The following is a 53175-nucleotide window of genomic DNA, read 5'->3' on the forward strand; positions in this document are numbered from 1 at the left end:
TGCCCAGGCAGGCGTCGGCGGTAGAAATCGACCGCGTCGAGGAAGCGGTTCGCCGCCCACTCGTCAGAGTCCCCGGGCGGGGCGTGCGTGCGTTCGTGTTCGGCCTGTTCCGGCGCCGACTCTTCGATCACCACCGCATCCACGCTGGCCTCGCTGCCCAGGCGCAACACCAAGGCATCGCGTTGCTCCAGATTGCGTGCCGGCAGGCGCAACTGATAGAGGTTCAGCGGCGCAATGCTGCCGACGACGCTGGCCCCGTATTTGCCCGCCAGGCGTTCGGCCTCCTGACGACCATCATGGTGCTCCTCGATCAACAGGCTCACCAGGTTCACATACGTGGTCAGACCGTCCATGTTCCTGGCCACCTCGTCTGGCCCTGCGGCCAGTACGTGACTGTTGCGCAGTGTCAGCCATACGGCGTTGCTGGTGCGCGTGCCATATTCAAGCCAGAGCGGACCGCTTTGCCGCTCGCTGCTGTCCAGCCGCAGGCGTAGCCGGTCGCCTTCGCGCGCCACCGCGCTGGAGGGGATCGTCTTGTTGCCGAGTTTCAGTGTCGGCAGCTGGGGGCTCAGCCCGTGGACGGTCAGGCACCAGTCCTGGCGCCGGGTGTCCAGCAGGTCACCGCAACGTTTCAGGCTTTCGATACGCAAGCCTTCCGACGCCTGTGCCATCGCGCCTGCGAGCAGCATGGACAGTGTGGTGAAGGCGGCGAGCGCTGCGGCCATGGGTGGTTTCCTTGTTGAGGGCCTCCAGTTCCGACTGCTGCGCAGGGCGCTTCGTTCAGCGGTCAGGGGTATGGCCCTGCCTTGAGGTCCACGCCACGGCGCACAGTGTCATGCCCGCCACGTTCAGCGAGACCGGGTTGAAGGCATCCACCAGCATCGACGGCTGCATCACTGCCACGTCCACCAGCAGCCCAAGCAGCACGCCTGCGGCGACCAGCAACGGCCAGGCCAGGCTCGGCATCAGCAGCAGTGCGGCGAGCACCAGTTCGGCTATGCCGGCAACTTGTGACAACCAGGCTGCATGCCCGAGTCCGTGCGCCTGCAGCAGCAGTTGCTCACCGGGGCTGAGGAGCAACAGCTTGGGCACCAACCCGTGGTAGGCGAAGATGAACGCCAGGCTGGCGCGCGCCAGCCAGTGCACCTGGCACAGGCGGTTCATGGCTGGCCCTGGAGAAAGCGTCGCTGGTGGTCTGGGCTCGGCAGCAGGCATTGGTCATGCTTGCCGAACAGGCGATAGCGATTGAGTGCCACGCGATCGTACAGCCAGTCCCGTAGTCCCTGCGGGCAGATGCGCATTACCCGCAACAGCGGCCAGGCGCCGGGCAGCTGCCGGACGATTTCGAAAAACGCCGCGGAGCGCACCCAGCAGTGCTGGTCACGGATCACCGCCATGGTGTCGAACGCCGTTATCGGCAGGCCCGCCCAGGCGAGCAGCGCCTGGCCTTGCGCTGATTGCACCGTGGCCAGGCGGATGCGTTGATGGCGATCATGGCGGATCACGAATTTCGCCCAGCCGTTGCACAGCTTGCATACACCGTCGAACAGCAAGACGGTTTCTCCTGGCGCAAGCAGTGGCGCAGGGGTAGGGCGTTTCAGGGCAGCGGGCATGGCTTGATTCCGTTCAGGCGGTGGGCGGTATTGTATAGCGGTCAGGTAGGAGAAGGGACATACACGCGCGGTGGGTGGATCACCTGCAAAGGCCCTGGCCTGCATCACGCAGGCCGAAGCCGGTATGATACGCGCCCGTCAACGGAGTGCCCCATGGCCAAAGACATCGACAATCCGTGCATCTCGCTTTGCCAGCTCAACAGCGAGCTGTGCGTCAGCTGTGGCCGGACCCGGGACGAGATCCGCAAATGGCGCGGCATGAAGCGCCCGGAGAAGATGGCGACCGTGCAGCGCGCGGCGGCGCGGATGAAGGCTATCGTCAAGAAGAACGCCAAGCGCCAGGTCATGGCGTCGTGAACGGGTAGTCCGAGGGTTCGAAGCGTTCGTGCGTGTCCATTTGGACGCCACGCAGATGCGCGGTTTCCTCAAAAACGGCATACAGCGGGTCGGCGGCATAACCGATCAGCAGCGCGCGACGCGGTGCACCGCTGACGTTCAGGCTGCCGGCATGTACCAGGTCCACATCGAACACCAGGGCGTCGCCTGCTCGCCCGGCAAGCTGGACGCTGCGTGATTCATCACTGAAGTCGAAAGGTGGCGCGTGCGGGGCAGGTCGATGGCTGCCGGGGACGATACGGGTGGCACCGTTGTCCGGTCCGTAATCATCCAGGTAGACCATCACCCCCACCGTGTCGCCCGGGCGCTGCGCCGACAGGTCACGGTGCAGCCGCTGATGGCCACCCCCGGCAACGGGGGCGCGCCCCTCGACCTGGTAGAGGAAGAACCGTTCGCCGATCAACGCGCCAACCGCTGCCAGCACGTGCGGCAAGCGGCAAACGGCCTGGACCGCTGCTGCGCCATCCAGGTGCGCATGACGCCAGTCCTCGGCGCGGGGCACCGGCCAGTCCTCCGAGGGTTTCACCCCGGCCTCGAACACCCGACGCAGCTCGTCCAGCCATTGTGCCGGGATCGCTTGGCGGAGCAGGGCATAGCCCGCCTGGTGGAGCTGTTGGTGATGGGGCATGGCACTCCCGCTATCCCTGTCAGTCGTGTGTTGGCCAAGGGTAGTGAGCCTGGTCGGCTTTTGCGAGCGCCACGGTAGCGTGCACTTGGCCAATCACTTCTAGGGTCTGTACGAATGTGTCTGCGCGAAGGCCAGACAAGGCGAAACGGGGGGAGGAACGGCCGGGGTCGCGCCCGACTGTACTGGAGTACATGAGCATTCCGAGCCCCGTTTCAACGCAGTATGGGCGAGTGCAGATACATTTCGTACAGAGCCTAGACTTGCGTACATCACCTGTATCCGTGGGAGAGGCCCATGCGCAGACTCTGGCAAAAGTACCTGGCACTGCTCGACGCCGACCTCAGTGCCAAGGTGTTCGACAACTTGAAGAATCTGCTGGTGTGCGCGCTGCTGTTCGCCGCAGGCACCGAGGCGATTCACGGTGACCAGCAGATCCTGCTGGGCTTGTGGGTGTCGAGTTTTACCGGCTGGGGGCTGATCCTGGTATCGGCACTGTTGTTGCTGCTGAACGTCAGCGATACCTTGCACCGGCTGGCCAAGCTGCCTTATCACACGGCGCTGCAGGTGATCCTGTGTTTGCTTTACCTGGTGCTGGCTTCGCGGGTGGTCGAGATCGTCTGGAGCTTTCGGGCGGAGTAGGGGCTGGCGAAGCCATGAAAGAGGTCCGCGCGACCCGTTGCGGCTCGTCCGGCGGTATGCCAAGACATTCACCGGCGAATCCCGGATAATACCCGCCATTTTCCGCCCCGCTTCCTGGTACCCCCTCGCATGGAAATCAAGGTCAATTTTCTCGACAACCTCCGTCTCGAAGCCAAGTTCGACGACTTCACGGTGATCGCCGACCAGCCGATCCGCTACAAAGGCGACGGCTCGGCCCCGGGGCCGTTCGACTACTTCCTGGCCTCGTCGGCCCTGTGCGCGGCGTACTTCGTCAAGCTGTACTGCCAGACCCGCGATATTCCGACCGAGAATATCCGCCTGTCGCAGAACAACATCGTCGACCCCGAGAACCGCTACAACCAGATCTTCAAGATCCAGGTCGAGCTGCCCGAGGACATTTCCGAGAAGGACCGCCAGGGCATCCTGCGCTCCATCGACCGCTGCACCGTGAAGAAAGTGGTGCAGACCGGCCCCGAGTTCATCATCGAGGAGGTCGACAACCTCGACGCCGACGCCCAGGCATTGCTGATGCCGGTGTCGGACACCACCACCTACATCCCCGGCAAGGACCTGCCGCTGGAGCAGACCATCGCCAACATGTCTGCCCTGCTGGCGGAGCTGGGGATGAAGATCGAGATCGCCTCGTGGCGCAACATCGTGCCCAACGTCTGGTCGCTGCACGTGCGCGACGCGCAGTCGCCGATGTGCTTCACCAACGGCAAGGGCGCGACCAAGGAAGCGGCGCTGGCCTCGGCGCTGGGTGAGTTCATCGAGCGCTTGAACTGCAACTTCTTCTACAACGACCAGTTCTGGGGCGAGGACATCGCCAACGCCGCGTTCGTGCACTACCCCAACGAGCAGTGGTTCAAGCCTGGGCCCAAGGACGCGCTGCCGGCCGAGATCCTCGATGATTACTGCCTTGAGATCTTCAACCCCGACGGCGAGCTGCGCGGCTCGCACCTGTACGACACCAATTCGGGCAACAAGGAGCGCGGTATCTGCTCGCTGCCGTTCGTGCGCCAGTCGGACGGCGAGACGGTGTACTTCCCGTCCAACCTGATCGAAAACCTGTACCTGAGCAATGGCATGAGCGCCGGCAACACCCTGGCCGAGGCGCAGGTGCAGTGCTTGTCGGAGATCTTCGAGCGGGCAGTCAAGCGCGAGATCCTCGAAGGCGAGCTGTGCCTGCCGGACGTGCCGCAGGAGGTACTGGCCAAGTACCCGGGCATCGTCGCCGGCATCCAGGGGCTGGAGGAGCAGGGCTTCCCGGTGCTGGTCAAGGACGCGTCGCTGGGCGGTGAGTTCCCGGTGATGTGCGTGACCCTGATGAACCCGCGCACCGGCGGCGTGTTCGCTTCGTTCGGTGCCCACCCCAGCTTCGAGGTGGCGCTGGAACGCAGCCTCACCGAACTGCTTCAGGGCCGCAGCTTCGAGGGCCTGAACGACCTGCCGCAGCCGACCTTCGACAGCCTCGCGCTGACCGAGCCGAACAACTTCGTCGAGCACTTCATCGACTCCAGCGGCGTGGTGTCGTGGCGCTTCTTCAGCGCCAAGGCCGACTTCGAGTTCGTCGAGTGGGACTTCTCGGGCCACGGCGAGGACTCCAACCAGCAGGAGGCGCAGAAGCTGTTCGGCATCCTCGAGGACCTGGGCAAGGAGGTGTACATGGCCGTGTACGACGACCTCGGCGCCACCGCCTGCCGCATCCTGGTGCCGGGCTATTCGGAGATCTACCCGGTCGAGGACCTGATCTGGGACAACACCAACCGGGCGCTGGGTTTCCGTGCCGACATCCTCAACCTGCACAAGCTGGACAACCGTTCGCTGAAGCTGCTGCTCAAGCGTCTGGACAATGCCGAGGTGGACGACTACACCACCATCACCACACTGATCGGTGTCGAGTTCGACGACAACACGGTGTGGGGCCAGCTGACCATCCTCGAGCTGAAACTGCTGATTCACCTGGTGCTGCAGCGCTTCGAGGACGCCAAGGAACTGGTCGAGATGTTCCTGCAGTTCAACGACAACACCGTCGAGCGCGGGCTGTTCTACCAGGCGCTGAACGTGGTGCTGGAGGTGGTGCTGGACGATGAGCTGGAGATGGCCGACTACGAGGCCAACTTCCGTCGCATGTTCGGCAACGAGCGGATGGACGCGGTGCTGGGCTCGGTGGATGGCAGCGTGCGTTTCCATGGCTTGACCCCGACCAGCATGAAGCTCGAGGGGCTGGACCGCCACCTGCGCCTGGTCGAGAGCTACAAGAAGCTGCATGCCGCACGGGCGAGGGCGGCTGGGTTGTACAACTGATCACGTCTTGAATGTCAAGGGCCGCGTAAAGCGGCCCTTTCTTTTTCGGTCAGCGTCCTGCACGGTTCGCGTTTAATCCTTTGCGCTTTACCGACCTCCAGCTGCGACGATGCACCACAGTTGCGCACTGAACAGGGTTGGTCTTAGCTGTTGCGGGCCCGGCGAGCGGTTGTCGCCCGTCGGGGAAGGATTGTCAGGGATAGACCCAAGGAGGGTTGGATGAACAGGAAAATGCTGGCAGGCGCGATACTGCTGTGGATGTGCTCGATGACGGCGCAGGCCGATTGCGCGGTGCTGGGGCCGTGGGAGGACCCTTGTGCCGGCCCGGTGCTGGGCCCGACGACCTGCGTGTGCGAGCGCTGATCACCGCGAAGGTGCAGGGAAGAATCAATCATTGATCAGGAGTTTACCCATGAAGAAAGTCATGTTGGCTGTACTGCTGCTGTGGGGCTTTTCCGTGACGGCCCAGGCGTCGTGCCCGGTGTTCGGCCCGGGCGAAGATCCTTGCGCGGGACCTGTGTTCGGGCCTTCCACCTGCGAGTGCCCTTGATCCCATGGCCGTCTGAGACGACAGGCGCGAGCTTGCGCTGCGGATAACGGGCGAAACCAGGCCGGGCTGGCTGCGCAACGATCACTACGTATTCGAAGGGCTTGGAACATCTCGATGATGGTGCAGCCCGGCCAGTACCTCGGCGGCAGTGGTGACGTGACCGAAATGGTGTTTCCACAGCTCGATGCCCAGTTGCCCGGAGCGGTCCAGCGAGGAACCCATGGTCAGGTCGGTGACCAGTGTCGGGGTAAGGCCTGCATCGAACAGGGCGAAGCCTGCGGCCAGCACGCAGGTCTCGGTCTGCAGCCCGCAGACCAGCACCCGTTCGACGCCGAGGCTTTTGATGTGGTCGAGGGTCTCGGCGGTCTGGCTGTAACCATGCTTGACGAACACCTTGTCCGCCTCGACCAGGGCCACGTCCTCGCTGGCCGGGTGCCAACCGAGCTGGCGCTGGAAAGGCGTGACCTGCTCGTCGTGCAGCTCGACCGAGGCGATGGTGGGGATATGCGCCGACAGCACGCGGATGCCATCCACCAGTTTCTCGGAGGGGCTGAAGGTGGATTGCACATCGACGATGAGCAGGACTTGCTGCATGGTGGTTTTCCGGGCGAGGTTCGAAGGCTGGCGAGTATACTGCCGCACGCCGGTTTTTTGCGGCAAGGGGCTTTCTATGAACGTGTCGCGTTCACCGGACAAGCCGCTTCAGGGCCTCACCTGCAATTTCGCGGGTCAGTTTCTCTGCACCCAGGTGCCTTCCCAGGCGTAACGCCTGCCCGGCCCACAGGTTGCTGAAATCACTGTTGCCTTGCGGGTCGCTGATCGCGCGCAGCGGCATGAGCGCGCCGCCGGCCAACGGGAAGCGTGGGGCCAGGGCGCTCATCGGGCCTAGCTCGCGCATGAGGCGGTTGTTGATGCCGCGGGCCGGGCGGCCGGTGAACAGGTTGGTCAGCGCGGTATCGCTGGCGGAGGCGCTGTCCAGGGCGTGACGGTGGGCTGGGGACACCTTGGCCTCGGGGCAGAACAGGTAGGCGGTGCCGATCTGCACCGCCGAGGCGCCCAGGGCCAGGGCGGCAAGCAGGCCGCGGTGATCAGCCACGCCGCCTGCCGCGATCACCGGCAGGCTCACCGCGTCGACGATCTGCGGCACCAGGGCGAAGGTGCCGATCTGGCTGGTGATGTCGCTGCTGAGGAACATGCCGCGATGGCCGCCGGCTTCATAGCCCATGGCGATGATCGCGTCGCAGCCATGCTGTTCCAGCCAGATCGCTTCCTCCACCGTGGTGGCGCTGGACAGCACCTTGGCACCTGCCGCCTTGACCCGCTCCAGCAGCGCCGGCGCTGGCAGGCCGAAGTGGAAGCTGACCACTTCCGGGCGCAGTTCCTCCACCAGCTTGCAGCTTTGTTCGTCAAAGGGCGCGCGATTGGACACCGGCGTCGGCGCCTCGAAGTCCGCGCCGACTTCCTCGTAGAAGGGCTTTAGCGCCTGTTTCCAGCGAGCGTCTTGCTCGGGGTCTGGCGCCGGCGGTTGGTGGCAGAAGAAGTTCAGGTTGAGCGGACCCTGGCAGGCGCTGCGAAAGGCTTCGATCTCGCCACGCAGCTGCTCGCTGGAGAGCATGGCGCAGGGCAGGGCGCCCAGGCCTCCGGCATGACCGACGGCAATGGCCATGGCTGAGCCGGTGGCGCCGGCCATGGGCGCCTGGAGAATAGGCAGCTCGATGTTCAGCAGGTCGAGGATGCGGCGGTCTGGCCAGGTGCTCATGGGCGACTCCTTGAGTGCGGTGGGATCCAGAGTGGCTACAGGGCCTTGCTGACCTGGATGTCGCTGATCTTGTCGGCGTCGTCGCCATGGATCTTGCGCAGGGCTTCCTGCGCCTGCGCCATGGAGGCGTCGGTCATCAGGGCGAAATCCCAGCGGCGTTCGCCGTCGAGCTTGTACTTGATCACGTACTTGATGGTCTGGGTCATGCTGGTCTCATCCGAGTTTCGACGACGAGCGACGAATGATCTTGATCTTGTGGGTCAGGGTTGGCTTGCGCGTCACGGAGATCGGGCGGGTGGTCACGGTGTCGATGGTGATGTTCCAGAAACCGGTGCTGGGTACGGTGATCTTCGCCGGGAATTTCTCGAAGTGGCCGCCGTGGTAGGTATGCCGGCCGCCATTCTTGAAACTGCGGAAGTTGGCGTCGTTCATCAGGCGGATGTTGCAGCGCTGGGAACACTCGATGACGACGATGTCGTCCTCGTTCAGGTGTTCGCGCTGGTGTACGAATTTCATGGGGCGCTCCGCAAGGATTGTTTCTGCAAACGCGAAAGATATCACGATGTGAGGTTACACTTGCGCCCGGGCTGACCAAGCCAAGGAGATTTCCGCCAGACGTGGGAGCAAAAACGCCTGGACGTGGTCAGAGGATGACTTTGAAGTTGGAGAGTGTGTGCATGAAATGGGTAGTAGCGGCAGCGGTGCTGGCATTGGGAGGCTGTGTCAGCGTGACGGAACTCGAGCAGTCCCACGCCACCTTGGACGTGATCTCTGGCAAGACGCCACGTGAATACGCCGACTGCGTGAAGCGCAAGCTGGCTGAAACGCGCGATCCGTTGCAAGAGGAGGTGCGTGGTGAAAACCTGCGCCTGACCGTGCCGCAGAAGCTGACGGCTGGCGTGGGCCCGGCGGCGCTGCTCGATATCGACAAGCGCGGCAGCGGCAGCGCGATCAAGGTCTACGAGCGGTTGAACAACTTCCCGCTGCGCCTGGGCGATGTGCGCACGGCCGCCACCCAATGCATCTCTGGTTCTTGATCCAGCTCAGTTAATCGGCAATTAGCTGGCGTATTGCCATTTTCCTTCCCGGCGGCACGTTGTCGCAGGCCGGGGAATAGGCCTAGTATTTCTGGGCTTATATCGTTTGAGCCTAAGCTTATAACAAGGAAATGGAGCCTCCGTGATGAAACCCCTGAGCCATGTCGTGATCGGCAGCCTGCTGATCTTGGCCTGGCCCTCGGCGCACGCTGCCGACGGCCAGAAAATCTTCAACCAGGGCGGGCAGAATCCCGCCGCCATGGCCTGCCTTGGCTGCCATGGCGCGGACGGCAAAGGCATCGCCGCCGCCGGCTTTCCCCGCCTTGCCGGCCTGCCCGCCGGCTATCTGAGCAAGCAATTGCAGGACTTTCGCAGTGGCAGCCGCAAGCAGGCGGTGATGGAGCCGCTGGCCAAGGCCCTGGACGATACCGAAATCGAAGCGATCAGCGCCTATTTGGCCAAGCTGCCGGCCGATGCCGCACCTGACACGCGGCGTCAGCAGATCACCACCGATCCGGTGGCCCGCCTGGCCATCTACGGCGACTGGAGCCGCAAGATTCCCGGTTGCGTGCAGTGCCATGGCCCGGGTGGCAGCGGTGTCGGCGAGCACTTCCCGCCGTTGGCCGGGCAGCCGGCCAGCTACCTGGTGGCACAGCTCAACGCCTGGCGCGATGGTAGCCGCAGCAACGACCCCAACCAGCTGATGGTGGATGTCGCCAAAGCGATGACCGATGCCGAGGTCAAGGCAGTTGCCGACTACTTCGCACAGCCGGCAAGCCAGGAGGTCAAGCCATGAAGACCCTTATGCCAACCCTGTTGCTGCTGGCCATGGGCACTGCCCAGGCCGCCCCTATTGCCATGGAAGACCAGTCCCAGCTCAAGGTGCCGGGCGTGCAGGCCGCCCCGCAATTCGTACCGCCCGCGGAAAGCGCCATCCCGGACAACGCCTTCGGCAAGATGGTCCGCGAAGGGCATGCGCTGTTCGTCGATACCCGCAGGCTGATGCCCGAAGCCGTCGGCAATGGCCTGAACTGCAGCAACTGCCACCTCGACCAGGGCCGCCTGTTCCATTCCGCGCCGCTTTGGGGCGCCTATCCGATGTACCCCGCGTACCGCAAGAAAAACGACAAGGTCAACACCTTCGCCGAACGCATCCAGGGCTGTTTCAGCTTCAGCATGAACGGCAAGCCGCCGGCGGCCGACAGCCCGCAGATGACCGCGCTGAGTGTGTATGCCTACTGGTTGTCGACCCAGGCGCCGACGGGGGTGGAGATCGCCGGTCGCGGCTATCCGGAAGTGCCGAAGCCCAAGGATGGCTACGACTTCAAGCGCGGCAAGCAGGTGTATGACGAACAATGCGCGATCTGCCACGGCGGCAACGGCGAAGGGCAGAAGGTGGCCGGGGAGTACGTGATGCCGCCGCTGTGGGGCAAGGACTCGTACAACTGGGGCGCCGGCATGCACCGGATCAACACGGCGGCGTCGTTCATCAAGTACAACATGCCGTTGGGCAAGCCCGGCAGCCTCAGTGACCAGCAGGCCTGGGACGTGGCAGCCTGGATCAATCGCCATGAGCGGCCGCAGGATCCGCGCCTGGTCGAAGGCTCGATCGAGAAGACCCGGCTGAAGTTCCATGCCAATGACGGGGTCAACCTGTATGGGCAGAAAGTCGATGGCGTGTTGATCGGGCAGGGGATCGGCGGTTGAGCTGAAACCCTCGCGGGGCAAGCCCGTTCCCACGCCCGGCAAGGGATGATCGTGGGCGCGGGCCCGTCCCGCCATGACGCCGCCAGGCGCTTAAAATTCACGGCCTTCAGGAACTATCTACACTGGAATATCTCTATGATGGCATCGGCCAGCGCGGGGGGCATTGTAAGGTGACCGCCGCCTGATTAGACTGCGCCGAATTTCGTACGCAAAGCCCTTGTTAAGGACGTATATGATCAAGAAATGCTTGTTCCCGGCAGCCGGTTACGGCACCCGCTTCCTGCCCGCTACCAAAGCCATGCCCAAGGAAATGCTGCCGGTGGTCAACAAGCCACTGATCCAGTATGGCGTTGAAGAAGCGCTGGACGCTGGCCTCAGCGAGATCTCCATCGTCACCGGCCGTGGCAAGCGCGCCCTGGAAGACCACTTCGACATCAGCTACGAGCTGGAAAACCAGATCAAGGGCACCGACAAGGAGAAGTACCTGGTCGGCATCCGTCGCCTGCTCGACGAGTGCTCGTTCTCCTACACCCGCCAGACCGAAATGAAAGGCCTGGGCCACGCGATCCTGACCGGCCGCCCGCTGATTGGCGACGAGCCATTCGCCGTGGTGCTGGCCGACGACCTGTGCGTCAACCCGGAAGGTGACGGCGTATTGACCCAGATGGTCAAGCTGTTCAAGCAGTACCGCTGCTCGATCGTTGCCATCCAGGAAGTCGACCCGCAGGAAACCAACAAGTACGGTGTGATCGCCGGCGAAATGATCCGTGACGACATCTACCGCGTGACCAACATGGTCGAGAAGCCGAAGCCGGAAGACGCACCGTCGAACCTGGCGATCATCGGTCGCTACATCCTGACTCCGGACATCTTCGACATCATCGCCAACACCGAACCTGGCAAGGGCGGCGAGATCCAGATCACCGACGCCCTGCTGCAACAGGCCAAGGATGGCTGCGTGATCGCCTACAAGTTCAAGGGCAAGCGTTTCGACTGCGGTGGCGCCGAGGGTTACATCGACGCGACCAACTTCTGCTTCGAGAACTACTACAAGACTGGCAAGGCGTACTGAGTTCGCCCGGCAGGTCCAGAAGCCACCCCTCGGGGTAATACTTGTTAGTTAGCGTCACTGGGGCTGCTTTGCAGCCCATCGCCGGCAAGCCGGCTCCCACAGGGACCGCGCAATTCTTGAGTACTGCGCAGCAATTGTGGGAGCCGGCTTGCCGGCGATGGGCCGCAAAGCGGCCCCTAACGCTTAACTGACTGGCATTGCCCCTCGGGGTGGCTTTTTTGTCTGTGGCAGGTAACGGCGCTATGCTGGGCGCCTGCCTAGGAGACTGAATGCATGGCCTACGATTTTGATCTGTTCGTGATTGGCGCCGGTTCCGGCGGTGTGCGCGCGGCGCGATTCGCCGCGGGCTTCGGTGCCAAGGTGGCGGTGGCCGAGAGCCGTTACCTGGGGGGCACCTGCGTCAATGTCGGCTGCGTGCCGAAGAAACTGCTGGTGTACGGCGCCCATGTGGCCGACGAGCTGGAACAGGCCGCCGGCTTCGGTTGGACCCTCGAGGAGGGGCATTTCGACTGGGGTACGTTGATCGCCAACAAGAACCGCGAGATCGAGCGCCTCAACGGCATCTATCGCAACTTGCTGGTCAACAGTGGCGTCACCCTGCTGCAGGGACATGCCCGGATCACCGGCGCCAATGAAGTGGAGGTCGAGGGCCAGCGCTACACGGCGGCCACCATTCTGGTCGCCACCGGTGGCTGGCCACAGGTGCCCGACATCCCCGGCAAGGAGCTGGCGATCACCTCCAACGAAGCCTTCTACCTCAAGGCATTGCCACGTCGCGTGCTGGTAGTGGGTGGCGGCTATATCGCCGTTGAGTTCGCCGGTATCTTCCAGGGTCTGGGCGCTGCTACCACGCTGCTGTATCGCGGCGACCTGTTCCTGCGCGGTTTCGACGGCTCGGTGCGCACGCACCTGAAGGAAGAGCTGGAAAAGCGCGGCATGGATCTTCAGTTCAACGCCGATATCCAGCGCATCGACAAACTCGACGACGGCAGCCTCAAGGCTACCCTCAAGGATGGTCGCGAGCTGGTGGCCGATTGCATCTTCTACGCCACCGGGCGGCGGCCGATGCTGGACAACCTGGGCCTGGAAAACACCGGGGTGGAGCTGGATCCGCGTGGTTTCATCCGTGTCGATGAGCAGTTCCAGACCACCGAGCCATCGATCCTTGCCATCGGTGATGTGATCGGCCGGGTGCAGCTGACACCGGTGGCCCTGGCCGAAGGCATGGCCGTGGCCCGACGTCTGTTCAAGCCTGAGCAGTACCGCCCTGTCGATTACCAGAACATCCCGACAGCAGTGTTCAGCCAGCCGCCGATCGGTACTGTGGGCCTGACCGAGGAGCAGGCGCTGGCCGCCGGGCACAAGGTGCAGATCTTCGAGAGCCGCTTCCGGGCGATGAAGCTGACCCTCACCGACATCCAGGAGAAGACCTTGATGAAGCTGGTGGTCGATGCCGAGACCGACAAGGTGCTGGGCTGCCACATGGTCGGCCCGGATGCCGGTGAAATCATCCAGGGGCTGGGGATCGCCCTGAAGGCCGGCGCGACCAAGCAGCAGTTCGACGAGACCATCGGCGTGCACCCAACCGCCGCCGAAGAGTTCGTGACCATGCGTACCGTCACTCGCTGATACGCCTTATCGCGGGGCAAGCCCGCTCCCACGCCAGTTATCGCCGGGCGTGGGAGCGGGCTTGCCCCGCGATGCTTTTGACCCCGCGCAATCCTTTGCTCAGCCCAATCCCTTCTATTAATAATCGCGCCTTATAGCCAAAACCAATCGCGAGCATGAGCTTTGCCAATGAGCCTTTAACGGGACCAACGGTTAGGATTCTCTCCGTCAACTGATTTCAACCCATTGAAATTCAATCCATGAAGGAGCGTCTCTCATGCCTATCATCAACAGCCAGGTCAAACCGTTCAACGCCACCGCCTACCACAACGGCGAGTTCGTCCAGGTCAGCGAAGCCGACCTGAAAGGCAAGTGGTCCGTCGTATTCTTCTACCCGGCCGACTTCACCTTCGTCTGCCCGACCGAACTGGGCGACCTGGCCGACAACTACGCCGAGTTCCAGAAACTGGGCGTGGAAATCTACGGCGTGTCCACCGACACCCACTTCACCCACAAAGCCTGGCACGACACCTCGGACACCATCGGCAAGATCAAGTACCCGCTGATCGGTGACCCGACCCACGTCATCTCGCGCAACTTCGACGTGCTGATCGAGGAAGCCGGCCTGGCCGATCGCGGTACCTTCGTGATCAACCCGGAAGGCCAGATCAAGATCGTCGAACTGAACGACGGTGGTGTAGGCCGCGATGCTGCCGAGCTGCTGCGTAAAGTGAAGGCTGCCCAGTATGTCGCCGCGCACCCAGGCGAAGTCTGCCCGGCCAAGTGGAAAGAAGGCGAAGCTACTCTGGCACCGTCCCTGGACCTGGTCGGCAAGATCTAAAGCGAAGCCTTTGATCATGCGCCAATCGCGGGCGGTAGGCAGCCGCCAAAGCTGAAGCAGTTACCGCCCCGTAAAAACGCCCGGGCGATCTCGCCTGGGCGTTTTTGTATCCGAGTTTTGAAAAAGGAATCGCCCGTATGTTGGACGCCACGCTTAAATCGCAACTGAAAACCTACCTGGAGCGGGTCACCCAGCCGATCGAGATCGTTGCTTCCCTCGACGACGGCGCGAAGTCCCGCGAATTGCACGACCTGCTGGTGGAAATCGCCGGCCTGTCGAACCTGATTACCTTCGCCGCGGACGGCACCGACGCCCGTCGGCCTTCGTTCTCGCTGAACCGCCCGGGCGCCGACATCAGCCTGCGCTTTGCCGGCATCCCCATGGGCCACGAATTCACTTCCCTGGTGCTGGCGCTGCTGCAAGTCGGTGGCCACCCCTCCAAGGCCAGTGCCGAAGTGATCGAGCAGATCCAGGCGCTTGAAGGTGAGTTCACCTTCGAAACCTACTTCTCGCTGTCGTGCCAGAACTGCCCGGACGTAGTCCAGGCGCTGAACCTGATGGCGGTGCTCAACCCCAACGTGCGCCATGTGGCCATCGATGGTGCGCTGTTCCAGGATGAAGTGGAAAGCCGCAAGATCATGGCGGTGCCGAGCGTCTACCTGAACGGCGAAGTGTTCGGCCAGGGGCGTATGGGCCTGGAAGAGATCCTCGGCAAGATCGACACCAATGCCGGTGCCCGCCAGGCCGAGAAGATCAATGCCAAGGACGCCTTCGACGTGCTGGTGGTCGGCGGTGGCCCGGCCGGTGCTGCCGCGGCCATCTACGCTGCGCGCAAGGGCATCCGTACCGGTGTTGCTGCCGAGCGTTTCGGTGGGCAGGTGCTCGACACCCTGGCCATCGAGAACTTCATCTCGGTGCAGGAGACCGAAGGGCCGAAGCTGGCCACGGCCCTGGAAGAGCACGTCAAGCAGTACGATGTCGACATCATGAACCTGCAGCGCGGCGAAGCGTTGATCCCGGCCACCGACGGCGGCCTGCACGAAGTGCGCCTGGCCGGCGGCGCCTCGCTCAAGGCCAAGACGGTGATCCTGGCTACCGGTGCCCGCTGGCGTGAGATGAACGTGCCGGGCGAGCAGCAATACCGCGCTCGCGGCGTGGCCTACTGCCCGCACTGCGATGGCCCGCTGTTCAAGGGCAAGCGCGTGGCGGTGATCGGTGGCGGCAACTCCGGCGTGGAAGCGGCCATCGACCTGGCCGGTGTCGTTGCCCAGGTGACCCTGATCGAGTTCGACAGCCAGCTGCGTGCCGATGCCGTGCTGCAGCGCAAGCTGCACAGCCTGCCGAACGTCAAGGTGATCACCAGCGCGCTGACCACCGAAGTGCTCGGCGATGGCGAGAAGGTCACCGGCCTGCGTTACAAGGACCGCGCCACCGATGCGTTGCACGACCTGGCACTGGAAGGCATCTTCGTGCAGATCGGCTTGCTGCCGAACACCGACTGGCTCAAGGGCACCGTGGAGCTGTCGCCGCGCGGCGAGATCATCGTCGACGCCAAGGGCCAGACCAGCATCCCGGGTGTGTTCGCTGCCGGTGACGTGACCACGGTGCCGTACAAGCAGATCGTCATCGCAGTGGGCGAGGGCGCCAAGGCGTCGCTGGCCGCCTTCGATCACCTGATCCGCACTTCGGCCCCGGCCTGACCGCCTGCGGGTGCAACGCAAAAACGCCGCCATCCCTCGGGGATGGCGGCGTTTTAGTGGGTGTCGCCTGTCTCAGGCCGGTTTGCCCAAGACCGCGTCGGTGGCCTTGCCACGCCCGCCCAGCCACACCAGCAGCAACCCGGCCGCCGCCAGCAGGCCGCCGGCCATCGGCACCGCCGCGTAGCCCAGATCCAGGCTGATCACCGCGCCGCCCAGGGCCGCGCCCACGGCATTGCCCAGGTTGAACGCGCCGACGTTGATCGACGACGCCAGCCCCGGCGCTTCGGCTGCGGCGATCATCACCCGCATCTGCAGCGGCGGAACCACGGCGAAGGTGAACATCCCCCAGACCAACAGCGCCAGCGCAGCGCCGACAGGGCTGCCCAGCACCAGCGGCATCAGCAACATGATAGCTGCCAGTGCACCGAGGAATATCTTGGCGGCGCCGTCCAGCGACCAGTCAGCCAGCTTGCCGCCCAGGCTGTTGCCCAGGGTAAAGCCGACGCCGATCAGCACCAGGCCGAGGGTGACGAAGCTGGCGGAGGCGCCGGTCAGTTCGGCGAGCACCGGGGCGACATAGGTGTACAGGGTGAACATGGCGCCTGCGCCGAGCACGGTGGTGGCCATGGCCAGCAGCACGTTGGGACGGGCGATCACTGCCAGCTCCTTGCGGACATGGGGCACGTTGCCGCGCTCGCCCTTGGGCAGCGCATACCACAGTGCGGCGATGGCCAGCAGGCCGAGCACCGCGGTGCCGGCAAAGGCCATGCGCCAGCCGACCTGTTGGCCGAGCCAGGTGGCGGCCGGCACGCCGCCGATGTTGGCGATGGTCAGGCCCATGAACATGGTGGCCACGGCGCTGGCCTGCTTGTCCCGGGGCACCACGCTGGCGGCCACCACCGCGCCCAGGCCGAAGAAGGCGCCATGGTTGAGGCTGGTGATCAGGCGCGAGACAAGCAGGGTGTAGTAGTCCGGCGACAGTGCCGACAGCAGGTTGCCGAGGGTGAAGATGCCCATCAGCATCATCAGCGCGGCACGCTTGCCGAAGCGGCTGAACAGCAAGGTCATGATCGGCGCGCCGACCATGACGCCGATGGCATAGGCGGTGATCAGCATGCCCGCGCTGGGAATGCTGGCGCCGACGCCATCGGCGATCACCGGCAGCAGGCCCATGGGGGTGAACTCGGTGGTGCCGATGCCGAAGGCGCCGATGGCCAGGGCGAACAGCACCCGTTTGGGGGAAAGCGTGCTCATTGGGAGCTCCGAAAAAGCGTTTGAAATCAGGGAGGTGGGCCTATATGCCCGAAGGATATCAGTCCCAGGCCGGCGCCAGGCCGTCTGGGCTGACTTCACGGCCGTCACGCTCCAGGGTGGCGATGCGCGCCATGTCGTCGGCGTCCAGGCGCAGGCTCTGGGCGAGCAGGTTGCTGGCCAGGTTCTCGCGCTTGGTTGATGAAGGGATCACCGCGTAGCCCAGTTGCAATGCCCAGGCCAAGGCCACCTGGGCCACGGTGGCCTTGTGCTTGGCGGCGATTTGCGCCAGCAGCGGATCCTTCAGGACCTTGCCATAGGCCAGGGTCATGTAGGAGGTTGTGGCGATGCCTTGTTCCGCGAGGAAGCCGGTGAGCTTGCGGTTTTGCAGATACGGGCTGAGCTCGATCTGGTTGGTGGCGATCTCCCCCTGGCCGACCACGGCGATGGCCTGGCGGGTCAGCTCGATATTGAAGTTGGAGATGCCGATCTGGCGGGTCAGGCCCTGGCGCTTGGCCTCGGCCAGGGCCTGCATGTATTCGGGCAGTTCGACGCCGTTGCCGGGCGCCGGCCAGTGGATCAGCAGCAGGTCGACATGCTCGGTGCGCAGTTTGGTCAGGCTCTCGCGCAGGCTGGGGATCAGTTTGTCGGCGGCGTAGTTGTCGACCCAGATCTTGGTGGTGATGAACAGCTCGTCGCGCGGCACGCCGCTTGCGGCGATAGCCTGGCCGACCTCGGCCTCGTTCTTGTAGATCTGCGCGGTGTCGATGGCGCGGTAGCCCAGCTCCAGCGCCGCACTGACCGAGTCGATGACGGCCTGGCCGGTGAGGCGGAATGTGCCAAGGCCAAAGGATGGAATGCTCATGAATGTGCTCCTGTCGAGTGAATGAGTGCAGTGTGCAGGGTTCGGCGGAATTGATTAAGGCCTCGACAAACCAAGGTCCTTTGAGCTGGAGTCATGAATGGAGGGTTGGGTTGTGATCGGTGCGTGACAATAATGGCGCTCACCCGCGGAGGGATACGCTGGATAAGACCGGCCGGGCCGATAATCGCAGTCAGGCCAGCGTTACCGGAGGATGTTGTGATTGAGCAAGTGCGGCTAGGCGTGGCCATGGCTGGATCGACGAAGCTGTGGCCTGCCGTATTTCCAGGAGCAGCCTGATTTGTCAGTCAATGCCCTTTACCAGCAACGGTTCGAGACCGTACTGGCCTATATCGAGGACAACCTCGAAGGTGACCTCTCGGTGGAAACCTTGAGCGCCGTGGCTCATTTTTCGGCGTTTCATTTTCACCGCCAGTTCAGTGCCTATGTGGGCGTCCCGGTTGCCCGTTATGTGCAGCTGATGCGCCTGCGCCGTGCCGCGCATCGGTTGGTCGGGCAGCCCGAACACTCGGTGCTGGACGCGGCGCTGGCGGCGGGCTTCGAAAGTCCGGAAGCGTTCAGCCGGGCGTTTCGACGGGCCTTCGGGCGTGCGCCCAGCGCGTTTCGCCGGCGGCCGGACTGGCAGGTATGGAATACGGTGTTTGCCATTCCTCATTTTTCCAGGAGCATCACCATGCAGGTACGAATCGTCGATTTCGCCGCCGTGCGCCTTGCCGCGCTCGAACATCGGGGGCCGCCGAGCCAGGTCAGCGAAACCGTGCGCCGGTTCATCGACTGGCGCATGAGCAGCGGGCAGTCGCCCGTGGCCAGCAGCCGCAGCTTCGGCATTCCCTACAACAATCCGGACACTACCGCGCCGGAAGACTTCCGCTTTGCCATCTGCGGGGAAATCCATGAGGCCGTGGCGCCGAACGCTCAAGGCGTCTGTGAGTCGAGCCTGCCCGCGGGGCGCTGCGCAGTGGTGCGCCATGTCGGCTCTCCGGACCACATCGGCGAGACGATCTACCCGATCTACCGCGACTGGCTACCCGGCAGTGGCGAGGAGCTGCGCGATCATCCGCTGTTCTTCCACTACCTGAGCATCTATCCGCAGACGCCGCTGGAACAATGGCAGACGGATATCTACGTGCCATTACGCTGAGCGCCAAGGCCGCGCGCAGATGAGCCCGCTTCCGCAGTCCTTGCAGGGGGGGCTTATCTGCGCGGCGGCGCCTTGGTCAGTCGCGGATCTTCGCCGGGTCGGTTTGCAACTGCCACAGCCCGGCATGGGCCGCCAGTTGCGCGTCGAGGTCGTACTGGCTGCCGTTGCGCCGGGCCTTCTCATCGGTCTTGAACAGATCGTCGAGCAGGTTCAGCAGGTTGCGCGAGCGGCTCACCGACTCGGGCGTGCTGACATCGGACTCAAGCTTGCCGCCCTCGTAGGTCAGCACGCGCTTGGTGCTGGTGGCCTCCTGGGTGGCCTTGGCTTCCTTGAGCACATTGTCGACGAACGACAGTTCGGTGGTGCTGCTCGCCGTTTCGCTGAGTGTGTGGTAACGGTAGTTCTTTTCGTCGAACGGATCCGCTTCGGTGAGCTTGGCAGCAGACGACAGGCTCGAATGCCAGGCGGCATCCAGCTTGGCCTCCTGGCGTTGCTGACGGGCGATGGTGGTGCCTTGGCCACTGGTCGAGGTCGATTGCGACACCTGGTAGGCGAAGCGGTCTTCCTCATCCAGGCGTCGCGCGTTCGGGCGGCTGGACGGTTGCACGATCGAGGCCTTGAAGTCGGCCAGGCCGCTGAGCAACGCGCGGCTGTAGGAGTTCACCGCGTCGTTATGGCCCGCCGGGCGCGGGCTGTTGTCGTCGATGCTGTTCAGTTGGCTGAAGGCATCCTTGAGCAGCGAGGTCAGTTGAGCATCGCCCTTGCCGCGCTTCTGCGCCTCGTCGAACTGGGTCAGGTAGTTGTCCAGGGCGGCCTGGCGCTGGGCCTTGCCGCCGAGCAGCGCGCCGCCCTGGGAGTCGAGGTCCAGCTGTACCTGGCCACTCGGGCCATCGAGTTTCAGGCTGCGGGTGGAGCCGTCCAGGCGCAGGTCGAAGGTCTGTTGCCCACCACTGGGCAAGTCCAGCTTGGCATTCATTTGCAGGCCGCTGAACAGGCTCGGATCGAGCTTGACCAGCGAGCCGAGCTGCAGGCTCGGCGGTTGCCGGGTCAAGCCATTGATCGCCGACTGGAAACCGTCGGCCAGGGCAGCCAGGCCCTTGAGCTCGCCGGCGTTGAGCTCGCCGCCCTGGACTTCGGCGTCGACCGCCAGGCCCCGCTCACCGTTGAACAAAGCCAGTTTCACCGTGGCGCCGGAGGCGGTGGTGAGGCTGAGGGTGACGGTATTGCTGGCGAACTCGCGCAGGCGTGTCTGCTGCAGGCTCAGCGGGGTGGTGTCGGTCTCGTTGACCTGCAAGGCCGACTGGGAGACGCGCTGGCCACCGCTGGCCGCCAGCTGCTCCACCAGGGCGCTGCCCAGGCCCTGGAAGCGGGCGGCGGTGGAGGACGACTTGACCGCGCTGAACATGTACATGCTCAGCTTGTCCAGCCCGTCCTGTTCCCAGGTGTAGCTGGGCTGCGCGCTGTCCAGCGTGCCTCGCGAGGTGTAGGTCTCACTGTCGGGAATGCGGGTGTCCTGGCCCAGGATGACCTGGGTGCCTGGGGCGCTGGCGACGCTCGTGGGCTGGCGAACGATCAGGTTCGGCGCGGGAGCGGGTGGAGTTTGGATCGGCGTGAATCGCAGTGCCGAGGTGATTGGGCTCATCTTCGCTTTCCTTGCGGAGTGAAAAGGATATGCCCTGATATCGGCATGCCATCAGCAAACCTGAGTGAATGTTCGGATTTTCCCTCGGCCTATCCGGACTGGTCGTCTTGCCGGCGCAGAAATGAATCGGCCCGCCATAAGGCGGGCCGGGAGTGCTGCAAGCGACGATCAGCGGCGGCGGAACAGCGGCAGCGGTTCGTCGGTGGCGCCCTGGTAGGTCACCGAGAAGTCCTTCAGGCTCTGCAGGGCGTCTTCCGGGTCCTTGTCGGCGCGGATGGCGAACGCGTCGAAACCGCAGCGGGCCATGTAGAACAGCTGGTCACGCAGTACGTCGCCAATGGCGCGCAGCTCGCCCTTGAACTTGTAGCGGTCACGCAGCAGGCGCGCGTTGGAATAGCTGCGCCCGTCGGTGAAGGCCGGGAAGTTCAGGGCGATCACCTGGAAGTGCTCGACGTGCTCGCCGATTTCCTCGGCTTCTTCGTCGCTGTCCAGCCAGATGCCCAGGCCGCCGTCGCGGGCCTTGAGCAGGCTCGGATGGTCGCGCCACAGCTGCAGCGGCACGATGTAGTCGTCGCAGTTGGTCAGTTCGTCGATCGAGACGTCCTTGGGCAGCAGGTGCCAGGTTTCGTCGACGATCTGGTTGTTCTTAATGATTCGCTGCATAGACGCGTTCCTTGAAGGGGTCGATGCCGATCCGCTGGTAGGTGTCGATGAAGCGCTCGTCTTCAGTGCGCCGCTCGACGTACACATTGATCAGCTTCTCGATCACGTCGGCCATGTCGTCCTGGGCGAAGGAAGGGCCGAGGATCTTGCCCAGGCTGGCGTCGCGCGCGGCATTGCCGCCCAGCGAGACCTGGTAGAACTCCTCGCCCTTCTTGTCCACGCCAAGGATGCCGATGTGGCCGACGTGGTGGTGGCCGCAGGCGTTCATGCAGCCGGAAATGTTCAGGTCGAGCTCGCCGATGTCGAACAGGTAGTCCAGGTCGTCGAAGCGGCGCTGGATGGACTCGGCGATCGGGATCGACTTGGCGTTGGCCAGCGAGCAGAAGTCACCGCCCGGGCAGCAGATGATGTCGGTCAGCAGGCCGATGTTCGGGGTGGCGAAGCCTTGCTCGCGCAGCTCCAGCCACAGCGCGTGCAGCTGACGCTGCTCGACGTCGGCGAGGATGATGTTCTGCTCGTGGGAGGTGCGCAGGTAGCCGAAGCTGTAGCGCTCGGCCAGGTCGGCGACCGCGTCGAGCTGCTTGTCGGTCAGGTCGCCCGGGGCAACGCCGGTGGGCTTGAGCGACAGGGTCACGGCAACATAGCCCGGCTTCTTGTGCGCGCGGGTGTTGCGCGAGCGCCAGCGGGCGAAGCCCGGGTGCTCGGCGTCCAGCGCGCTGAAGTCGGTGTTGTTCAGGGCCAGGTACTCGGGATCGACGAAGTGGCGGGCGACGCGCTGTACTTCGGCCTCGGTCAAGGTGGTGTTGCCGCCACGCAGGTGGACCATCTCGGCCTCGACCTTCTCGGCGAACACTTCCGGGGTGAGGGCCTTGACCAGGATCTTGATCCGCGCCTTGTACTTGTTGTCACGACGACCGTAACGGTTGTACACGCGCAGGATGGCGTCCAGGTAGCTGAGCAGGTCCTGCCAGGGCAGGAACTCGTTGATGAACGCGCCGATCACCGGAGTGCGGCCCAGGCCGCCACCGACCAATACGCGGAAGCCCAGTTCGCCTGCGGCGTTGCGCACCGGCTCCAGGCCGATGTCGTGCACTTCGATGGCGGCGCGGTCGTCGCTCGAACCGTTGACGGCGATCTTGAACTTGCGTGGCAGGTAGGCGAATTCCGGGTGGAAGGTGGTCCACTGGCGGACGATCTCGCACCACGGGCGCGGGTCGACCAGCTCGTCGGCGGCGACACCGGCGAACTGGTCGGTGGTGACGTTGCGCAGGCAGTTGCCGCTGGTCTGGATCGCGTGCATCTGCACGGTGGCCAGCTCAGCGAGAATTTCAGGGATGTCTTCCAGCGCCGGCCAGTTGTACTGCACGTTCTGGCGCGTGCTGATGTGCGCATAGCCCTTGTCGTAGTCGCGGGCGATCTTCGCCAGCATGCGGGTCTGACGTGCGTTCAGCTGGCCATACGGCACGGCGACTCGCAACATCGGCGCGAAACGTTGGATATACAGGCCGTTCTGCAGGCGCAGAGGGCGGAATTCTTCTTCGCTCAGCTCACCGGCCAGGTAGCGGCGGGTCTGATCACGGAACTGCTTGACGCGGTCCTCGATGATCCGCTGATCGTACTCGTCGTATACGTACATATAAGTCCTGTCTCAGGCTGCATGCAGCTAATCGCGCGCACGGCCGCGCACTCCGGGGCGGAGCGGAGGAACGATAGCAGAGTGGGTTTATGCGCTAAAGTGATGTTTTTGCATATGAAAAGAACCAATTGGACTAAGTGAGACTGACTGGCATTTGTCCGCTGCGGTACATCGCAGGGCTATAATCCGGGGTTTGCTTCGCAGGGGAGTAACAGCATGCTCAAGGCCTTGTGCCAGAGCCTGTGCCTGAGCCTGCCACTGGCAGCGAGCGCGCAGGCCGCTTCGGTGGTATTTCTCAACCCGGGCTACTCCGATGAAACGTTCTGGGTTGACTATTCACGTTTCATGCAGGCCGCCGCCAGCGACCTGGGCATGACCTTGCGCGTGCAGTACAGCGAGCGTCGCGCCGACCTTGCCCTTACCCAGGCTCGCGAGGTACTGCAAGGGCCGCAGCGCCCGGATTACCTGGTGCTGGTCAACGAGCTGTACGTCGCGCCGGAGATCATCCGCTTGTCGCGGGGCACCGGGGTCAAACTGTTCCTGGTCAACAACGGCCTCACCGACAGCCAGGCACACAGTGTCCAGGCGCAGCCGGACAAATATCCTGAAGTACTCGGCACGTTGGTCAGCAACGACGAGGAGGCGGGCTACCAGATGCTCAAGGCGCTGGTGGCGCAACTGCCTGCCGAAGCCGGGCCGGTCGACCTGCTGGCCTTTGCCGGGGTCAAGACCACGCCGGCTTCGCAGCTGCGCGTGCAGGGCATGCGCCGGGCACTGGCCGAGTTCCCCCGGGTGCGCCTGCGCCAGGTGGTATACGGCGGCTGGAGCCGCGAGCGCGCCTTCGAACAGGCGCAGATGCTGCTCGAGCGCTACCCCGACACCCGCCTGGTGTGGGCGGCCAACGACCAGATGGCGTTCGGTGCCATGCAGGCCTTCGAAGCGTTGGGCAAGGTACCGGGGCGCGACACCCTGTTCAGTGCGGTCAATAGCTCGCCCGAGGCACTGCGCGCGCGAATCGAAGGGCGTTTGAGCGTGCTCATGGGCGGGCACTTCACCCTGGGTGGCTGGGCCATGGTCATGTTGCACGACGACGCACAAGGGCTTGCAGTGGATCGCGACGGCCAGCGTGAGCACAGCGCGCCCGCCCTGCAACTGATCGACCCGGCCAAGGCGCGGCGCTGGCTCAAGCTGCTGGAGCAGGATGACCACGGCATCGACTTCCACCGTTTCAGTGCCGAAGGGCGGCCGGCGGATTTCCGCTACCCGTTTCTGACTTCACCCGTCGAGTATTGAAAGACCCTGCTTGAGCGAAGGGCATTGCTGGACTTAACTGCTGCTTGTGAAGTGCATTCCCATAACCACTACAAGAGGCAATGCAATGGGAAACTCTACCAAGGTCCGCAAAGCTGACAGCAGTGTCGATGCCTGGGCGATCCTGTGTCTGATCGTACTGGTGGTGGTCACCGCGGTGTACTGGGTCAGCCATCAATAGCGGATAACTGCTCAAGACCGTGAGATACACCTGAACCGCCCGCGGAAGGGATATCCGCGGGCGGATTGCGTTTAGCCAAGCAGTATTGCCCGGCGCGACTAGCGCGCCGTCAGGTGCATCGCCAGCTGCACCAGGCCGATCAGCGCGAAGATGAAGATCAGCGTGAACACCGTCCCCATCACGATGAAATGGCTGGCCTTGCCATAGGTGAAGTCGCGGGCGCGGTTCTTGCCGCTTTGCACGCCAAACGCCGCGGCAAGGATGCTTTGCAGCATTTGCCAGAATGTCGGTGGCTTGCCATGTTGGCTGTCGTCCATGAGTGGCTCCTGGGTTCAGAGGCAATCACCGACAGTGTAGGCGACTCAGGCCGATGCGATTGCCGGGCTTGCCTGTTCCTGCTCATCCTGGGCCACCACCCGCTCGCACAGCTCGATGATCTGCTCGCGCATCCAGCGGTTTGCCGGGTCCTGATCGGTGCTTTCGTGCCAGTACAGGTGAGTCTCCAGCGCCGGTACCTCCACCGGCAGGGGCTGGTGGCGCAACTGGTGGCGGCGGGCGAAACGCTCGGGCACGGTCATGACCATGTCGGTCTGCTGCAGTACCTGGGAGGCCATCAGGTAGTGCTGCGAACGCAGGGCGACACGGCGTTGCACGCCCATCTTGCCCAGGGCCAGGTCCACGTAGCCCAGGCCGTTACGGCGGCTGGAGATATGGATGTGGGTCATGGCCAGGTAGTTGTCCAGGCTCAGCTTGCTGTCGGCGTGTGGGTGGCCGGGGCGCATGGCGCAGACATAACGGTCCTGCATGAGCTTGACGTGACGCACCTGAGGGTCGGTGTTCAGTGGCGCGTCGACGGCGAAGTCCAGGCGCCCGGCGGCCAGTTCCTTGGTGGTCTCGCGGCGCTTGCACAGGAAACTCTCGATCACCAGCGCCGGGGCGAGCCGCCGCAGGCGCTGGAACAGCGGTGGCAGGATCACCGCCTCGGTGAGGTCGGTCATGCTGATGCGGAAGGTCTTGCTTGCCTGCAGCGGGGTGAAGATGCGGCTTTCCTGTACCGAGGTGCGCAGCAGCGACAGCGCGTTGCGCACCGGGCCGATGATGTTCTGCGCCATGGGCGTGGGCACCATGCCCTGGGCGGTGCGCACGAACAGCGGGTCGTTGAACGTCTCGCGCAGGCGTGACAGGGCGTTGGACACCGCCGGCTGGGTGATGCCGACGATCTGCCCGGCGCGTGTCAGGTTGGCTTCGGTGTAGATCGCGTCGAAAACGATGAACAGGTTGAGGTCGACCTTGCTGAGGTTCATGGGCGCCGCTCTTTGTTGGAGTTATGGATCGATCATATATTGGTTATGAATGTTTATACACGAAGAAAATAGACTAGGTGGATGAAGGGTGGCTGTTTTAGGCTCAGGTCCATGTTCTTCATTGACGGAAGGTAGCCCCGATGGATTTCGCCTATTCGCCCAAAGTCCAGGCACTGCGCGAGCGCGTCAGCGCATTCATGGATGCATACGTCTACCCGGCCGAGCCGGTGTTCGAGCGCCAGGTCGCCGAGGGCGACCGCTGGCAGCCTACCGCGATCATGGAGGAGCTCAAGGCCAAGGCCCGCGAGGAAGGGCTGTGGAACCTGTTCCTGCCCGAATCCGAATATGGCGCAGGGCTGAGCAACCTTGAGTACGCGCCGTTGGCCGAGATCATGGGCCGCTCGCTGCTGGGGCCCGAGCCGTTCAACTGCTCGGCGCCGGACACCGGCAACATGGAAGTGCTGGTGCGCTACGGCAGCGAGGCGCAGAAGCGCCAGTGGCTCGAGCCGCTGCTGCGCGGCGAGATCCGCTCGGCGTTCGCCATGACCGAGCCGGACGTGGCCTCTTCGGATGCCACCAACATGGCCGCCACCGCCGTGCGCGACGGTGACGAGTGGGTGATCAACGGCCGCAAGTGGTGGACCTCCGGCGCCTGCGACCCGCGCTGCAAGGTGATGATCTTCATGGGCCTGTCCAACCCCGACGGCCAGCGTCATCAACAGCACTCGATGATCCTGGTGCCCACCGACGCAGCCGGCGTGAAGATCGTCCGCCCACTGCCGGTGTTCGGCTACGACGACGCGCCCCACGGCCATGCCGAAGTGTTGTTCGAGAACGTGCGAGTGCCTTACGAGAACGTGCTCCTCGGCGAGGGCCGTGGCTTCGAGATCGCCCAGGGCCGCCTCGGGCCTGGGCGCATCCACCATTGCATGCGTTCGATCGGCATGGCCGAACGCGCCCTGGAGCTGATGTGCAAGCGCTCGGTCGAGCGCACTGCCTTCGGCCGGCCGCTGGCACGGCTGGGTGGCAACGTCGACAAGATAGCCGACTCGCGGATGGAGATCGACATGGCCCGGCTGCTGACCCTGAAGGCCGCGTACATGATGGACACCGTCGGCAACAAGGTGGCGCGCAGCGAGATCGCCCAGATCAAGGTGGTGGCGCCGAACGTGGCGTTGAAGGTGATCGACCGGGCCATCCAGATCCATGGCGGGGCAGGGGTGAGCGGTGATTTCCCGCTGGCCTACATGTACGCGATGCAGCGCACCCTGCGCCTGGCCGACGGGCCGGATGAGGTGCACCGGGCGGCGATTGGCAAGTATGAGATTGGCAAGTATGTGCCGAAGGAAATGCTCCGTAGCGAGCGCTAGGGTTTGCCGCCTGAGTCGTGGTGGCTGGCATTGACGACAGAAGACCCGCCTAGGCGGGTCTTCTGATCGGCATTCGGCCTGGCAGGATCAAACCCCCGCCGCCAGCTTTGCACCCATCTGCCGACGGCGATACGCACTGTCGCGGCTGGCCAGCCACCAGTACAGCGGCGAGGTGATCGCCAGCCCCACCAGCCACGACAGGTCGGCGCCGTTGATGTGCTCGGACACCGGCCCGACGTACAGCGGCGTGTTCATGAACGGGATCTGCACCACGATACCCACCGCATAGGCGATCAGCGCCTGGGGGTTGTAGCGGCCGTAGATGCCGCCGTCGACCTTGAAGATCGAGTCGATGTCGTAGTCGCCCTTGTGGATGACATAGAAGTCGATCAGGTTGATCGCCGTCCACGGCACCAGCACCACCAACAACACCAGCACCATATCGACGAAGTGGCCGATGAAGTCCGCCGAGGCGAACACCGCCACCACGCAGCAGGCCGCCAGGACGAGCAGCGACAGCACGGCGCGGCTCTTGGCAGTGGGGATCCAGCGGTAGGCGAAGGTCTGCACCAGGGTGATGATCGACAGCACCGCGCCGTACAGGTTGAGGGCGTTGTGGCTGATCACGCTGAGCAGGAACAGCACCAGCATCAGCGGGCCGAGAGTGCCGGTGGCAAGCTTGACCGCGTCCATGGTGTCCATCCCGGCAGGGATCGCCAGCACCGCCACCGCGCCGAAGATGAACGACAGGCTCGAGCCCAGGGCCGAGCCCAGGTAGGTGGTCCAGAAGGTCGCGGAAACCTTCACGTCGGCCGGCAGGTAGCGCGAGTAGTCCGACACGTAGGGCGCGAAGGCGATCTGCCACAGCGCCGCCAGGGACACGGTGGCCAGCCAGCCGGCCAGGTTGAAGCCGCCACGGGTGAGGAAGTCGTCGCTCTGCACATGGCTGAAGATGTAGCCGAAGCCGACCACGATGCCAACACCCAGTACCCAGGTACCGATGCGGTTGAGCACGTGGATGAAGCGGTAGCCGATGATGCCGATGATGCCGGAGCCCAATGCGCCGATGACGATGCCCACGGACACCGGCACCGTCTCGACCACGCCATGCAGCGACTTGCCGGCCAGGACGATATTGGAGGCGAAGAAGCCGATGTACATCACCCCGGCGATCACCACCACCAGCAGGGCGCCGAGCGAACCGAACTGGGCGCGGCTCTGGATCATCTGCGGGATGCCCATCTGCGGGCCCTGCGCTGAATGCAGGGCCATGAGCACGCCGCCGAGCAGATGGCCGACCAGGATGGCGACGACGCCCCACACCAGGTTGAGGTGGAACAACTGCACGCCCAGCGCGCCGGTGACGATGGGCAGCGGCGCGATGTTGCCGCCGAACCACAGTGTGAACAGATCCCTTACCTTTCCATGGCGGTCTTGCGGCGGCACGTAGCCGATCGTGTGTTTCTCGATGAGGGGTGCCGAATTGGCTGCACTGGTCATGACTGACTCCAAGGCAAGGTGGGCATCGGGTGCTGCCCGGGTGCGTGCCGGCAAGGGGCGACGCGTTCTTGTTGGCGCGATGATGCGGCGCGGGCGGGGATCGAGAAATTAGTAAATTTGTGCTCATGGGCCTTAAAAAACCTAAGGCTGGCAAAAGCTTGGGCGGCGGAGGCACAAGCCCGCCGCCATGATGCGCAGGCGTGAACACGCCTGTGGTGCAGCGGCTATGCTGTCTAGTGCGCGGGTTGAGTGGGGGAGCGCCTCATGGCGACGCTGGAGCGGGCCATCGCGATGGCCATCAAGGCACACGAAGGGCAGTTCGACAAAGGCGGGGCGGCTTACATCCTTCACCCGCTGCGGGTGATGGGGCGGGTGATCACCCCCGAGCAGCGCATCGTCGCGGTGTTGCACGATGTGCTGGAAGACACGCCGCTGACCCTGGCCGACCTCGCCCGTGAAGGCTTCCCGCTGAAAATCCTCGCCGCGCTGCTGGCGCTGAGCCGGCGCGAGGGCGAAAGCTACGAGGCGTTCGTCATTCGCCTGGGTGTGGACCCTTTGGCGCGCCAGGTGAAGCTGGCGGACCTGGCCGACAACAGCGACCTTTCGCGCATCCCCTGCCCAGGCCCGGCAGATGTGGCCCGGCTCTGCCGTTACCAGCAGGCCAGCGCCTACCTGCAGACGCTGGCCTGAAGGCCTTCAGCCGCAGGCCTTGAGGTTGACCGGGCCGACGAAGGCGTTGCCGCGCCCCATCACGCATGCCACTTGCTGGTTGCGCTGCAGTTCCCAGGCCTGCGGCGGGTAGGTCTTGTTCCAGGCCTCGAACAACTGGCGGTCCTGTTTGGACAGGCGCAGGTCGTACTGTTTGCTCATGTAGAAGTAGGTGCGCGCGATCATTCCGCGGATCGACGGGCGTGGCATGACCTTCTTGGCCTTGAAGTCGACCTGGGTCAGGCAACTGCCGTACTGGCCATGCTGCTCGGGCAACCAGCCGAAGCTGAAGTTGCTGCGGTCGCCGTTGACCTCGCCGATGCTCGGCACCAGGTTGTGCAGGTCGGCCTCGGCCCGCTGGTAGACCTTGTCGTTGCGCGAGCAGTTCTTGCGCCCACCATCCTGCCAGCACTGGCGCTGATGGCCGATCTGCCAGGCCGGGACAATGTGCTCCCACTCGATGCGCGAGGCACGGTTGAGGTTCTTGCGCGGCGCATAGCCGCAGGACGCCAGGTCGACCTTGTTGCCCTGGTACTTGCAGCCGCAATAGAACTCGGTGGACTGCGGCGCGTACAGCTTCCAGGCGACCTTCTTGGCTTCCTGGAAGGTGCGCGGGGCGTCGGCGTGGGCGAGGGGTGTAAGCAGCAGCAGGCAGGCAGCGAAAAGCGAAACTCTCATGTGCAATCAGTCTTCCTTCGGCACGGTCCAGAACACCTGCACGCCGCCATCGTCGCGGTGGGCGAGGGTGACGTTGTCGTTCTCGGCGATTTCCTCGAGCAGCGTGGCCCAGTCGTCGGGCGATTCTTGCTCCAGGCGGAAGATCAGGGCGGCGCGGCTGCGCTGGGCGGTGGGGCTGTTGATGATCTTCTGGATGCGCTGACCCAGTAGTTCATAACTGCTTGGCGACGCTGGGGCGGTTTTGGCCACGGGGCTGTTCCTTGTTTTGCTGTATGTGCATACAGTATTTCACTGTAAGTCATTTCGCAACAGCAGGTAGGATGAAAGCCGTATAAGACCGTGGTAGAGGGATTGGTTCCATCGAAGGTATTGCGGGGCCAGCCCGCTCCCACAAAGTCGCCGCAGACCTGTGGGAGCGGGCTGGCCCCGCGATGGGCCGGTATGTTCAACACACCAGCCCGAGGTGCATGCCGATCAGTATTCCCAGAAGATCCGCTGCAGCTCTTTGCTGTCCTGGGTCTTGGTCATCGCCACCATTGCCAGGATCCGCGCCTTCTGCGGGTTCAGGTCATGGGCCACGACCCAGTCGTTCTTGTCGTCAGGCTGTTCGGCATTGCGCAGCACGAAGCCGCCCTGGTTGACGTGGGACGAACGGATGATCTGCACGCCTTCCTTGCGCAGCTCCTGCAGCGCCGGCACCACGCGCGACGACACCGAGCCATTACCGGTACCGGCGTGGATGATCGCCTTCGCGCCACCCTGGGCCAGCGCCTTGTAGGCGGTGTCGGTCACGTTGCCGTAGCCGTAGGCGATATCCACGGCCGGCAGCTTGCTGATGGTCTTGATGTCGAACTCGGAGTTGACCGTGTGGCGCTTGGCCGGCAGGCGGAAGAAGTACGACTTGCCTTCGACCACCATGCCCAGCGGGCCCCACTGGCTCTTGAAGGCTTCGGTCTTGATATTGACCGCCTTGCTCACGTCACGGCCGGACTGGATCTCGTCGTTCATGGTCACCAGCACGCCCTTGCCACGGGCGTCCTTGCTGCTGGCCACGGCCACGGCGTTGTACAGGTTGAGCATGCCGTCGGCGGACATCGCGGTGCCCGGACGCATCGAGCCGACCACGATGATCGGCTTGTCGGTCTTCTCCACCAGGTTGAGGAAGTAGGCGGTTTCTTCCAGGGTGTCGGTGCCGTGGGTGATGACGATGCCATCGACGTCCTTGCTGTCGGCCAGTTCGGCGACGCGCTTGCCCAGCTTGAGCAGGTCGTCGTTGCCGATGCTTTCCGAGGCGACCTGCATCACCTGCTCGCCGCGCACGTTGGCCAGGTCCTTCAGCTCTGGCACGCCGGCGATCAGCTTGTCGATGCCTACCTTGGCGGCCTGGTAGGTGGCGCTGTTGGCGGCGCTGGCGCCAGCGCCGGCGATGGTGCCGCCGGTGGCGAGGATGACCACGTTGGCGAGTTTCTGTTGTTGCGCGGCTTCCTTGGCGGAAACGCCGGTCGGCAGTACCAACAGCAGCGCCAGGGCGCTCGGTGCGAAGGTCTTGATAGCGGATTTCATCATTACTGCTTCTCTCTTCCTGGGTGAGATGTGCGTTATGTCGCACTGGGTAAAGGCAGATTTCGTACCAGCAACTACCGTTCGTCGAATTTCATCTGGAAACCCCTGTTGCGACTGGGGGTACTCGAAGCGACCATGGGGTCAAGCCGATCCGTGGTGTTCGGCTGGCCGAACAAGCGAAGGAAATGTGTTCGGTTTTTCGGACAAATTGCGGATAATCCGACCGGCGTAGCCGTGGCTGCCTACGCAATGGATTTGACAAAAGCGGGGCCTGTTTACATAGTTAGTCACCGCAAACGTTTGCGATCCGATAAAAACCACAAGATTCGGAGTCATTTCCATGAAGCTGCCGTTTTCCGGCCGTCCGCTGGCCCTTGCCGTTCTGTCGTCGCTGATCTTTTCCCTGCCTACCGCCCACGCCGACGAGGCGCCCAAGGTCGCCCTGGTGATGAAATCCCTGGCCAACGAGTTCTTCCGCACCATGGAAGATGGCGCCAAGGATTATCAGAAGACCCACGCCAGCGAATTCCAGCTGGTCGCCAACGGCATCAAGAACGAGACCGACACCGGCGAGCAGATCCGTATCGTCGAGCAGATGGTCAACGTGGGCGCGAAGGCGCTGGTCATTGCCCCGGCCGACTCCAAGGCGCTGGTATCGGCGGTGAAGAAGGCGATGGACAAAGGCGTGATCGTGATCAACATCGATAATCGCCTCGATCCCGAAACCCTCAAGAGCAAGGGCATCAGCGTGCCGTTCGTAGGCCCGGACAACCGCAAGGGCGCGCGGCTGGTCGGCGACTACCTGGCCCAGCAAAAGCTCAAGGCCGGTGACCAGGTCGGCATCATCGAAGGCGTGCCGACCACCACCAATGCCCAGCAGCGCACCGCCGGTTTCAAGGACGCCATGGAAGCCGCGCAGATGAAGATCGTCTCGGTGCAATCCGGCAACTGGGAGATCGACAAGGGCAACGCCGTTGCCGCCTCGATGCTCAACGAGTATCCCGATTTGAAGGCGCTGCTGGCCGGCAACGACAGCATGGCCCTGGGTGCTGTCTCGGCCGTGCGCGCCGCCGGCAAGACCGGCCAGGTGCAGGTGGTCGGCTACGACAACATCAAGGCCATCGAGCCGATGCTCAAGGATGGCCGTGTGCTCGCCACCCTCGACCAGGCGGCCAGCCAGCAGGCGGTGTATGGCATCCAGGCGGCGCTGAAGATGCTCAAGGGCGAGCAGCCCGGCGTGGATGCCGACAATGTCATCCAGACCCCGGTCAAGCTGATTACCAAGTGACAAAGTGATCTCTGTAGGAGCGGCTTCAGCCGCGATGCAGGCACTGCGGTGCCTGGCACCCGCTTCGCGGGTGATCGCGGCTGAAGCCGCTCCTACAGGGGGGTATGTCTATTTAGGAGAATGGCCATGTCAGTACCGGCCAATGAAACCGTGCTAGCCGTTAGCGGCCTGGGCAAGACCTACGCCCAGCCCGTGCTCGGCGATGTCACCCTCGAGCTGCGCGGCGGCGAGGTGCTGGCCCTGACCGGCGAGAACGGCGCGGGCAAGTCGACCCTGTCCAAGCTGATCAGCGGTTTGGAGATCCCCACCACCGGGCAGATGCTCTACCGCGGCCAGCCCTACGCCCCCGGCAGCCGCGCCGAGGCCGAACGCCTCGGCGTGCGCATGGTGATGCAGGAACTCAACCTGCTGCCGACGCTGACCGTGGCCGAGAACCTGTTCCTTGACAACCTGCCCAGCCGCCTCGGCTGGATCAGCCAGAAGCGCCTGCGCCAGCTGGCCACCGCAGCCATGGCTCAGGTCGGCCTGGATGCCATCGACCCGGACACCCCTGTCGGCGAGCTGGGCATCGGCCACCAGCAGATGGTCGAGATCGCCCGCAACCTGATCGGCGACTGCCATGTGCTGATCTTCGACGAACCCACGGCCATGCTCACCGCCCGCGAGGTGGATCTGCTGTTCACCCAGATCGAACGCCTGCGCCAGCGCGGCGTGGCCATCGTGTATATCTCCCACCGCCTCGAAGAGCTGCAGCAAGTGGCCCAGCGTATCGCCGTGCTGCGCGATGGCAAGCTGGTGTGCGCCGAGCCGATCCAGCGCTACAACAGTGAGCAACTGGTCAACCTGATGGTCGGCCGCGAGCTGGGCGAGCATATCGACCTGGGCCAGCGCACGATCGGTGCGCCGCTGCTCAAGGTCGACGGGCTCAGCCGCGGCGACAAGGTACGCGAGGTGTCGTTCGAGGTCAGGGCAGGGGAGATCTTCGGTATCTCCGGCCTGATCGGTGCCGGGCGTACCGAGCTGCTGCGCCTGATCTACGGCGCCGACCGCGCCGACAGCGGCCAGGTCGCCCTCGGCCAGCCGCCAGTGCCGGTGACCATCGACTCGCCCAAGGCCGCGGTCAAGGCTGGCATTGCACTGATTACCGAGGACCGCAAGGGCGAAGGCCTGCTGCTGAGCCAGTCGATCAGTGCCAATATTGCCCTGGGCAACCTCGGCGCGGTGTCCCGTGCCGGCGTGCTCGACGCGGACGCCGAGCGTGAGCTGGCCGAGCGCCAGATCGGCGCCATGCGTATCCGCAGCGCCAGCCCCGCCCAGGCCGTGGGCGAGCTGTCCGGCGGCAACCAACAGAAGGTGGTGATTGGCCGCTGGCTGGAGCGCGATTGCCAGGTACTGCTGTTCGATGAGCCGACCCGCGGCATCGATGTCGGCGCCAAGTTCGACATCTACGGCCTGCTTGCCGAGCTCGCCCGCCAGGGCAAGGCCCTGGTGGTGGTGTCCAGCGACCTGCGCGAACTGATGCTGATCTGCGACCGCATCGCCGTGCTCTCGGCGGGCCGCCTGATCGACACGTTCGACCGTGACCACTGGACCCAGGACCAACTCCTCGCCGCCGCCTTCGCCGGCTACCAGAAACGTGACGCCCTGCTGCACGACGCAGCTCCCAGGATGGATGCATGAAAACCACAACAAACACCTCGGACGCCGCGCCAGTGCGCCGCAGCGGCACCTATTTCGGCCTGGGCACCTACCTGGGGCTGGCCGGGGCCTTGCTGGCGATGATCGTGCTGTTCTCGTTGCTGAGCAGCCATTTCCTGTCCTACGCCACCTTCAGCACCCTGGCCAACCAGATCCCCGACCTGATGGTGCTGGCGGTGGGCATGACCTTCGTGCTGATCATCGGCGGCATCGATCTGTCGGTCGGCTCGGTACTGGCCCTGGCGGCTTCGACCGTCAGCGTGGCGATCCTCGGCTGGGGCTGGAGCGTGCTGCCCGCCGCCTTGCTCGGCATGGCCGTGGCGGCCTTGGCCGGCACCGTCACCGGCAGCATCACCGTGGCCTGGCGCATCCCTTCGTTCATCGTCTCGCTGGGCGTGCTGGAGATGGCCCGTGGCCTGGCCTACCAGTTCACCGATTCGCGCACCGCGTACATCGGCGATGCCTTCGCCTGGTTCTCCAACCCGATCGCCTTCGGTATTTCCCCGGCTTTCATCATCGCCTTGCTGGTGATCGTGCTGGCCCAACTGGTGCTGACCCGTACCGTGTTCGGTCGCTACCTGATCGGTATCGGCACCAACGAAGAGGCTGTGCGCCTGGCCGGCATCGACCCACGCCCCTTCAAGATCCTGGTGTTCGCCCTGATGGGCGTGCTCGCGGGCCTCGCCGCGCTGTTCCAGATCTCGCGCCTGGAGGCCGCCGACCCCAATGCCGGCTCGGGCATGGAGCTGCAGGTGATCGCCGCCGTGGTGATCGGCGGCACCAGCCTGATGGGCGGGCGCGGCTCGGTCATCAGCACCTTCTTCGGTGTGCTGATCATCTCGGTGCTGGCCGCCGGGCTGGCCCAGATCGGCGCCTCGGAACCGACCAAACGCATCATCACCGGGGCGGTCATCGTCATCGCCGTGGTACTCGACACTTACCGCAGCCGGCGTGCGAGCCGGCGGAACTGAAACCATGGCAACCATCAAAGATGTCGCGGCACTGGCGGGTATTTCCTACACCACCGTGTCTCATGTACTGAACAAGACCCGTCCGGTCAGCGAGCACGTGCGGCTGAAGGTCGAGGCGGCGATCGCCGAACTCGACTACGTGCCCAGCGCCGTGGCCCGTTCGCTGAAGGCGCGCAGCACCGCCACCATCGGCCTGCTGGTGCCCAACAGCGTCAACCCCTACTTCGCCGAGTTGGCCCGGGGTATCGAGGATGCCTGCGAGCGCAACGGCTATTGCGTGATCCTGTGCAACTCCGATGACAACCCGCAGAAACAGCGCAGCTACCTGCGCGTGCTGCTGGAAAAGCGCATCGACGGCCTGATCGTTGCCTCGGTGGGCGAGGACCAGGACCTGCTCGACAGCCTCAGCGGCGTGCGCACGCCGATGGTCATCGTCGACCGGGCCCTGGAAGGCGTCGAGGCCGACCTGGTGCGGATCGACCACGAGCAGGGCGCCTACCTGGCCACCCGCCACCTGCTCGAACTCGGGCACCGCGAGATCGCCACCATCGGCGGGCCGGTGGACACTGGGGTCAGCCAGCTGCGCCTGGCCGGGTTCCGCCGGGCAATGGCCGAGGGCGGCGTGCGCGTTGCCCCGGGCCATGTGCTGCACAGCGATTTCACCAGCCTCGGCGGGCATGCCGCCGCGGCGCGCCTGCTCGATGGCGAGCGGCCCACGGCGATCTTCGCCGGCAACGACATGATCGGTTTCGGCGTGCTGCGTGCCGCCGCCGAACGCAATATCGACGTGCCGGGTGAGCTGTCGGTGATCGGCTTCGACGACATCGAACTGAGCCGCTATGTGTACCCGGCGCTGACCACGGTCGGCCAGTCGATCCGCGAGCTGGGTGAGAGCGCCGCCGGGCTGTTGCTGTCGCGCATCGTCACGCCACGCCGCGACGGCGCCGCCGAACAGCGCATCGTCGCCCCGCGCATCGTGCTGCGCGAATCCACCGGGCCACGCCCGGACCTGTTCAACGATTACCGTTAAGGAATACCCATGGATGCCAAGGTGGTAGTGGTCGGCAGCCTCAACATGGACCTGGTGGCCCGCGCCCAGCGCCTGCCCCGGGGAGGCGAGACCCTGACCGGCGACAGTTTCTTCACCGCGCCTGGCGGCAAGGGCGCCAACCAGGCCGTGGCTGTGGCCCGGCTGGGCGCCAGCGTGGCGATGGTCGGCAACGTCGGCGACGACGCCTATGGTCAGCAACTGCGCCAGGCGCTGCTCACCGAGGGCATCGATTGCCGGGGGGTGAGCGTGTGCCCGGGCGTGTCCAGCGGCGTGGCGCTGATCGTGGTGGATGCCGCCAGCCAGAACGCCATCGTCGTGATCCCCGGCGGCAATGGCCTGCTCAGCCCCGAGTCGGTAAGCCGTTTCGATGCACTGCTGCAGCGCGCCGAAGTGATCATCTGTCAGTTGGAGGTGCCCACGGCCACCGTGGCCTGGACCCTGGCCCGCGGCCGCGAGCTGGGCCGCACGGTGATCCTCAACCCAGCGCCGGCCAGCGGGCCACTGCCAGCGGAGTGGTACGCCTACATCGATTACCTGATCCCCAACGAGAGCGAAGCCGAGGCCCTGGCCGGGGTGCGGGTCAATGATCAGGAAAGTGCCCGCCGCGCGGCCGAGCGGCTACGCCAGTTGGGGGCAGGGAAGGTGATCGTCACCCTTGGCGGCGATGGTGCCTTGCTGGTCGACGCCACCGGCAGCCGGCACTTCCCGGCCCCACGGGTGCAGCCGGTGGATACCACGGCGGCCGGCGATACCTTTGTTGGCGGTTTTGCCGCCGGCCTGGCGCGGGGATTGTCGGAAGATGAGGCGATCGGCTTTGGCCAGTGCGCCGCCGCATTGTCGGTAACCCGGGTCGGCGCGCAGCCGTCCATTCCCCTGTTGAAGGAGTTGGCGCCATGAAGAAGACGCCACTGCTGAACATCGCCCTGTCGCGGACCATTGCCGGGCTCGGCCATGGCGACATCCTGGTGATCGGCGACGCCGGCCTGCCAGTGCCGCCGGGGGTGGAGCTGATCGACCTGGCGCTGACGCCGGGTATCCCGGATTTTGCCAGCGTGTTGCGCGTGGTACTGAGCGAGATGCAGGTGGAGCGGCATGTGCTGGCTGATGAAGTGTTCCAGGCCCTGCCTCCGGGGTTGGCCGAGGTCGAGCGTTTGCATGCGGGCGGTGAGCTGGGCCAGCGCCAGGTGCTGGGCCATGCCGACTTCAAGACCCTGTGTCGCCAGGCCCGGGCCGTGGTGCGCACGGGGGAGTGCAAGCCCTACAGCAATATTGCCCTGGTGGCTGGCGTGACTTTCTAGACCGAATGCGAGGGCTTGCGCCCTCGATCGCCGGCAAGCCGGCTCCCACAGGTTGGGCGCAACCTCGGGCTGTCCCTGTGAATCCATCCCCCTAGCAACAAGGAGTGCTGAATGTCCCTCAAGAACCTGCTCCAAGGAGCCGTCCTCATGTCCGCGCTGGCCGCGACTTCCCTCATGGCCGCGCCCCGCGACCTGATCATCGATACCGACCCCGGCGCCGACGACGTCGTGGCCCTGCTGCTGGCCATGGCCTCGCCCGAGGAGCTGAAGATCCGTGCCATCACCACCGTGGCCGGCAACGTGCGCCTGGAGAAGACCTCGCGCAACGCCCGCCTGGCCCGTGAGTGGGCTGGCCGCGAAGAGATCCCGGTATACGCCGGGGCAGGGCGGCCGATGGTGCGTACGCCGATCTACGCCGCCAACGTTCACGGCGAGGAAGGCCTGACCGGCGTCCAGGTGCACGAGCCGAAAAAGCCGCTGGCCCAGGGCAACGCGGTGCAGTACCTGATCGACACCCTGAGCGCCGCCGAGCCTCACAGCATCACTGTCGCCATGCTCGGTCCGCAGACCAACCTGGCCCTGGCGCTGATCCAGAAGCCGGAGATCGTCAACGGCATCAAGGAAGTGGTGTTGATGGGCGGTGCCCATTTCAACGGCGGCAACATCACGCCGGCGGCGGAATTCAACCTGTTCGCCGACCCGCACGCCGCCGAGGTGGTGCTGGCCAGTGGCGTGAAGCTCACCTACCTGCCGCTGGACGTCACCCACAAGGTGCTCACCAGCGACGCGCGCCTCAAGCAGCTCGCCGCGGTCAACAACAATGCCAGCAAGCTGGTGGTGGACATCCTTAACGCCTACATCAAGTTCGACATGGACAACTACGGCATGCCAGGCGGCCCGGTGCACGACGCCAGCGTCATCGCCTACCTGCTCAAGCCTGAGCTGTTCAAGGGCCGTCAGGTGCACATGGTGGTCGACAGTCGCGAAGGCCCGACCTTCGGCCAGACCGTCGCCGACTGGTACGGCGTGCTCAAGCAGCCGGCCAATGTGATGTGGATCGAGGAGGGCGATGCCCAGGGCTTCTTCGACCTGCTCAGCGCCCGCCTGGCCCGATTGAAATAGTGTCGTGGTGCGCGTAGCGTTCGAACACCTGGTCGATGAAGCTGCGCGCGGCCTCGCTGCCACGATCGCGTACCAGCAGGTCGATGGCGATCAGCAATAGCTCTTCGGGGGTTCCCGGGCTGTAGGCGCTCTGGCCCTCGTCCCACTTGACCTTGATATCGGCGTCGATGCTGTGGCTGCTCATGGGGCGGTTCTCGCTTGGGCCTGGGTGATAGGTCGAATACCGCGTCCTGGCGTTCGAAGGGGAGGTGTTTCATGCTCCACTTCTTGTAGTAAATCATGCCTTTGCGCAACGGGATCTGCGACTTAGGCATAAGCCTTGCGTTTGGCCGAACCTGCGGTTCGGTGCAAAATTCGGTGACGATTGCGTTTCGCATCCCCTGGCCGAGTCAGGCAGAATCTTGCGGTTTTGCAACAAACCGTTGGTGGAACTGTCGCATAAGGCAGTTCCCGGATCGATTTAGGAGGATTCATGTTCCGTACCCGCGCTTCCCTGGCGACCCTGCTGGTGGCTACCGTCCTGGCAGGTTGCAGCACCGGTGGCTCTTCGGGCGCCAGCGCCCCTGCCGCCCCGGCCGGCAATGACGGCCGCTGCGAAGCCAGTGGCGCCGATTTCACCGTCGGCAAGCCGGCCAGCGCCGAGCTGCTCGAGCAGGCGCGCAAGGCCAGCGGCTCGCAGATGGCACGCATCCTCAAGCCGCACGATGTGATCACCCTGGAATACCGCTCCGAGCGGTTGAACCTGAATGTCGATGACAAGGGTGTGGTGACCCGCGTCAACTGCGGCTGATTGCCCGCACGCGGTCACCTGGCGCGGGCTGGCCCGCGCCTTCCTGTGTTCACGCCACGGTCGCCGGTTCGCGCCGTCCTTCGCTGGCGAACATCCTCTCTCCCAATGCGCGGGCGGTTCGCAGATGCCGTGCCGGATCCTGTCCTTCGCTGTCGTCCAGCAACGTCGAACTCAACACCCGAGCGCCGCAATAATCGAAGATGCCGTGCTCGATCTGCACGCGCATGGCCTCGCCGTAGCCGTGCCGCTCGAAAGTGCCGGCATCGGCCCCGGCAACGCCAATCAGGTGCGCAGTCAAACCGTGCAGGCGCTTTGTGGTACTACCGTCCGCAGCCTGGTAGAAGGCCCAGCCATTGCTGAACACACGCTCGACCCAGCCCTTGAGCAGGGCCGGGAGCGACCACCAGTAGATGGGATAGACCAGCACCACGGTGTCGGCGCGTTCGATGCGCGCCTGCTCGGCCAGCACATCGGCCGGCGGCGGCCCCAGGCGGCGGTGCACGGCGTGGTCGGCCAGGGTGAAACGGGGGTCGAATCCTTCACGGGCCAGGTCGGCGAACTCGCTGGTGTGGCCCGCCGTGCGCAGCCCTTCGGCGAGCTGCTCAGCAAGGGTATGAGTGAGGGAGGCGGGGTCGTGGTGACCGATGACGATCAGGGCATGCATGGCAGAATCTCCAGAATCAGGATGCGAGGGTCTCGAGAGCGTTATATACTCTCAGTAAGTTACGCTTAGTAAGTTACTTTTGGTAGGTAGTCGATGTCAAGCGAGGAAAAGAGCGCGCCGCGCAAACGCCTGTCCCGCGAGGAGCGTCGCCGGCAGCTGCTGGATGTGGCCTGGCAGCTGGTGCGCGAAGAAGGCACCGATGCCCTGAGCCTGGGGCGTCTGGCCGAGCAGGCCGGGGTGACCAAGCCGGTGGTGTATGACCATTTCGAAACCCGCAACGGATTGCTGTTGGCGCTGTACCAGGAGTACGACGCACGCCAGACGGCGATGCTCGACACGGCCCTGGCCGGTTGTCCGGCGGACCTGCCGGGGCGGGCCTGGGTAATCGCCGAGGCCTATGTGGATTGCGTGGCGACCCAAGGGCGCGAGATCCCCGGTGTCAGTGCGGCATTGGCCGGCTCGCCGGAGCTCGAGGCGCTCAAGCGCGGCTATGAAGGGCCCTTCATGGACAAATGCCGGGAAGCCTTGGCGCCGTTCGCGCCGGGCGGCGATATCGGCGTGGCCGGCCTGTGGGTGCTGGTGGGGGCGGCGGATGCGCTGTCCCTGGCGGCGGCGGCCGGCGAGTTGGCCGCCGAGGCCGCCAAGCGCGAGTTGCAGGCGACCATCGTGGCGATGGTCCTGCGTCAGTAGCTGGCGGTGCGAGGCGGACCAGCGATCAAGCCGGCAGGCTCTGGTACGTCTGCTCCTCGCCGGGGCTGCGGGCGAACTGGCGCTTGTACTCGCGGCTGAACTGCGAGGTGCTCTGGTAGCCCACCCGATGCGCCACCTGGGCCACGCCCAGGCCTTCGCCGATCAGCATCTGTTGCGCCTTGAGCAGGCGCAGGCGCTTGAGGTACTGCATCGGCGCCAGGTCGGTGCAGCGCTTGAAGTGCTCATGGAAGGTCGACACGCTCATGTTCGCCCGGCCGGCCAGTTCATCCACCCCCAGCGGCTCGGCGTAGTGCTCGCGCAGGTAGGCCAGGGCCGAGGCGATCCGGGCAAAATGCCCCTGTTGTTCGACCAGTGCCCGCAGCACCCCGGCCTGAGGGCCGCGCAGCGCGGTGTAGAGCACCTCGCGCACCCGCGCCGGCCCCAGCACCCTGGCGTCCAGCGGGTTCTGCAGGCACCGCAGCAGGCGCTCGACACTCTCGCGCATGGCCGTGTCCAGCGCCGCCGAGGTCATCGACTGCGGGGTCTGTACCTGAACCGCGGCATCCGGCCCCAGGTTCATGCTTTGCACCAGCTCGCCGAGCATGGCGCGGTCGATGTCCACCGCCACGCCCAGCAGCGGCGCCTGGGGTGTGGCGAAGGTTTCGCAGAGAAAGGGCACCGACAGCGCCTGCACTAGGTAATGCCCGGCGCCGTACTCCAGGGTGCGCGGGCCCAGGCGCGCAAGCTTGCTGCCCTGGGCGACGATGATCAGGCTGGGTTCGTAGATCTGCGGGCTGCTGGCCACGTAGTGGTCCCAGGTCAGGACCTGGACCTGGGGCAGGGCAGTGGGCACGAACCCCGGACGCGTGGCGAGGGTGCGGATCAGTGAGCAGAGCGTGGCATTGGCATCCACGTGGCAAGTCAGGTGCATGGCGAAACCGGGCAGAGAATCGGACACTGTCATCTTCGCAGATTCGATGGCTTGCGCCAGAGGGTAGCAGGCAGGTCCGGAGAATCAGGCATGCATGCCGGAGAATCGGCCGTGGCCGGGGCGGGACAGGCTGCGCACAATGCGCCGCCTGAACCGTTTCACCTGAGAGAGGTCCGCATGTACACCGCCATCGGCTACGCCGCCCAGTCCCCCACCAGCGCCCTGGCGCCCATGACCTTCCAGCGTCGCAGCCCACGGGCCGACGATGTCGCCATCGAGATCCTCTACTGTGGCGTGTGTCACTCCGATATCCATCAGGCCCGCAACGAGTGGGGCATCGCCGTCTACCCGCTGATGCCGGGCCACGAGATCGTCGGTCGGGTCACCGCGGTTGGTGCGCAGGTCAGCCGCTACCAGGTGGGCGATCTGGTCGGGGTCGGCTGCATGGTCGATGCCTGCCGTCACTGCGAAGCCTGCCGCCAGGGCGTGGAGCAATACTGCCTGGAAGGCCCGACCATGACCTACGCCACCCCCGACCGGGTCGATGGCAGCAATACCATGGGTGGCTACTCCAGCAGCATCGTGGTCAGCGAGGATTTCGTCCTGCGCATTCCCCAAGGCCTCGACCTGGCCAGCGCGGCGCCGATCCTCTGCGCCGGCATCACCACCTACTCGCCGCTCAAGCACCATGGTGTTGGCCCGGGGCACAAGGTCGGCGTGCTGGGCATGGGCGGGCTGGGCCACATGGGCATCAAGCTCGCCAAGGCGCTGGGGGCGCATGTCACGCTGTTCACTCGTTCCGCGGCCAAGGCCGAGGAGGCGCGGCGCCAGGGGGCTGATGAAGTGATCGTGTCCACCGACGCCGAACAGATGCGCGCCGCGGCCGGCCGTTTCGACTTCCTGCTCGACACCATCCCGGTCCAGCACGACCTCAACCCCTACCTCGAGACGTTGAGGTTCGACGGTGTGCATATCCTGGTCGGCTTGATCGAGCCGGTCGACCCGCCACTGCATGCGGCCAACCTGGTGATGAAGCGCCGGGTCCTGGCAGGCTCGCTGATCGGCGGTATCGCCGAAACCCAGGAGGTGCTCGACTTCTGCGCCGAGCACGGGATCAGCTGCGATATCGAGATGCTCGACATCCGCAACATCAACCAGGCCTACGAGCGGATGATCGCGGGCGATGTGAAATACCGTTTCGTCATCGACATGGCCACGTTGAAGGCCTGAGCCGACAGGGCGCCGCTGACGCGGCGCATCGCTGGCAAGCCAGCTCCCACCTCGCCCGCGCAGTTCTTGAGTCTTGCGCTATCCCTGTGGGAGCTGGCTTGCCAGCGATGAGGTCGTTGAAGGCAGTCTGCCCACACACCGGCACGGCACACTATCTGAGGGGGGCCGCATAGGCCTGGCGCAGGTCGACGCCCCAACCATCGAGCACGGCCTTGACGTTGTCGGCCGTCATCACCTGGCGGTCGTTCTCCAGCGGCACGCCAGTGCCTGCGAGCATTGCCTCGCCCACCACTCGCCCGCTTGTGCCGGCTTCGAACGACAGTTCGGTGGCGATTTCGCTGTCCCGGTCGCGCATCCCCACGGCACTGCTTACTCCAGCCGCGACCAGGGTGATCGGCAGCCACTCGTAGTACCGCAGGCTTTGTGCGTCGGCGCTGATGCGGGTAATGGCCGGTCGGACCACCAGCGTGTTCGGGCCAGGGGTATCCACTACCTTCATCACCTTGCCTATTTCCTTGCGCAGTACCGCGTCGTAGTAGTGGCTGATCGAGGCGAGGGCAGCCTGGGGAATACGCGGGCTCGGTTCGGGAGTCGGGTAGAAGCGGCTGGGCGCCAGGTAGACCTCGATATAGCGCCCCCGTGGCCACTTCGGGTCGGCCCAGCTCAGTACGGTACCGCCAGACGGCGCCTGGTGCGGGGTGAGCAGGCCGTAATCCTTGAGAAACCCGGCCGGTGCCGGCTTGTTGCTGCTGCATGCCGAGAGGCTCAGGGTGCTGGTCAGCATGACCGTCAGCAGATGCCGCCGGCTCATGGGCGGCGCTCCTCTTGCGCGGCGGCCTGCCAGGCTTGAGTCGGGGGCGCGTCCTGCGAGGCCTGGATCTGCAACTTGCCATGCGCCATCAACCAGTGGACCAGTTCACGGATGGGCACGGTATGGCTGTATTCGACCCATTCGCCACAGCCTGGATCGTAGTGCTCGAAGTAGCGCCGCAGGGTGATGTAGCCCAGGTCGTCCGCCAGGCCCAGGCTCTCCTGCTGCACGATCAGGGAGCCCGTCTGGCCGCGGCTGGTGTGGCGCTGGCTGAGGATCAGGGGGGCGCAACCTTCTTGAACATCAGTGTTGTTGCGGCTGTCGGCTATCTTCATGGGGAGCCCTCGACGAATGGAAGGCCCGCAGGGTGCAGGGTAATGTTTGCCAGGTGATGTCCGAATCGTGTCACTCGTGACGAAATGTTGCCCGATTGAAATAAATGACCCGGGCGGCGCAATGGTTTTAGATACGCCTTTTTTCCGGACCTGTACCACCGTGAGCAGACTGCTGATCGTCGATGACGATGTGGAAATCCTCGCCCTGCTGAAGCAGTTCTTCGTCCAGCAGGGTTACGAGGTGGACCTGGCCGCCGAAGGCCAGGCAATGTGGGCGGCCATCGAGCGCCAGCGCCCGGAGGCGATCATCCTTGACCTGATGCTGCCGGGCGAGGGCGGCCTGAGCCTGTGCCAGAAGCTGCGTGCGCAGGTCGGGGTGCCGATCATCATGCTCACCGCCATGGCCGAGCTGAGCGACCGCATCATCGGCCTGGAGCTGGGCGCCGACGACTACCTGACCAAACCTTTCGACCCGCGCGAACTGCTGGCCCGCCTGCGCGCCGTGCAGCGCCGTGCCGGCGAGCAGGCTCCGCGCGGCGAGGCGGCCAGGCCGGTGATCGGCTTCGCTGGTTGGCACCTGGATGTCACTTGCCGCGAGCTGCGCTCGCCCAAGCAGGTGATGATCCCGCTGTCTGGCGCAGAGTTCGACCTGCTTGTGGTGTTCCTTGAACACCCGCAGCGCATCCTCACCCGTGAACAACTGATCGATCTGACCCGTGGCCATGGTCACGACGCCTACGACCGCAGCATCGATGTGCAGGTCAGCCGGCTGCGGCGCAAGATAGAGCCCGACAGCAAGCGCCCGGACCTCATCCGCACCGTGCGCAATGGCGGCTACCTGTTCAGCGCCAAGGTGACCCGCTCGTGATCCGTCGTCTGCTGGGCCGCGACACCCTGCGCAAGCGGATTGCCCTGACCATCTTCGTCGCGTTGCTGGCCTCGCTGGCGTTCAACGCCTTGTTCGTCCAGCTTGCCGGCAGCTGGGCGCGTCCGCCCATCGAGCGCACCGGCCTGCTCGATCAGATCGCCGTGACCGCCCATATGATCGAGACCGCGCCGCCAGCGTTGCGGGGGCAACTGGCCGAGGCTGCGAGCACGCCGACGTTGCGGGTAAGGTGGAGCACACGACGCGCAGACTTCGGCTTGCCGGGGCCGGGCGTGCCGCTCAATTCCGGGCAGGTGCCGGCGATGGCGCAACTGCTGGGCCCTTCACGCCCGATCGAGGTATACAACCCGGGCGACTGGCCTGATGGCAGCGCCGATGCGCACTATGTGGCGCTGGTCGGGCTGGATGATGACAGTTGGCTGCTGTTCGTGCCGCCGGAGCGCAGTTGGGGCATGAGCGCTCCGGCACGGCTGGTGGTGGTCATCGGGCTGGGGCTGGTGGCGACCCTGCTGGTGGCCTGGCTTGCCACCCGTCAGCTGGCCGCGCCGCTGCAACGCTTCGCGAACGCGGCGCGGCGCTTCGGCGGCGATCTGCAGGCGCCGCCCATCGCCATCGAAGGCCCCGAGGAAATCCGCCAGGCGATCATCGCCTTCAACACCATGCAGGCGCAGATCCAGCACTTCATTCGCGAGCGTACCCATATGCTGGCGGCCATCTCCCACGACCTGCGCGCCCCGTTGACACGCATGCGCCTGCGCAGCGAGTTCATGGAAGACCTGGACCACAAGCACAAGTTGATCCGCGATGTGGAGGAGATGCAGAGCATGATCAACGAGGCCCTGGCGTTCTTTCGCGAAGGCACGCAGCTTGAGCAGCGCACGGCCTACGACCTGTCGGAGCTTTTGCAGACCCTGGTCGACGACTACCGCGACCAGCAGCTTGCCGTCGCCTTCAAGGGCCCGGCGCACCTGGTGCATGACGGCCGTCCACTGGCGACCAAACGGGTGATCGTCAACCTGTTGGAAAACGCCATGAAGTATGCCCGCGAGCCGCAGATCATCCTGAGTCACGCCGGGCACCTGATCGTCATCGAAGTAGGCGACCGCGGGCCGGGCATCCCCGAAGAGGCCTTGCAGCGGGTGTTCGACCCGTTCTACCGGCTGGAAGGCTCGCGCAACCGCGACACCGGCGGCGTGGGCCTGGGGCTTTCGGCGGCCCGTGCCAGCGTGCGCGAGCAAGGCGGTGAGCTGACCCTGCGCAATCGCAGCGGCGGCGGGCTGGTGGCCCGGGTCGAACTGCCCGATGGGCGCTGAGCGGGTCAGTACACCCAGACTTCGACGCGACGATTGCGCAGGCGCCCCTGTTGCAGATCGTTACCGGCTACCGGCAGTTCGTCGCCCATCCCCGTCACGTCCCTGGCCTGGACCCCGGTCCGGGCCAATTCGCGACGTACCGCCATGGCCCTCAGCCGCGACAGCAGGGCGGCGCGTCCTGGTGTCTCCTTGGGGTCGCCGAAACCCACCAGCACCACCTTGCCCTGCAGCTTGCCAGCCTGGCGCAGGTAGTCGCTGACCCGTTGCACATCGCGCAGGGCCTTGTTGTCGAGGCTGGCGCTGCCTTCCTGGAAGCGGAAGTTGACGCTCAGGCGTTGCGCTTCGCTGGCCAGTGCCCGGTAGCGCGGCGGCATGTCGGCCTGGGCCGGTACCGGCTGTGGCTTGATCTGCTGGGAGACGAACCCCTGGTCGGCGACGATCGCCTGTCCGGCGGGGCTTTGGGCGAACTCTGCCAGGGCCCTGGCCGGGGGCGTGGCGTGGGCGGGCAGGTAAAAGAACAGGCGCCGCGACAGCGGGTAGTCTTCGCTGGCCACCAAGGCGCGGCTGGGGAGCAGGGCAGGCGCGTCACCCTCGGCCACCGCCAGCACCTTGGCCTGGTGGACCGTGCCCAGGCCGCTGAAGCCGATGGCCTGGCGGTCGGCCATGACCTGGGCGGCCAGCGCATCGGCGGATTCGAAGCGACGCGCCTGGGTGGCCAGCGCCTGGTTGTGCGGGGCAAGCACCAGGGCCTTGAAGGTCTCGAAGGTGCCGGAGTGGTCGTCGCGGGCATACAGGTGGATCGCCCCGCCGGGCACGCCCAGCTGCTCCCAGCGCTGCAACCGCCCGGAAAACACCTGCGCCAATTGCCCGGTGGTCAGTTGCGCGAGGGGGTTGTCCGGGTGGGTGATCACCGCCACGCCATCCAGGGCGATGACCTGCTCCGAGCCCGCGCCGCGCAGGTTGCCCAGGGCCTGCAACTGTTGCACCTCGCTGTCACTGATCGGTCGCGAGGCTGCGGCCAGGTCCGCTTCGCCGCGGGCCAGTGCGGCGAAGCCCGTGCTGGTGCCGTGGGCGGCGATGTCGACACGCAGGGGCAGGCCGTTGCGATCGACAGCGTGAAGCGTGGTCTCGTTGGCGGAGGCACCAGGCTGGCGCTCGATGGCGCTCGCGCCTTGCGCTTGCAACAGGCCCCGCACCAAGGCTGGGCCAAGCGTGGCGCCGATGGTGTTGGAGCCCTGGATGCGCAGTTGCGCCGGCGCGGCGCAGGCCAGGCCGGCAAGCAGGCACAGCAATAGGGGGAGCAGGCGAGGCATGCCGAAGACCTGTGGCACAGAGTTGCACCGCAGATTACGACAGTTGTTTGACCGAAAAATGACAGATCTGGCTCCCGCAGCAGCCAAGCGCGCTGCTGCGGGATCTGTACCCGCGACCAGGCTCAGCGTGCTTCAGGCACGATGATGCTCGCCGGCGCCTCGGCCGCCCGACGGCGCGCCACGCAGTAGTACAGCACGCTGGGCACCACCAGGCCGATCAGCCACGACACGTCCACACCGCCCAGGTGCGCGACCATGGGTCCGGTGTACAGCTTGGTGTCGATGAACGGCATCTGCACTAGCACGCCGAAGGTGTACACGCCGATGCCTGGCCAGTTCCAGCGCCCATAGCGGCCATCCGGGTCGGCCAGTGCCGGAATGTCATAGCGCTCCTTGGTGATGAAGTAGTAGTCCACCAGGTTCACCGCGCTCCAGGGCACGAAGAAGGTCAGCAGGAACAGGATGAACGACTTGAACGCGCTGAGGAACGAATGTTGCCCGAGCAGTGCCACCAGGGTCGCCGCGCCGACGATGCCGAGCACGAACACCAGGCGCTGCACGCGGCTGATCTGCAGGTGGCCACGGAACCCGCTGATGATCGTGGCGATGCACATGAAGCTGCCGTAGCTGTTGAGGGTCGAGATGGTCACCTTGCCGAAGGCGATGCTGAAGTACAGCAGCGCCGCCGTGGTGCCGGCACCACCCAGGCCGACGATATAGGCCACCTCGCGGCCGGAGAACTGGCCACCGGCGATGGCCGCGGCGAACACGCCGAGGATCATCGAGGCCTGGGCGCCGAGCACCGAGCCCAGGCCGGCGGCGAGGAAGGTCTTGAGCGGCGAAGTGTGGCTGGGCAGGTAGCGCGAATAGTCGGCCACGTAAGGGCCGAAGGCGATCTGCCAGGAGGCGGCCAGCGACACCGCGAGCAGGAAGCTGGCCCAGCTGAAGTGGCGGTTGTCGAGCAACTGGCCGATATCGGCCAGCATCAGGATGCGGCTGAACAGGTAGACGAAGGCGATGATCCCCAGCACGCTGGCCACCCGGCCGATCCAGTGGATCACCCGGTAGCCGGCCAGGGTTGCCAGCACGATCACCCCGGCGAAGATGAGGATGCCGGCGCTGTCGCTGATGCTCAGCAACTGGCCGATGGCCTGGCCGGACAGCACCGTGCCGGTGGCGGTAAAGCCCAGGTACATCAGGCACACCAGGGCCATGGGGATGGCCGCGCCGTACACGCCGAACTGCACGCGGCTGGAAATCATCTGTGGCAGCCCCAGGCGCGGACCCTGGGCGGCATGCAGGGCCATCACCGCGCCGCCGACCAGTTGCCCGAGCAAAAGGCCGATCAACGACCAGAACACGTCGCCGCCCAGCACCACGGCCAGGGCGCCGGTGACGATCGCGGTAATCTGCAGGTTGGCTCCCAGCCACAGGGTGAATTGGCTGTAGACGCGTCCATGGCGCTCAGACTCGGGGATGTAGTCGATCGAGCGGCGCTCGATCACGGGTTTGCTGGACATCGGGGAGGCTCCGCTTCGTTGTTTTTGTGAAAGGCGGCGGCTATCGGCGGGACGCAGGGCGGATGGCCGAAGCCCGATATGAGCATGTATATACAAGTCTGGTCAAGTGAAGCTTGCCAAGGTACGCCTAGGCTTTTGCCGGCCATCACAGCCGACTGTTACACAAGGCTGGTACGCAACTGTGCTGGTCCGCGGCGGCGTGATGCCCGTATGCTGTAACCAAATATGTCTACAACAAGCCTGAAGAAGGAATGCCTGCAATGCCACTCAAGGACCTGCTGATCGCCCTGGTGGTGATCATCGCCTGGGGCGTCAACTTCGTGGTCATCAAGGTGGGGCTCGACGGCCTGCCGCCGATGCTGCTCGGGGCGCTGCGTTTCCTGCTGGTGGCCTTCCCGGCGGTGTTCCTGATCAAGCGCCCGAACCTGCCGTGGCGCTGGCTGATCGCCTATGGCGCGACCATTTCCCTGGGCCAGTTCGCCTTCCTCTTCCAGGCCATGGCCAGTGGCATGCCGCCTGGGCTGGCCTCGCTGGTGCTGCAGTCCCAGGCGTTCTTCACCCTGGGCTTCGCCGCGATGTTTCTCGGCGAGCGGCTGCGCCTGGCCAGCGTGCTCGGCCTGCTGGTGGCCGCCAGCGGCCTGGCCGTGATCGGCAGCGAAGACAGCGGCCACGTGCCGCTGGTCGCGCTGCTGCTGACCCTGTGCGGCGGCGCCATGTGGGGCATGGGCAACATCATCACCCGGCGTTTCGGCCAGGTGGACCTGGTCGCCCTGGTGATCTGGGGCGGGCTGATTCCGCCACTGCCGTTCCTGGTGCTGTCGTGGTGGCTGGAAGGCCCCGAGCGCATTGGCCATGCCCTGGCTAACATCGGCTGGAGTTCGGTGCTGGCCCTGGCGTACCTGGCGTTCGTCGCCACCATGGTCGGCTACAGCCTGTGGAGCAAACTGTTGTCGCGCCACCCGGCAGGCAAGGTGGCGCCGTTCTCGCTGTTGGTGCCGGTGGTGGGCCTGAGCTCCGCGGCGCTGCTGCTGGGCGAGCGCTTGAGCGAGGCACAAGGCTGGGGGGCGCTGCTGGTGATGCTGGGCCTGTTGATCAACGTGTTCGGGCCGCGCCTGGGAATGCGCCTGCGCACCGCCAGCCCCGGGCGCACCTGAGCGGCGCTCATACCAGCAAGGCCGACCAGGCCGACACCAGCAGCAACCCCGCCAGACCCTGGTTGAACAGGCGCAAGGCCCGCGACGAGCGCAACCAGCGTGCGCTGCCGATGCCCATCAAAGCCCAGGCGGTCATGCTGGGCAGGGCGACCAGCAGGAACACCAGGGCCAGCCAGCCCATCGGCAGTGCCGGGGTGGCGAACAGGCCGACCATCGCCACCGCCGTCACCCATACCTTGGGGTTGACCACCTGCAGGGTCGCCGCGCTCAATGGGCCAAGGCCGCCGTCGCTACCCGCCAGCAAGGGGGCGCCGGCACTGCGCAGCATCTTCCAGGCCAGCCAGCTCAGCCACAGGGCGCCGGCCCAGCTCATGGCCATCTGCGCCAGGGGGTAGCGCAGCAGCAACGCGCCCAGCCCCATTCCCACCAGCCACACCACCGCCGCCGCCGCGCAGCAGGCCGCCACGATCGGTGCCAGGCTGGCGCGTAGCCCGCGCCGGGCACCGTGGGCGAGGATCAACAGGTTGGTCGGCCCGGGGCTGATGCTGGCGGCCAGGGCAAACAGGATGAAGGGCAACAGCGAATGCGACATGGTCAGGGCTCCGTGTGATCGAAGCACCATGGTCGCGGCCTGCGCGGCTTCAGTCTGGAAGGTTTGAGCAGCGCTTGCGGTAGTCCGCCGGGGTCAGCCGGTAGGCGCGGCGGAACCAGCGGCCCAGGTGGCTCTGGTCGGCAAAGCCCAGGGCAGTGGCGACGCTGGCTGGCGTTTCGCCCAAGGCTAGCAGCCGCCGCGCGCGGGCCAGGCGCAGCTGGATCAGGTAGGCATGCGGCGCCAGGCCGAAGGCTGCCTTGAACGCGCGGGTCAGGCGGAAGCGGTCGATGCCGCAGACCTTTGCCAGCTCGACCAGTCCGATGTCCTGGTCGAGGTGCGCGTGCAGATAATCGCGGGCGACGTGGGCGCACAGCGGCAGGCGTGGATCGGGGTCCAGGCGTTTGCGCCAGTGCAGGTGGCCGGTGAGGCCGCTCAGCAGATCGTCCAGGGCGGTCTGGCGGACAATGCGCAGGTCGTTGTAGTGCACCGTCTCGAAGGCCCGGGCGGTGGCGCCGGCAAGGCGCGGATCCTGGTGCAGCAGGGTGCCGAAGCTGGGCAGGGCGCCTGAGGGCGCGTGCTCGAACAGGGCGCGCAGCTCGGTTTCCAGCCAGTTGGCGTCCAGGTACAGGGTCGAATAGGTGAAGCCTTCCACGGTCGGTGCATGGCCGTCGTGCAGGTCGCCAGGCTCGAGCACGAACACCTGGCCGGGCGTGCTGCAATGGCGCTCGCGGCGGCAGTTGAACTGCTGCACGCCCTGTTCGGTCACCCCGACCAGGAAGCTGTCGTGCCAGTGCGGGTCGTAGGCGTGGCCGGTGAAATGGGCGCGGACCGACTCGATGCCGGTGTCGGCGTCCTGTCTGAGGTCGATCCAGTTGCTCATGGGGCGGGCCGTGTGGGTGGTCGATGGATGACCTTAACGCACAAACGACCCGGGTGTTTAGAACGATTGTGCAGCCTTCAGCGCTGCGCCAGTGCCAGGTTGAGGCCTAGCCCGGCGAATGAGGCGGCGAAGCCGCGGCGCAACCAGGCTTGCACTCTCGGCGAGTCGATCACGGCGCGGCGGAACAGGTGGGCGAGCAGGCCATAGATCACGAAGACGATGAAGGTCATGGCCATGAACACCGCGCTGAGGCTGAGCATTTGCACGGTCGCGGAGCCGGCCTGCGGGGTGATGAACTGTGGCAGGAAGGCGAGGAAGAACAGCGTCAGCTTGGGGTTGAGGATATTCAGCAGGCAGGCTTTGATCACCAGTTGGCTGGCGGCGGCGGGGGTGGCGTGCGCGTCCACGGCGAAGGCCGCACGGTCGCGCCAGGTGGCGTAGGCCAGGTACAGCAGGTAGGCGACGCCGGCGAACTTGAGGCCTTGGAAGGCCAGGGCACTGGTGTGCAGCAAGGCGGAGAGGCCCAGTACCGACGCCAGCAGGTGCGGGACGATGCCCAGGGTGCAACCGGTGGCGGTCCACAGGCAGGCCCGTCGCCCGGCCACCAGGGCGCTCGACACGGTGAGGATGACCCCGCTGCCGGGGATCAGCACGATGATCAGCGCGGTGACGAGAAATTCCAGGCTCGGCATGAATGACAGCTCCTTGCGGTCGGGGGTGGATGCACTATACGCCCGGCGACAACGGCTGCAACATGTCGTCCGGGCGCAGCGCGGCGAAACGCTCGCGCAGCCAAAGGTGCAACTGGGCCACGGCGGGGGTGAGCTGCTTGCGGTGCGGGCACACCAGGGTCACCGGGGTCAGCTCGCCGGGGTACTCGGGCAGCAGCAGTTCCAGCTCGCCGGCGGCGACATCGGCGCTGACATCCA

General features: G+C 65.0%; 59 protein-coding genes (2 of these 59 cut by a window edge). 29 read left to right on the forward strand and 30 right to left on the reverse strand.

The annotated features are described in order from the left end of the window. The 3 genes from ACVWY1_RS04160 to ACVWY1_RS04170 form a co-directional block, all read right to left on the reverse strand. A protein-coding gene (locus tag ACVWY1_RS04160; protein ID WP_457377862.1) for a S8 family serine peptidase crosses the window boundary here: on the reverse strand, positions 1–689 show its 5' portion. 1027 nt of this gene lie to the left of the window's left edge; the window shows 689 of its 1716 coding nt (coding positions 1–689); it begins with the start codon at positions 687–689; its stop codon lies beyond the left edge, outside the window. A 91-nt stretch (positions 690–780) separates the two neighbouring features. Then, entirely contained in the window at positions 781–1164 is a 384-nt protein-coding gene (locus ACVWY1_RS04165) for a DoxX-like family protein (protein ID WP_102682885.1), read from the reverse strand. Then, positions 1161–1613, reverse strand: a complete 453-nt coding sequence (locus ACVWY1_RS04170) for a thiol-disulfide oxidoreductase DCC family protein (protein ID WP_102682884.1) — start codon at positions 1611–1613, stop codon at positions 1161–1163. The genes ACVWY1_RS04165 and ACVWY1_RS04170 overlap by 4 nt, the downstream gene beginning before the upstream one ends. Positions 1614–1766: 153 nt before the next feature. On the opposite strand from ACVWY1_RS04170, the gene ACVWY1_RS04175 reads away from it, so the two are divergent. Further along, entirely contained in the window at positions 1767–1970 is a 204-nt protein-coding gene (locus ACVWY1_RS04175; protein ID WP_023631435.1) for a DUF1289 domain-containing protein, read from the forward strand. Here the strand turns inward: ACVWY1_RS04175 and ACVWY1_RS04180 are convergent. Next, a complete protein-coding gene (locus tag ACVWY1_RS04180; protein ID WP_198755517.1) occupies positions 1957–2637 on the reverse strand; it encodes a phytanoyl-CoA dioxygenase family protein in 681 nt (226 codons plus the stop codon). The genes ACVWY1_RS04175 and ACVWY1_RS04180 overlap by 14 nt on opposite strands. A gap of 294 nt (positions 2638–2931) precedes the next feature. On the opposite strand from ACVWY1_RS04180, the gene ACVWY1_RS04185 reads away from it, so the two are divergent. From ACVWY1_RS04185 to ACVWY1_RS04200, 4 genes are all read left to right on the forward strand, one after another. Beyond that, positions 2932–3276, forward strand: a complete 345-nt coding sequence (locus ACVWY1_RS04185; protein ID WP_023630028.1) for a hypothetical protein — start codon at positions 2932–2934, stop codon at positions 3274–3276. A gap of 129 nt (positions 3277–3405) precedes the next feature. Further along, a complete protein-coding gene (locus tag ACVWY1_RS04190) occupies positions 3406–5604 on the forward strand; it encodes an OsmC domain/YcaO domain-containing protein (protein WP_457377827.1) in 2199 nt (732 codons plus the stop codon). A gap of 219 nt (positions 5605–5823) precedes the next feature. Continuing rightward, positions 5824–5967: a PA0050 family protein gene (locus ACVWY1_RS04195; protein WP_023630030.1), complete on the forward strand. Its 144-nt coding sequence runs from the start codon at positions 5824–5826 to the stop codon at positions 5965–5967. Between the two features lie 49 nt (positions 5968–6016). Continuing rightward, a complete protein-coding gene (locus ACVWY1_RS04200; protein WP_102682880.1) occupies positions 6017–6154 on the forward strand; it encodes a PA0050 family protein in 138 nt (45 codons plus the stop codon). A gap of 84 nt (positions 6155–6238) precedes the next feature. Here ACVWY1_RS04200 and ACVWY1_RS04205 read toward each other — a convergent pair whose 3' ends face one another. The 4 genes from ACVWY1_RS04205 to ACVWY1_RS04220 all read right to left on the reverse strand — a co-directional run bounded on the left by ACVWY1_RS04205 (position 6239) and on the right by ACVWY1_RS04220 (position 8429). Continuing rightward, positions 6239–6748: a cysteine hydrolase family protein gene (locus tag ACVWY1_RS04205; RefSeq protein WP_457377828.1), complete on the reverse strand. Its 510-nt coding sequence runs from the start codon at positions 6746–6748 to the stop codon at positions 6239–6241. Between the two features lie 91 nt (positions 6749–6839). Next, positions 6840–7913, reverse strand: coding sequence for an NAD(P)H-dependent flavin oxidoreductase (locus ACVWY1_RS04210; RefSeq protein ID WP_198755514.1), 1074 nt, complete (start codon positions 7911–7913; stop codon positions 6840–6842). 35 nt (positions 7914–7948) lie between these two features. Continuing rightward, complete coding sequence (locus tag ACVWY1_RS04215; protein ID WP_173862430.1) at positions 7949–8119, reverse strand: hypothetical protein; 171 nt, start codon at positions 8117–8119, stop codon at positions 7949–7951. Positions 8120–8126: 7 nt separating this feature from the next. After that, entirely contained in the window at positions 8127–8429 is a 303-nt protein-coding gene (locus tag ACVWY1_RS04220; RefSeq protein WP_046855131.1) for a DUF1883 domain-containing protein, read from the reverse strand. 161 nt (positions 8430–8590) lie between these two features. Between ACVWY1_RS04220 and ACVWY1_RS04225 the strand changes: the two genes are divergently transcribed. From ACVWY1_RS04225 to ahpF, 7 genes are all read left to right on the forward strand, one after another. Next, positions 8591–8950: a hypothetical protein gene (locus ACVWY1_RS04225; RefSeq protein WP_023631137.1), complete on the forward strand. Its 360-nt coding sequence runs from the start codon at positions 8591–8593 to the stop codon at positions 8948–8950. A 145-nt stretch (positions 8951–9095) separates the two neighbouring features. Further along, positions 9096–9746 carry a c-type cytochrome gene (locus ACVWY1_RS04230; RefSeq protein ID WP_102682877.1) on the forward strand — a complete coding sequence of 217 codons (651 nt, stop codon included), beginning with the start codon at positions 9096–9098 and terminating at the stop codon, positions 9744–9746. After that, the gene (locus ACVWY1_RS04235; RefSeq protein ID WP_139670275.1) at positions 9743–10657 is read left to right on the forward strand and encodes a c-type cytochrome; all 915 of its coding nucleotides are present in this window, start codon (positions 9743–9745) and stop codon (positions 10655–10657) included. Before ACVWY1_RS04230 ends, ACVWY1_RS04235 begins: the two co-directional genes overlap by 4 nt. A 232-nt stretch (positions 10658–10889) precedes the next feature. After that, positions 10890–11729, forward strand: a complete 840-nt coding sequence (galU, locus tag ACVWY1_RS04240) for a UTP--glucose-1-phosphate uridylyltransferase GalU (RefSeq protein ID WP_023631140.1) — start codon at positions 10890–10892, stop codon at positions 11727–11729. 273 nt (positions 11730–12002) lie between these two features. Beyond that, complete coding sequence (gene gorA, locus ACVWY1_RS04245; RefSeq protein ID WP_457377829.1) at positions 12003–13358, forward strand: glutathione-disulfide reductase; 1356 nt, start codon at positions 12003–12005, stop codon at positions 13356–13358. Positions 13359–13614: 256 nt separating this feature from the next. Next, the gene (gene ahpC / locus ACVWY1_RS04250) at positions 13615–14178 is read left to right on the forward strand and encodes an alkyl hydroperoxide reductase subunit C (RefSeq protein WP_023631141.1); all 564 of its coding nucleotides are present in this window, start codon (positions 13615–13617) and stop codon (positions 14176–14178) included. A gap of 137 nt (positions 14179–14315) precedes the next feature. Further along, positions 14316–15878: an alkyl hydroperoxide reductase subunit F gene (gene ahpF, locus ACVWY1_RS04255; protein ID WP_457377830.1), complete on the forward strand. Its 1563-nt coding sequence runs from the start codon at positions 14316–14318 to the stop codon at positions 15876–15878. A gap of 72 nt (positions 15879–15950) precedes the next feature. On the opposite strand, the gene ACVWY1_RS04260 is transcribed toward ahpF, so the two are convergent. Continuing rightward, a complete protein-coding gene (locus ACVWY1_RS04260; protein ID WP_457377831.1) occupies positions 15951–17132 on the reverse strand; it encodes an MFS transporter in 1182 nt (393 codons plus the stop codon). Between the two features lie 58 nt (positions 17133–17190). Further along, positions 17191–17994 carry a 2,5-didehydrogluconate reductase DkgB gene (gene dkgB / locus ACVWY1_RS04265; protein WP_277504810.1) on the reverse strand — a complete coding sequence of 268 codons (804 nt, stop codon included), beginning with the start codon at positions 17992–17994 and terminating at the stop codon, positions 17191–17193. Between the two features lie 298 nt (positions 17995–18292). On the opposite strand from dkgB, the gene ACVWY1_RS04270 reads away from it, so the two are divergent. Then, positions 18293–19153 (forward strand): AraC family transcriptional regulator, encoded by an 861-nt coding sequence (locus ACVWY1_RS04270; RefSeq protein ID WP_457377832.1) that lies wholly within the window; start codon positions 18293–18295, stop codon positions 19151–19153. 76 nt (positions 19154–19229) lie between these two features. Here ACVWY1_RS04270 and ACVWY1_RS04275 read toward each other — a convergent pair whose 3' ends face one another. From ACVWY1_RS04275 to ACVWY1_RS04285, 3 genes are all read right to left on the reverse strand, one after another. Continuing rightward, the gene (locus ACVWY1_RS04275) at positions 19230–20795 is read right to left on the reverse strand and encodes a hypothetical protein (protein ID WP_457377833.1); all 1566 of its coding nucleotides are present in this window, start codon (positions 20793–20795) and stop codon (positions 19230–19232) included. 168 nt (positions 20796–20963) lie between these two features. Continuing rightward, positions 20964–21458, reverse strand: a complete 495-nt coding sequence (locus ACVWY1_RS04280) for a DUF934 domain-containing protein (RefSeq protein WP_023629994.1) — start codon at positions 21456–21458, stop codon at positions 20964–20966. Further along, positions 21442–23094: a nitrite/sulfite reductase gene (locus ACVWY1_RS04285; protein WP_102682869.1), complete on the reverse strand. Its 1653-nt coding sequence runs from the start codon at positions 23092–23094 to the stop codon at positions 21442–21444. The genes ACVWY1_RS04280 and ACVWY1_RS04285 overlap by 17 nt, the downstream gene beginning before the upstream one ends. Positions 23095–23310: 216 nt before the next feature. On the opposite strand from ACVWY1_RS04285, the gene ACVWY1_RS04290 reads away from it, so the two are divergent. Further along, complete coding sequence (locus ACVWY1_RS04290) at positions 23311–24387, forward strand: ABC transporter substrate-binding protein (RefSeq protein WP_457377834.1); 1077 nt, start codon at positions 23311–23313, stop codon at positions 24385–24387. Between the two features lie 297 nt (positions 24388–24684). Here ACVWY1_RS04290 and ACVWY1_RS04295 read toward each other — a convergent pair whose 3' ends face one another. Beyond that, positions 24685–24903 carry a DUF2970 domain-containing protein gene (locus ACVWY1_RS04295; RefSeq protein WP_277504802.1) on the reverse strand — a complete coding sequence of 73 codons (219 nt, stop codon included), beginning with the start codon at positions 24901–24903 and terminating at the stop codon, positions 24685–24687. 45 nt (positions 24904–24948) lie between these two features. Beyond that, positions 24949–25890, reverse strand: a complete 942-nt coding sequence (locus tag ACVWY1_RS04300; protein ID WP_102682867.1) for a LysR family transcriptional regulator — start codon at positions 25888–25890, stop codon at positions 24949–24951. 140 nt (positions 25891–26030) lie between these two features. On the opposite strand from ACVWY1_RS04300, the gene ACVWY1_RS04305 reads away from it, so the two are divergent. Further along, entirely contained in the window at positions 26031–27260 is a 1230-nt protein-coding gene (locus tag ACVWY1_RS04305; RefSeq protein WP_102682866.1) for an acyl-CoA dehydrogenase, read from the forward strand. 87 nt (positions 27261–27347) lie between these two features. Here the strand turns inward: ACVWY1_RS04305 and ACVWY1_RS04310 are convergent, their stop codons facing one another. Further along, entirely contained in the window at positions 27348–28760 is a 1413-nt protein-coding gene (locus ACVWY1_RS04310) for a purine-cytosine permease family protein (RefSeq protein WP_277504798.1), read from the reverse strand. 264 nt (positions 28761–29024) lie between these two features. Between ACVWY1_RS04310 and ACVWY1_RS04315 the strand changes: the two genes are divergently transcribed. Beyond that, on the forward strand, positions 29025–29450 hold the full coding sequence (locus ACVWY1_RS04315) for a bifunctional (p)ppGpp synthetase/guanosine-3',5'-bis(diphosphate) 3'-pyrophosphohydrolase (RefSeq protein ID WP_023631215.1): 426 nt from the start codon (positions 29025–29027) through the stop codon (positions 29448–29450). 6 nt (positions 29451–29456) lie between these two features. Here the strand turns inward: ACVWY1_RS04315 and ACVWY1_RS04320 are convergent, their stop codons facing one another. The 3 genes from ACVWY1_RS04320 to ACVWY1_RS04330 form a co-directional block, all read right to left on the reverse strand. Next, on the reverse strand, positions 29457–30146 hold the full coding sequence (locus ACVWY1_RS04320; protein ID WP_046855152.1) for an endonuclease: 690 nt from the start codon (positions 30144–30146) through the stop codon (positions 29457–29459). Positions 30147–30152: 6 nt separating this feature from the next. Further along, positions 30153–30395: a DUF1654 domain-containing protein gene (locus ACVWY1_RS04325; protein ID WP_457377835.1), complete on the reverse strand. Its 243-nt coding sequence runs from the start codon at positions 30393–30395 to the stop codon at positions 30153–30155. A 225-nt stretch (positions 30396–30620) separates the two neighbouring features. Continuing rightward, positions 30621–31709, reverse strand: coding sequence for an asparaginase (locus ACVWY1_RS04330; protein WP_110704619.1), 1089 nt, complete (start codon positions 31707–31709; stop codon positions 30621–30623). A gap of 340 nt (positions 31710–32049) precedes the next feature. Between ACVWY1_RS04330 and ACVWY1_RS04335 the strand changes: the two genes are divergently transcribed. The 7 genes from ACVWY1_RS04335 (at position 32050) to ACVWY1_RS04365 (ending at position 39137) form a co-directional block, all read left to right on the forward strand. Further along, on the forward strand, positions 32050–32997 hold the full coding sequence (locus tag ACVWY1_RS04335; protein ID WP_457377836.1) for a substrate-binding domain-containing protein: 948 nt from the start codon (positions 32050–32052) through the stop codon (positions 32995–32997). A 126-nt stretch (positions 32998–33123) separates the two neighbouring features. Continuing rightward, complete coding sequence (locus tag ACVWY1_RS04340; RefSeq protein ID WP_198755697.1) at positions 33124–34677, forward strand: sugar ABC transporter ATP-binding protein; 1554 nt, start codon at positions 33124–33126, stop codon at positions 34675–34677. Then, positions 34674–35666 carry an ABC transporter permease gene (locus tag ACVWY1_RS04345; protein ID WP_110704607.1) on the forward strand — a complete coding sequence of 331 codons (993 nt, stop codon included), beginning with the start codon at positions 34674–34676 and terminating at the stop codon, positions 35664–35666. The genes ACVWY1_RS04340 and ACVWY1_RS04345 overlap by 4 nt, the downstream gene beginning before the upstream one ends. Positions 35667–35670: 4 nt before the next feature. Continuing rightward, complete coding sequence (locus tag ACVWY1_RS04350; RefSeq protein WP_102682860.1) at positions 35671–36696, forward strand: LacI family DNA-binding transcriptional regulator; 1026 nt, start codon at positions 35671–35673, stop codon at positions 36694–36696. A gap of 9 nt (positions 36697–36705) precedes the next feature. Then, positions 36706–37614, forward strand: coding sequence for a ribokinase (gene rbsK, locus ACVWY1_RS04355; RefSeq protein ID WP_102682859.1), 909 nt, complete (start codon positions 36706–36708; stop codon positions 37612–37614). Continuing rightward, a complete protein-coding gene (gene rbsD, locus ACVWY1_RS04360; RefSeq protein ID WP_102682858.1) occupies positions 37611–38015 on the forward strand; it encodes a D-ribose pyranase in 405 nt (134 codons plus the stop codon). The genes rbsK and rbsD overlap by 4 nt, the downstream gene beginning before the upstream one ends. 111 nt (positions 38016–38126) lie before the next feature. Further along, positions 38127–39137 (forward strand): nucleoside hydrolase, encoded by a 1011-nt coding sequence (locus ACVWY1_RS04365; RefSeq protein WP_457377837.1) that lies wholly within the window; start codon positions 38127–38129, stop codon positions 39135–39137. Here ACVWY1_RS04365 and ACVWY1_RS04370 read toward each other — a convergent pair. Continuing rightward, positions 39109–39321, reverse strand: coding sequence for a hypothetical protein (locus tag ACVWY1_RS04370; RefSeq protein ID WP_023632517.1), 213 nt, complete (start codon positions 39319–39321; stop codon positions 39109–39111). The genes ACVWY1_RS04365 and ACVWY1_RS04370 overlap by 29 nt on opposite strands. A gap of 288 nt (positions 39322–39609) precedes the next feature. On the opposite strand from ACVWY1_RS04370, the gene ACVWY1_RS04375 reads away from it, so the two are divergent. Beyond that, complete coding sequence (locus ACVWY1_RS04375) at positions 39610–39927, forward strand: I78 family peptidase inhibitor (RefSeq protein WP_046855162.1); 318 nt, start codon at positions 39610–39612, stop codon at positions 39925–39927. A gap of 49 nt (positions 39928–39976) precedes the next feature. On the opposite strand, the gene ACVWY1_RS04380 is transcribed toward ACVWY1_RS04375, so the two are convergent. Next, a complete protein-coding gene (locus tag ACVWY1_RS04380) occupies positions 39977–40591 on the reverse strand; it encodes an NAD(P)H-dependent oxidoreductase (protein WP_102682855.1) in 615 nt (204 codons plus the stop codon). A 93-nt stretch (positions 40592–40684) separates the two neighbouring features. Between ACVWY1_RS04380 and ACVWY1_RS04385 the strand changes: the two genes are divergently transcribed. Continuing rightward, complete coding sequence (locus tag ACVWY1_RS04385) at positions 40685–41281, forward strand: TetR/AcrR family transcriptional regulator (RefSeq protein WP_277504783.1); 597 nt, start codon at positions 40685–40687, stop codon at positions 41279–41281. A gap of 25 nt (positions 41282–41306) precedes the next feature. Here the strand turns inward: ACVWY1_RS04385 and ACVWY1_RS04390 are convergent, their stop codons facing one another. Then, complete coding sequence (locus tag ACVWY1_RS04390; protein WP_102682904.1) at positions 41307–42212, reverse strand: AraC family transcriptional regulator; 906 nt, start codon at positions 42210–42212, stop codon at positions 41307–41309. A gap of 177 nt (positions 42213–42389) precedes the next feature. Between ACVWY1_RS04390 and ACVWY1_RS04395 the strand changes: the two genes are divergently transcribed. Further along, positions 42390–43442, forward strand: coding sequence for an NAD(P)-dependent alcohol dehydrogenase (locus ACVWY1_RS04395; protein WP_102682853.1), 1053 nt, complete (start codon positions 42390–42392; stop codon positions 43440–43442). 151 nt (positions 43443–43593) lie between these two features. Here ACVWY1_RS04395 and ACVWY1_RS04400 read toward each other — a convergent pair whose 3' ends face one another. Together ACVWY1_RS04400 and ACVWY1_RS04405 are read right to left on the reverse strand one after the other, a co-directional pair. Next, a complete protein-coding gene (locus ACVWY1_RS04400) occupies positions 43594–44253 on the reverse strand; it encodes a DUF3313 domain-containing protein (protein ID WP_102682852.1) in 660 nt (219 codons plus the stop codon). Continuing rightward, positions 44250–44588, reverse strand: a complete 339-nt coding sequence (locus ACVWY1_RS04405; RefSeq protein WP_102682851.1) for a hypothetical protein — start codon at positions 44586–44588, stop codon at positions 44250–44252. Before ACVWY1_RS04405 ends, ACVWY1_RS04400 begins: the two co-directional genes overlap by 4 nt. A gap of 121 nt (positions 44589–44709) precedes the next feature. Here ACVWY1_RS04405 and ACVWY1_RS04410 point away from each other — a divergent pair, with 121 nt between their 5' ends. Then, positions 44710–45456: a response regulator gene (locus ACVWY1_RS04410; RefSeq protein WP_102682850.1), complete on the forward strand. Its 747-nt coding sequence runs from the start codon at positions 44710–44712 to the stop codon at positions 45454–45456. Beyond that, on the forward strand, positions 45453–46787 hold the full coding sequence (locus ACVWY1_RS04415; RefSeq protein ID WP_139670320.1) for an ATP-binding protein: 1335 nt from the start codon (positions 45453–45455) through the stop codon (positions 46785–46787). The genes ACVWY1_RS04410 and ACVWY1_RS04415 overlap by 4 nt, the downstream gene beginning before the upstream one ends. A gap of 5 nt (positions 46788–46792) precedes the next feature. Here ACVWY1_RS04415 and ACVWY1_RS04420 read toward each other — a convergent pair whose 3' ends face one another. Both ACVWY1_RS04420 and ACVWY1_RS04425 read right to left on the reverse strand, forming a co-directional pair. After that, a complete protein-coding gene (locus ACVWY1_RS04420; protein ID WP_457377838.1) occupies positions 46793–48100 on the reverse strand; it encodes a substrate-binding domain-containing protein in 1308 nt (435 codons plus the stop codon). Between the two features lie 122 nt (positions 48101–48222). Further along, a complete protein-coding gene (locus tag ACVWY1_RS04425; RefSeq protein WP_457377839.1) occupies positions 48223–49620 on the reverse strand; it encodes a purine-cytosine permease family protein in 1398 nt (465 codons plus the stop codon). A gap of 260 nt (positions 49621–49880) precedes the next feature. On the opposite strand from ACVWY1_RS04425, the gene ACVWY1_RS04430 reads away from it, so the two are divergent. After that, a complete protein-coding gene (locus tag ACVWY1_RS04430) occupies positions 49881–50774 on the forward strand; it encodes an EamA family transporter (RefSeq protein ID WP_110701482.1) in 894 nt (297 codons plus the stop codon). A gap of 7 nt (positions 50775–50781) precedes the next feature. Here the strand turns inward: ACVWY1_RS04430 and ACVWY1_RS04435 are convergent, their stop codons facing one another. From ACVWY1_RS04435 to ACVWY1_RS04450, 4 genes are all read right to left on the reverse strand, one after another. After that, a complete protein-coding gene (locus ACVWY1_RS04435) occupies positions 50782–51366 on the reverse strand; it encodes a LysE family translocator (RefSeq protein ID WP_102682845.1) in 585 nt (194 codons plus the stop codon). Positions 51367–51415: 49 nt separating this feature from the next. Next, positions 51416–52246 (reverse strand): AraC family transcriptional regulator, encoded by an 831-nt coding sequence (locus tag ACVWY1_RS04440; protein ID WP_102682844.1) that lies wholly within the window; start codon positions 52244–52246, stop codon positions 51416–51418. 77 nt (positions 52247–52323) lie between these two features. Next, positions 52324–52938, reverse strand: coding sequence for a LysE family translocator (locus tag ACVWY1_RS04445; RefSeq protein ID WP_102682843.1), 615 nt, complete (start codon positions 52936–52938; stop codon positions 52324–52326). A 34-nt stretch (positions 52939–52972) separates the two neighbouring features. Then, positions 52973–53175 carry the 3' end of a LysR family transcriptional regulator gene (locus ACVWY1_RS04450; RefSeq protein ID WP_277504769.1) on the reverse strand. Its footprint extends 718 nt past the window's final position, so the window shows 203 of its 921 coding nt (coding positions 719–921); its start codon lies beyond the right edge, outside the window — the gene reads right to left on this strand; it ends in the stop codon at positions 52973–52975.

The organism is Pseudomonas sp. TE6288, assembly GCF_054062095.1.

Bases quoted from the DNA above. Each gene is read 5' to 3' on its own strand.
- ACVWY1_RS04170 (WP_102682884.1), bottom strand. From the start codon at position 1,613: ATGCCCGCTGCCCTGAAACGCCCTACCCCTGCGCCACTGCTTGCGCCA.
- ACVWY1_RS04380 (WP_102682855.1), bottom strand. From the start codon at position 40,591: ATGCATGCCCTGATCGTCATCGGTCACCACGACCCCGCCTCCCTCACT.
- ACVWY1_RS04435 (WP_102682845.1), bottom strand. From the start codon at position 51,366: ATGTCGCATTCGCTGTTGCCCTTCATCCTGTTTGCCCTGGCCGCCAGC.
- ACVWY1_RS04210 (WP_198755514.1), bottom strand. From the start codon at position 7,913: ATGAGCACCTGGCCAGACCGCCGCATCCTCGACCTGCTGAACATCGAG.
- ACVWY1_RS04165 (WP_102682885.1), bottom strand. From the start codon at position 1,164: ATGAACCGCCTGTGCCAGGTGCACTGGCTGGCGCGCGCCAGCCTGGCG.
- rbsK (WP_102682859.1), top strand. From the start codon at position 36,706: ATGGATGCCAAGGTGGTAGTGGTCGGCAGCCTCAACATGGACCTGGTG.
- ACVWY1_RS04285 (WP_102682869.1), bottom strand. From the start codon at position 23,094: ATGTACGTATACGACGAGTACGATCAGCGGATCATCGAGGACCGCGTC.
- galU (WP_023631140.1), top strand. From the start codon at position 10,890: ATGATCAAGAAATGCTTGTTCCCGGCAGCCGGTTACGGCACCCGCTTC.
- ACVWY1_RS04180 (WP_198755517.1), bottom strand. From the start codon at position 2,637: ATGCCCCATCACCAACAGCTCCACCAGGCGGGCTATGCCCTGCTCCGC.
- ACVWY1_RS04195 (WP_023630030.1), top strand. From the start codon at position 5,824: ATGAACAGGAAAATGCTGGCAGGCGCGATACTGCTGTGGATGTGCTCG.
- ACVWY1_RS04335 (WP_457377836.1), top strand. From the start codon at position 32,050: ATGAAGCTGCCGTTTTCCGGCCGTCCGCTGGCCCTTGCCGTTCTGTCG.
- ACVWY1_RS04395 (WP_102682853.1), top strand. From the start codon at position 42,390: ATGTACACCGCCATCGGCTACGCCGCCCAGTCCCCCACCAGCGCCCTG.
- ACVWY1_RS04430 (WP_110701482.1), top strand. From the start codon at position 49,881: ATGCCACTCAAGGACCTGCTGATCGCCCTGGTGGTGATCATCGCCTGG.
- ACVWY1_RS04215 (WP_173862430.1), bottom strand. From the start codon at position 8,119: ATGACCCAGACCATCAAGTACGTGATCAAGTACAAGCTCGACGGCGAA.
- ACVWY1_RS04175 (WP_023631435.1), top strand. From the start codon at position 1,767: ATGGCCAAAGACATCGACAATCCGTGCATCTCGCTTTGCCAGCTCAAC.
- ACVWY1_RS04235 (WP_139670275.1), top strand. From the start codon at position 9,743: ATGAAGACCCTTATGCCAACCCTGTTGCTGCTGGCCATGGGCACTGCC.
- ACVWY1_RS04425 (WP_457377839.1), bottom strand. From the start codon at position 49,620: ATGTCCAGCAAACCCGTGATCGAGCGCCGCTCGATCGACTACATCCCC.
- ACVWY1_RS04185 (WP_023630028.1), top strand. From the start codon at position 2,932: ATGCGCAGACTCTGGCAAAAGTACCTGGCACTGCTCGACGCCGACCTC.
- ACVWY1_RS04345 (WP_110704607.1), top strand. From the start codon at position 34,674: ATGAAAACCACAACAAACACCTCGGACGCCGCGCCAGTGCGCCGCAGC.
- ACVWY1_RS04410 (WP_102682850.1), top strand. From the start codon at position 44,710: ATGGTTTTAGATACGCCTTTTTTCCGGACCTGTACCACCGTGAGCAGA.
- ACVWY1_RS04440 (WP_102682844.1), bottom strand. From the start codon at position 52,246: ATGAGCAACTGGATCGACCTCAGACAGGACGCCGACACCGGCATCGAG.
- ACVWY1_RS04390 (WP_102682904.1), bottom strand. From the start codon at position 42,212: ATGCACCTGACTTGCCACGTGGATGCCAATGCCACGCTCTGCTCACTG.
- ACVWY1_RS04350 (WP_102682860.1), top strand. From the start codon at position 35,671: ATGGCAACCATCAAAGATGTCGCGGCACTGGCGGGTATTTCCTACACC.
- ACVWY1_RS04385 (WP_277504783.1), top strand. From the start codon at position 40,685: ATGTCAAGCGAGGAAAAGAGCGCGCCGCGCAAACGCCTGTCCCGCGAG.
- ACVWY1_RS04445 (WP_102682843.1), bottom strand. From the start codon at position 52,938: ATGCCGAGCCTGGAATTTCTCGTCACCGCGCTGATCATCGTGCTGATC.
- ACVWY1_RS04405 (WP_102682851.1), bottom strand. From the start codon at position 44,588: ATGAAGATAGCCGACAGCCGCAACAACACTGATGTTCAAGAAGGTTGC.
- ACVWY1_RS04305 (WP_102682866.1), top strand. From the start codon at position 26,031: ATGGATTTCGCCTATTCGCCCAAAGTCCAGGCACTGCGCGAGCGCGTC.
- ACVWY1_RS04290 (WP_457377834.1), top strand. From the start codon at position 23,311: ATGCTCAAGGCCTTGTGCCAGAGCCTGTGCCTGAGCCTGCCACTGGCA.
- ACVWY1_RS04420 (WP_457377838.1), bottom strand. From the start codon at position 48,100: ATGCCTCGCCTGCTCCCCCTATTGCTGTGCCTGCTTGCCGGCCTGGCC.
- ACVWY1_RS04220 (WP_046855131.1), bottom strand. From the start codon at position 8,429: ATGAAATTCGTACACCAGCGCGAACACCTGAACGAGGACGACATCGTC.
- ACVWY1_RS04225 (WP_023631137.1), top strand. From the start codon at position 8,591: ATGAAATGGGTAGTAGCGGCAGCGGTGCTGGCATTGGGAGGCTGTGTC.
- ACVWY1_RS04400 (WP_102682852.1), bottom strand. From the start codon at position 44,253: ATGAGCCGGCGGCATCTGCTGACGGTCATGCTGACCAGCACCCTGAGC.
- rbsD (WP_102682858.1), top strand. From the start codon at position 37,611: ATGAAGAAGACGCCACTGCTGAACATCGCCCTGTCGCGGACCATTGCC.
- ACVWY1_RS04315 (WP_023631215.1), top strand. From the start codon at position 29,025: ATGGCGACGCTGGAGCGGGCCATCGCGATGGCCATCAAGGCACACGAA.
- ACVWY1_RS04200 (WP_102682880.1), top strand. From the start codon at position 6,017: ATGAAGAAAGTCATGTTGGCTGTACTGCTGCTGTGGGGCTTTTCCGTG.
- ACVWY1_RS04320 (WP_046855152.1), bottom strand. From the start codon at position 30,146: ATGAGAGTTTCGCTTTTCGCTGCCTGCCTGCTGCTGCTTACACCCCTC.
- ahpC (WP_023631141.1), top strand. From the start codon at position 13,615: ATGCCTATCATCAACAGCCAGGTCAAACCGTTCAACGCCACCGCCTAC.
- ACVWY1_RS04365 (WP_457377837.1), top strand. From the start codon at position 38,127: ATGTCCCTCAAGAACCTGCTCCAAGGAGCCGTCCTCATGTCCGCGCTG.
- ACVWY1_RS04370 (WP_023632517.1), bottom strand. From the start codon at position 39,321: ATGAGCAGCCACAGCATCGACGCCGATATCAAGGTCAAGTGGGACGAG.
- ACVWY1_RS04280 (WP_023629994.1), bottom strand. From the start codon at position 21,458: ATGCAGCGAATCATTAAGAACAACCAGATCGTCGACGAAACCTGGCAC.
- ACVWY1_RS04260 (WP_457377831.1), bottom strand. From the start codon at position 17,132: ATGAGCACGCTTTCCCCCAAACGGGTGCTGTTCGCCCTGGCCATCGGC.
- ACVWY1_RS04375 (WP_046855162.1), top strand. From the start codon at position 39,610: ATGTTCCGTACCCGCGCTTCCCTGGCGACCCTGCTGGTGGCTACCGTC.
- ACVWY1_RS04340 (WP_198755697.1), top strand. From the start codon at position 33,124: ATGTCAGTACCGGCCAATGAAACCGTGCTAGCCGTTAGCGGCCTGGGC.
- ahpF (WP_457377830.1), top strand. From the start codon at position 14,316: ATGTTGGACGCCACGCTTAAATCGCAACTGAAAACCTACCTGGAGCGG.
- ACVWY1_RS04230 (WP_102682877.1), top strand. From the start codon at position 9,096: ATGAAACCCCTGAGCCATGTCGTGATCGGCAGCCTGCTGATCTTGGCC.
- ACVWY1_RS04310 (WP_277504798.1), bottom strand. From the start codon at position 28,760: ATGACCAGTGCAGCCAATTCGGCACCCCTCATCGAGAAACACACGATC.
- gorA (WP_457377829.1), top strand. From the start codon at position 12,003: ATGGCCTACGATTTTGATCTGTTCGTGATTGGCGCCGGTTCCGGCGGT.
- ACVWY1_RS04295 (WP_277504802.1), bottom strand. From the start codon at position 24,903: ATGGACGACAGCCAACATGGCAAGCCACCGACATTCTGGCAAATGCTG.
- ACVWY1_RS04275 (WP_457377833.1), bottom strand. From the start codon at position 20,795: ATGAGCCCAATCACCTCGGCACTGCGATTCACGCCGATCCAAACTCCA.
- dkgB (WP_277504810.1), bottom strand. From the start codon at position 17,994: ATGAGCATTCCATCCTTTGGCCTTGGCACATTCCGCCTCACCGGCCAG.
- ACVWY1_RS04190 (WP_457377827.1), top strand. From the start codon at position 3,406: ATGGAAATCAAGGTCAATTTTCTCGACAACCTCCGTCTCGAAGCCAAG.
- ACVWY1_RS04330 (WP_110704619.1), bottom strand. From the start codon at position 31,709: ATGAAATCCGCTATCAAGACCTTCGCACCGAGCGCCCTGGCGCTGCTG.
- ACVWY1_RS04300 (WP_102682867.1), bottom strand. From the start codon at position 25,890: ATGAACCTCAGCAAGGTCGACCTCAACCTGTTCATCGTTTTCGACGCG.
- ACVWY1_RS04205 (WP_457377828.1), bottom strand. From the start codon at position 6,748: ATGCAGCAAGTCCTGCTCATCGTCGATGTGCAATCCACCTTCAGCCCC.